Here is a 53242-nt window from a genome sequence, read left to right on the forward strand (position 1 = left end):
ATCCTTCCCGTATCACCGCGCGTACGGGGCCCGCCGTCTGCGGACGCTGCTACGAAGTCCCGGCGCGGATGCGGGACGAGGTCGCGCAGGTGGTGCCCGCGGCGTGGTCGCAGACCAGTTGGGGCACACCGGCCGTCGATGTGAGCGCCGGAGTGCACGCCCAGCTCGAAGCGCTCGGGGTGCGCGACCGGTGGCAGTCGCCGGTGTGCACGCTGGAGTCGGGCGACCACTTCTCGTACCGCCGCGACCGCACCACGGGGCGGCTCGCCGGATATGTCTGGCTAGGGGCCACCTCCGGTGCCCCTGAGGCCACGGGGGCAGGTAGGACATGACGGACCGTAAGCAGCAACTCGCCGCGAATCTGGCGCGGGTGGAGGAACGTATCGCCGCCGCGTGCGCGGCGGCGGGGCGGGCGCGTGACGAGGTGACCCTGATCGTGGTCACCAAGACGTACCCCGCGAGCGATGTGCGTCTGCTCGCCGAACTCGGCGTACGCCACGTCGCGGAGAACAAGGACCAGGAAGCCGCCCCCAAGGCGGCCGAGTCGGCGGACCTGCCGGTCAGCTGGCATTTCGTCGGACAGCTCCAGACCAACAAGGTCCGTTCTGTGGCGAGTTACGCCGATGTGGTGCAGTCCGTGGACCGCGCCAAGCTCGTCACGGCGCTGTCAACCGCGGCGGTACGGGCCGGCCGCGAGCTCGACTGCCTCATCCAGGTCGCCCTCGACGCGGAGTCGGGCGAGCGGGGGGAGCGCGGCGGCGTCGCGCCCGACGGCATCGGGGAGTTGGCCGCGAAGGTGGCCGAAGCACCGGGCCTGAGGCTCGGCGGGCTGATGACCGTCGCGCCGCTCGCCGGACCGTACGCGGGACGTGAACAGGCGGCGTTCGAGCGGCTGATGGAATTCTCATCCACCCTGCGCGCCGCTCATCCTGCTGCGAACATGGTCTCGGCAGGGATGAGTGCGGACCTTGAGCAGGCCGTGGCCGCCGGAGCGACACATGTACGCGTCGGTACTGCGGTGCTCGGAGTCCGACCCCGGCTCGGGTAACGTCGCGAAGCAAGTCGGACCACAGCAGAAAATATGGTCATTCCCACTGATAGGTGGGCGGGCCGAGTGGATCGCGGGCACTTGGTGACGCTGCAACGTTGGCAACAAGGGCGATCCACCACAGAGCGGAGGACTCAGAGAATGGCCGGCGCGATGCGCAAGATGGCGGTCTACCTCGGCCTCGTGGAGGACGATGGGTACGACGGCCGGGGTTTCGATCCCGATGACGATTTCGAGCCCGAGCCGGAGCCCGAGCGGGAGCACCGCCGGCACCAGCCCCCGCACCAGGAGCGGCACGAAGAGCCCGTCCGCGTGGTGCAGCCGCCCGCGCAGCGCGAGCCGGTGCCCCACTCCGTTCCGCTTCCGGCAGAAAGCGGACGACCGGCACGTATCGCCCCCGTGGCATCCATCACACCTGAACGTCCGAACCTGGAGAAGAACGCGCCGGTGATCATGCCCAAGGTTGTGTCCGAGCGGGAGCCCTACCGCATCACCACGCTGCACCCGCGGACCTACAACGAGGCCCGTACCATCGGGGAACACTTCCGCGAGGGCACTCCGGTGATCATGAATCTGACCGAGATGGATGACACGGACGCGAAGCGACTTGTCGACTTTGCCGCGGGACTCGTCTTCGGTCTGCATGGCAGCATTGAACGCGTGACGCAGAAGGTGTTCCTGTTGTCGCCTGCTAACGTCGATGTCACGGCGGAGGACAAGGCCCGTATCGCAGAGGGCGGTTTCTTCAACCAGAGCTGAGACACGACACACGGAACGAAACCCGGCCGGGAGGCCGGAGCCACGAGAGCACGGGGAGAGGGAAGCGCGAGATGAGCGTCGCACTACAGGTGATCTACATCGCGCTGATGTGCTTCCTGATCGTCCTGATCTTCCGGCTGGTCATGGATTACGTCTTCCAGTTCGCGCGCTCATGGGAACCCGGCAAGGCGATGGTGGTCGTTCTGGAGGCCACTTACACTGTCACCGATCCACCGCTCAAGCTTCTGCGGCGGTTCATTCCGCCGCTGCGTCTCGGGGGCGTGGCACTCGACCTGTCCTTCTTCGTTCTGATGATCATCGTTTACATCCTGATCAGCATTGTGGTCAGGCTGTGAGCGATACGGTCTTGCCGACTGCCGACGACTACGTAGAGGTGAAGAAGAGATGCCGTTGACCCCCGAGGACGTGCGGAACAAGCAGTTCACGACCGTCCGCCTCCGAGAAGGCTATGACGAGGACGAGGTCGATGCCTTCCTCGACGAGGTCGAAGCTGAACTGACGCGCCTGCTGCGCGAGAACGAGGATCTGCGCGCGAAGCTGGCCGCCGCGACGCGTGCCGCCGCGCAGAACCAGCAGCAGCAGGGTATGCGCAAGCCGCCGGAGCAGCAGGATCGTCCCGGCGCGCCTGTGCCCGCCGCCATATCCGGTCCGCCGGTCCAGCAGCAGCCGCCGCAGATGGGTCCGCCCCAGCTGCCCGGCGCCCCGCAGCTTCCCGCCGGTCCCAGTGGTCACGGCCAGCAGGGCCAGCACGGCCAGGGTCAGCTCGGTCAGGGCCAGCACGGCCAGGGCCAGCACGGTCCCGGTCCGATGGGGCAGGGTCCCATGGGTCAGGGTCAGATGCAGGGCCAGATGGGCCAGCAGATGGGTCAGGGCCAAATGGGTCAGGGCCAGATGGGCCAGGGTCCCATGGGCGGTCCGATGGGCGGCCCCATGGGCGGCCACGGTCCGCAGCTCCCGCAGCCCGGCCAGGGCCCCGGCGGCGACAGCGCCGCGCGTGTGCTCTCGCTGGCGCAGCAGACCGCCGACCAGGCGATCGCCGAGGCCCGTTCCGAGGCCAACAAGATCGTCGGTGAGGCACGCAGCCGCGCCGAGGGTCTGGAGCGGGACGCCCGTGCGAAGGCGGACGCGCTGGAGCGGGACGCGCAGGAGAAGCACCGTGTGGCGATGGGCTCGCTGGAGTCGGCCCGCGCGACGCTGGAGCGCAAGGTCGAGGACCTGCGCGGCTTCGAGCGCGAGTACCGGACCCGGCTGAAGTCCTACCTGGAGAGCCAGCTGCGTCAGCTGGAGACCCAGGCGGACGACTCGCTGGCTCCGCCGCGGACCCCGGCGACCGCGTCGCTGCCGCCGGCTCCGCAGATGAGCGGGTCGATGGCGCCGGCCGGTGCGGGTGCGATGGGGCACTCCATGGGTGGCAACCCGTCGATGGGCGGCCACGGTGGTCCGTCCTCGAACGGTCCGTCGTACGGCGGCCAGCAGCAGATGTCGCCGGCGATGACTCAGCCGATGGCTCCGGTTCGGCCGCAGGCGCCGCAGCCGATGCAGCAGGCGCCTTCGCCGATGCGCGGGTTCCTGATCGACGAGGACGACAACTGACGGGGGTGCGCGCGCTGAGCGCGTAGCCGTCGGCAGGCTGAGGGCCGGGCCCCGGGGATCTATCCCCGGGGCCCGGCCCTTTCGCGTACGCGCGCGTACGGACGGCGCCTGCGGCGAGCTTGTTCCCCACCCCGCCCCTCCCCGCTGTGACATTGTGCGGCTCCGCCGCGCGAGGGGCGCCGCCCCAGACCCCGGTCCTCAAACGCCGGACGGGCTGAGTATGCCAGGGGTGCTGCCGGGGGTCCGCCCCGGACCCCGGTCCTCAAACGCCGGACGGGCTGAGGTGGCCGGGGTGGGTTGCTGGGGTTCCGGCCTGGGCCGGCTGAGAGTTGCCGCTGTGCGGCAATTCCAGCCCGTCCGGCGTTTGAGGACGCGCCCGTAGGGCGTTCGGGGTCTGGGGCTTGCCCCAGGTCGGGGAGGGGCGGGTCGGGGAAACGTGAACGGGCCCGGTCGACACTCACGTCGGCCGGGCCCGTTCGCTGGAGGTTACGCCTCGGCCTTGCGGAGGCGGAAGGTCAGGGACAGCCCCTCGTCCGTGAAGGGGGCGCCGTACGTGGCGTCCGCTTCCGACGAGGCGAAGTCCAGGGCCAGGACCTCGTCCGCGATCAGGGCCGCGTGCTCGGACAGGGCCGCCGCCGTCTCCGGGGAGTCCGCCGACCAGCGGACCGCGATGCGGTCCGCGACGTCCAGGCCGCTGTTCTTGCGCGCCTCCTGGATCAGGCGGATCGCGTCACGTGCCAGGCCCGCGCGCCGCAGCTCCGGGGTGATCTCCAGGTCGAGCGCGACCGTCGCGCCCGAGTCGGAGGCCACCGACCAGCCCTCACGCGGCGTCTCGGTGATGATCACCTCGTCGGGGGAGAGGGAGACCGTCTCGCCGTCGACCGCGACCGTCGCCGTTCCCTCGCGCAGGGCCAGGGAGAGCGCCGCCGCGTCCGCCTCCGCCACCGCCTTGGCCACCGCCTGGACGCCCTTGCCGAAGCGCTTGCCCAGCGCGCGGAAGTTCGCCTTGGCGGTGGTGTCGACCAGGGAGCCGCCCACCTCCGAGAGGGAGGCGAGCGAGGAGACGTTCAGCTCCTCGGTGATCTGGGCCTGGAGCTCCGGAGTCAGGGACTCGAAGCCCGAGGCCGCCACCAGAGCGCGCGACAGTGGCTGGCGGGTCTTGACGCCCGACTCCGCGCGCGTCGCGCGGCCCAGCTCGACGAGGCGGCGTACCAGCGCCATCTGCTGGGAGAGGGTGGGGTCGATGGCGGTCAGGTCGGGCTCGGGCCAGGTGGAGAGGTGGACCGACTCCGGGGCGCCGGGGGTGACGGGCACGATCATGTCCTGCCAGACCCGCTCGGTGATGAACGGGGTGAGCGGGGCCATCAGGCGGGTGACCGTCTCCACCACGTCGTGCAGGGTCCGCAGCGCCGCCTTGTCGCCCTGCCAGAAGCGGCGGCGGGAGCGGCGTACGTACCAGTTCGAGAGGTCGTCGACGAAGGCGGAGAGGAGCTTGCCCGCCCGCTGGGTGTCGTACGACTCCAGGGACTGGGTGACCTGGTCCGTCAGGGCGTGGAGCTCGGACAGGAGCCAGCGGTCCAGGACCGGGCGGTCCGCCGGAGCCGGGTCCGCGGCGCTGGGGGCCCAGTTCGACGTACGGGCGTACAGGGCCTGGAAGGCGACCGTGTTCCAGTACGTGAGGAGGGTTTTCCTCACCACCTCCTGGATCGTGCTGTGGCCTACTCGGCGCGCCGCCCACGGCGAGCCGCCGGCCGCCATGAACCAGCGGACCGCGTCGGCGCCGTGCTGGTCCATGAGCGGGATGGGCTGGAGGATGTTGCCGAGGTGCTTCGACATCTTCCGGCCGTCCTCGGCGAGGATGTGGCCCAGGCAGACGACGTTCTCGTACGACGACTTGTCGAAGACCAGCGTGCCCACCGCCATGAGCGTGTAGAACCAGCCGCGGGTCTGGTCGATCGCCTCCGAGATGAACTGCGCCGGGTAGCGCTGCTCGAAGAGCTCCTTGTTCTCGTACGGGTAGCCGTACTGCGCGAACGGCATCGAGCCCGAGTCGTACCAGGCGTCGATCACCTCGGGAACGCGCATCGCGGTCAGCGAGCAGCCCTCGCCGGTGCAGGGGAAGGTGACCGCGTCGATGTACGGGCGGTGCGGGTCCAGGGACGACTGGTCGGTGCCGGTGAGGTCCGAGAGCTCGGCCAGCGAACCCACGCACGTGAGGTGGTTGTCCTCGCAGCGCCAGATGGGCAGCGGGGTGCCCCAGTAGCGGTTGCGGGACAGCGCCCAGTCGATGTTGTTGTTCAGCCAGTCGCCGAAGCGGCCCTGCTTCACCGACTCCGGGAACCAGTTCGTCTTCTCGTTCTCGCGCAGCATCGCGTCCTTGACCGCGGTGGTCCTGATGTACCAGGACGGCTGTGCGTAGTAGAGGAGCGCGGTGTGGCAGCGCCAGCAGTGCGGGTAGCTGTGCTCGTACGGGGTGTGGCGGAAGAGCACACCGCGCGTGTCCAGGTCCGCGGTGAGGGCCTCGTCGGCCTTCTTGAAGAACTGGCCGCCGACGAGGGCGAGTTCCGGGGCGAAGGTGCCGTCGGGGAGCACCGGGTTGACGACCGGCAGGCCGTACGCCCGGCAGGTCCTGAGGTCGTCCTCACCGAAGGCGGGGGCCTGGTGGACCAGACCCGTGCCGTCCTCCGTCGTCACGTAGTCGGCGTTCACCACGAAGTGGGCCGGCTCCGGGAACTCCACGAGGGCGAAGGGGCGCTCGTACGTCCAGCGCTCCATCTCCGCGCCGGTGAAGGTCCGGCCCGTCGCCTCCCAGCCCTCGCCGAGGGACTTTTCGAGGAGGGGCTGGGCCACGACCAGCTTCTCCTCGCCGTTCGTCGCCACGGCGTACGTCACGTCGGGGTGGGCCGCCACCGCCGTGTTGGACACCAGGGTCCAGGGGGTCGTCGTCCAGATCAGCAGCGCCGCCTCGCCCGCGAGCGGGCCCGAGGTGAGGGGGAAGCGGACGAAGACGGAAGGGTCTACGACCGTCTCGTAACCCTGCGCCAGCTCGTGGTCGGACAGGCCGGTGCCGCAGCGGGGGCACCAGGGGGCGACGCGGTGATCCTGGACCAGCAGGTCCTTGTTGAAGATCTCCTTCAGCGACCACCAGACGGACTGGACGTACGACGGGTCCATGGTCCGGTACGCGTCGTCGAGGTCGACCCAGTAGCCCATGCGGGTCGTGAGCTCGGCGAAGGCGTCGGTGTGGCGGGTCACCGACTCGCGGCACTTCGCGTTGAACTCCGCGATGCCGTACTCCTCGATGTCCTTCTTGCCGTTGAAGCCCAGTTCCTTCTCGACGGCGAGCTCGACCGGCAGGCCGTGGCAGTCCCAGCCGGCCTTGCGGGCGACGTGGTAGCCGCGCATGGTGCGAAAGCGCGGGAAGACGTCCTTGAAGACGCGGGCCTCGATGTGGTGCGCGCCCGGCATGCCGTTGGCGGTGGGCGGGCCCTCGTAGAACACCCACTCCGGGCGTCCCTCGGACTGTTCGAGACTCTTCGAGAAGACCTTGTTCTCGCGCCAGAAATCGAGCACGGCGTGCTCGAGCGCGGGAAGGTCGACCTGGGCGGGCACCTGGCGGTACAGCGACATCGATTCCTCCGGCGGACTGTGACTTCCGTCGGAGGGACGAGAGCGCTGGGCTCCCGCGGTACCACCCTCCTTGGCCCCGGGCGGCGCCCGTGACCCCCTCATTGGGGCAGCGATGCCGGTTCTACTGGCCTTGCGTCCGTGGGCGGAGCCCACGGGTTCAAAGCTTTCTTCCGGCGGCTCAGGGGTGATGCTTCACGCCGCGCTCGCCGCCGGGCTCACACCGTCCCCGGATCGCTCTTGGCTGCGTACGACGCTACTCGTCCCCTTCGAGGCCTTTCGCTGCGCCCAGTGTACGGGCCGGGGGACTGCGCGGCCGCCGGGTTTTCGCGCGGCGCCGGAGCGTACGCCGATAACCCGAATGGCCATACGCCGTCCTGCGGACTCCGCCCGCGCCCGCCGGAGCGGATTACCGGGCGGAGAGCTGGGCACAACCGATGCAGGCTCAGCGTGTCCGGCGTGCGGCGGGGCCGAACCGGCGGCGTGCCCCGTTGCCGCGGGGCTGGGGTCGACTTATCGTCCCAGCACGATGCGCGAGCAAGATCACAATATGTGAAGGGGCTGCGGCCATGGTGGCTAAGAAGACCGCCGCACAGAGCGCAGACGGGACCGGCGCGGCGGAGAACGACGCCGTCGCGAAGAAGGCCGTCGCGAAGAAGGCCGCTGTCAAGAAGACCACCGCCAAGAAGACCACCGCGAAGAAAACTGTCGCCAAGAAGACCGCTGCGAAGAAGACCGTCGCGAAGAAGACTGTCGCCAAGAAGACCGCCGCGAAGAAGGCGGCGCCGGCCAAGACGGCCAAAAAGGCACCTGCCGAGAAGAAGGCGGCTGCGAAGAAGGCCGCTCCTGCGGCCATGGGGGCGGCCCAGGCCGCGGAAGAGACAGGAGCCAAGACGGTGGTTGCGAAGAAGACGGCGAACAGGACCACGGCCGCCAAGAAGGCGGTCCCGGTCACGGCGACGGCGGTCCCCACGACCGGTACGGTCGCCCCGGCGGCCCCCGACGAGCTCGCGGTCCGGCCGGGCGAGGACCCGTGGACCCCGCAGGAGGTCGCCGAGGCGCGGGCCGAGCTGGAGAAGGACGTCGCCGGGCTGAGGGCCGAGATCACCGCGTCGCAGGAGGCGGTGACCGGGCTGATGCGGGACTCCGGCGACGGCGCGGGCGACGACCAGGCCGACACCGGGACCAAGAACATCTCGCGGGAGTACGAGCTGGCACTGGCGGCCAGCGCCCGCGAGCGCCTGGAACAGACCGAGCGGGCCCTGGAGCGGCTGGACGCGGGGACGTACGGGCTCTGTGAGGTCTGCGGACAGCCGATCGGCAAAGCGCGCATGCAGGCCTTCCCGCGTGCCACGCTGTGTGTGGAGGACAAGCAGAAGCAGGAGCGCCGTTACTGACACCGCCACCGGGATCACCAGCGGTCACCGGGGCTGTCCGTACGTGTGTGCCGTACCCTCGTCCTCAGTCAGGAACCTAGGTTGAGGGACTCACGTGGCAGAGGCGGAGCGCATCATCGGTACGCCGGATACCCCCCGGGCCGGGGGAACCGAGCCGGAGGAGTCCTCCGATGCGGCGGCCCCCGACGAGCAGCCGGCGGGCAGGGGCAGGCGGAGGATCGCTGTGCTGTTCACCGTGGCTCTCGTGGCCTACCTGCTCGATCTGAGCAGCAAAATGCTCGTGGTGGCCAAGCTGGAGCACCACGAGCCGATCGCGGTCATCGGTGACCTGCTGAGGTTCGAGGCGATCAGGAACGCGGGCGCCGCGTTCGGCATCGGTGAGGCATTCACCGTCATCTTCACGGCCATCGCCGCCTGCGTGATCGTCGTGATCGCTCGGCTCGCGCGCAAGCTCTACAGCCTGCCCTGGGCCATCGCGCTCGGCCTGCTGCTCGGCGGCGCGCTCGGCAACCTCACCGACCGGATCTTCCGCTCACCCGGAGTCTTCAAGGGCGCCGTGGTGGACTTCATCGCTCCGGCGAACTTCGCGGTCTTCAACCTCGCGGACTCCGCGATCGTGTGCGGCGGCATTCTGATTGTGATCCTGTCGTTCCGGGGGCTGGACCCGGACGGGACCGTTCACAAGGACTGACAAGGCATACTCGACGGGTGAGTACCATTCCCGAGTTCCGCACCCTGCCCGTTCCCGATGGCCTTGAGGGCGAGCGCGTCGACGCCGCCATTTCCCGGATGTTCGGGTTCTCCCGTACGAAGGCGGCCGAGCTTGCCGCCGCCGGGAAGGTTCAGGTCGACGGGTCGGTGGTCGGGAAGTCCGAGCGGGTCCGCGGTGGGGCCTGGCTAGAGGTGGAGATGCCGCGGGCCGCAGCCCCCGTACAGATCGTCGCCGAGCCCGTCGAGGGCATGGAGATCGTGCACGACGACGACGACATCGTCGTCATAGACAAGCCGGTCGGCGTCGCCGCCCACCCCAGCCCCGGCTGGACCGGCACCACCGTGATCGGCGGCCTCGCCGCCGCCGGGTACCGCATCTCGACCTCCGGCGCCTCCGAGCGCCAGGGCATCGTGCACCGCCTCGACGTCGGTACGTCGGGCCTCATGGTCGTGGCCAAGTCGGAGCGCGCGTACACGCTGCTCAAGGCGCAGTTCCGGGACCGGGTCGTTGTGAAGAAGTACCACGCGCTGGTCCAGGGCCACCCGGACCCGATGAGCGGCACCATCGACGCCCCGATCGGGCGCCACCCCAACCACGACTACAAGTGGGCCGTGACGGCCGAGGGCAAGCCCTCCGTCACGCACTACGACCTGATCGAGGCCTTCAGGGCCGCGTCGCTCCTCGACATCAAGCTGGAGACGGGACGCACGCACCAGATCCGCGTGCACATGTCCGCGCACCGGCACCCCTGCGTCGGTGACACGACGTACGGCGCGGACCCGACGATGGGCAAGCGGCTCGGCCTGACGCGGCAGTGGCTGCACGCGATGCGGCTGGGCTTCGAGCACCCGTCGGACGGGCAGTGGGTCGAGTTCGAGAGCGCGTACCCGGCGGACCTGCAGAAGGCGCTGGACGTGATCCGCGCCGAGAGCGAGTGAGTGCCCGTTCCGTGACTGCCGAGCCGATGCGTGTGCCTATTCCGTACGACGTCCGGGTGGCGGAAGGGCCTGCCGACATGGAGGCCTGTTTCGCCGTCCGCAAGCAGGTCTTCGTCGTCGAGCAGGAGGTGCCCGCCGACATCGAGCACGACGGGTACGACGCCGGGGCGGTGCACGTCCTGGCCGTGACCCGTGCGGGACTGCCGCTGGGTACGGGACGGCTGCTGTACGGCGCCGCGGCGGCCGGCAAGACCGGCGGGGACGCTACGGTCGGCGCGCTCGGCCGGCTCGCCGTGAGCCGCGAGGCGCGCGGGCTCGGCGTGGGGGCGGCGCTGGTGCGGGCGATCGAGGACGCGGCCAGGGAGCGCGGTCTGCGCGCGGTGGACCTGCACGCGCAGACGCACGCGCTCGGCTTCTACGAGCGGCTCGGGTACGCCGTGTACGGGCCCGAATTCGCGGACGCGGGGATTGCGCACCGGGCCATGAGGCGCGTGTTGTAGTCGCAGCTCGGGATGGCTTGTGGGGTCACAGCTCAGTGCTGTGGCCCCATTTCGCGTGCCCGCTAATGGTTAGGAAAGTTTCCGAACACTCTTGACGCCAACTGAAAACAATCCTAACTTTCAGGCGAACTCCCGCACCGGAACCCCCACCCGAAGGGAGCACCACCCATGCGCAAACCCCTCCTTTTCGCCTCCGCGCTCGGAGTCCTGGTCGCACTCCAGTCGCCGGTCGGCGCCACCGAATCCGCCTCCCCCGTCTCCGCCAACGGGCAGCTCAAGGTCTGCGGCCGCCAGCTCTGCAACGAGCAGGGGCAGGCCGTCCAGCTGCGCGGCATGAGCACCCACGGCACCCAGTGGTACGCCCAGTGCGTAACCGGCGGATCGCTGGACGCCCTCGCCGGCGACTGGCGCGCCGACGTCCTGCGCGTCTCGACGTACGTCCAGGAGGGCGGCTACGAGACCGACCCGCAGCGCTTCACCGCTCTCGCCCAGAAGTTCGTCGACGGGGCCAACAGGCGCGGCATGTACGCCGTGATCGACTGGCACATGCTCGACCCGGGCGACCCGGACTTCAACCTCGCACGCGCCAAGACCTTCTTCACCGCGATGGCCAAGAAGTACAAGGACAACCCCGGCGTCCTCTACGAGATAGCCAACGAGCCCTCAGGGGTGAGCTGGCCGAAGATCAAGTCGTACGCCGAGAAGATCATCCCGGTCATCAGGGCGCAGGACCCGGACGCCGTCGTTCTGGTCGGCACGCGCGCGTGGTCGTCGTTCGGCGTCTCGGAAGGCGCGGACGAACAGGAGGTGGTCCGTAACCCCGTGAACTCCTCCAACATCATGTACACCTTCCACCTTTACGCCGCCTCGCACCGGGGCGCGTACCTGGACGCCCTCAACCGGGCCTCCGACCGGCTCCCCGTGTTCGTCACCGAGTTCGGGACGCAGAACTACGCCGGCGAGGGCGCCAACGACTTCGCCCAGTCCCAGCGCTTCCTCGACCTGATGAAGCGCAAGAAGATCTCCTGGACCAACTGGAACTACTCCGACGACAACCGCTCCGGCGCCGTCTTCAAGAGCGGCACCTGCAACGGCAGCACCTGGGCAGGGACGGGCGTACTGAAGGAGGCCGGTGTCTGGATCCGGCAGCGGATCCGGGAGTAGTGGCACCCTTGGAGTCTTGATCGTCAAGACTCCGAACCCGCCGGATGGTGCACCGTGGATCAATTGGCCCTGCTGTTCCTGCTGTTGCTGGGGGCCGTCGTCACGGTGCCACTGGGGGAGCGCCTCGGGCTGCCGGCGCCGGTACTGATGACGGTCGCCGGGATCATCCTGGCGCTGCTGCCCTTCGTACCGAACGTCGAGATCCCGCCCGCGTACATCCTGCCGCTGGTCCTGCCGCCCCTGCTGTACGCCGCCGTGCAGCGCACCTCCTGGCGGCAGTTCACCGCGAACATCCGGCCCATCCTGCTGCTCGCGGTGGCGCTCGTCTTCGTGACGACGGCCGCGGTGGCCGCGGTGGCGGGCGCCGTCGTTCCGGGGCTGCCCATCGCCGCGGCCATCGCGCTGGGCGCGCTCGTGGCGCCGCCCGACCCGGTCGCGGCGACCGCCGTGGCCGGGTCGCTGGGGCTGCCGCGGCGGCTCGTGTCGATCCTGGAGGGCGAGGGGCTGTTCAACGACGTGACGGCCATCGTGCTCTACCACGTGGCGATCGCGGCGGCGGTGAGCGGCACGTTCTCCTGGCCGGGCGCGGTCGGGGACCTCTTCCTTTCCGCGCTCGTCGCCGTCGTCGTCGGGTTCGGACTCGGCTGGGCCACCGACAAGCTGATGAGCTACCTCGGCGACACGACCCTGCAGATCAGCCTGACGCTGCTGGCGCCCTTCGTCGCCTATGTGCTGGCGGAGGAGTTCAAGGGCTCCGGCGTGCTCGCCGTGCTGGTCATCGCGCTGTACCTCGCGGAGCACGCAGTCGACGCCGACGACGTACTCGGCCGCCTCGCCGGACAGACCTTCTGGCAGATCGTCGACACACTGGTCACCGGCATCGCCTTCGGCCTGATCGGTCTTGAGCTGCACCACGTCTTCGGTACGGCCGAGGACCGCCTCGGCGAGATGCTCGGCTGGGGCGCCGCGATCGTCGCGGTCGTCGTCGGCGTACGGCTGGTGTGGCTGCTGCCCGCGACCTGGCTGGCCAAGCGGCTGCACACGCTCCGGGACTACGACGAGGACATCCCCGTCAGCTGGCGCGAGACGGTCGTCATGTGGTGGTCGGGGATGCGGGGCGTGGCGTCGGTCGCGCTGGCGCTCGCCATTCCGCTCAGGACGGAGGACGGCTCGCCGTTCCCGGCGCGGGACGAGATCGTGTTCATCGCGTTCTCCGTCATCATGGCCACCCTCCTCGTCCAGGGACTCACACTGCCGTGGCTGGTGCGCAGGCTCGGCGTACGTGCGGACACGGGGGCGGAGCGCGAGCTCGAACACGACCTCGCGGTGCGCGCCGCGAAAGCCGCCAAGCGCAAGCTCAAGGAGATCGAGGAGGTCGAGGACCTGCCGGACGACGTACTGGACCGGCTGCACCGCGGCGCGCTCGACATCGGGGCCAGGATCAGCCCCGACATCGTGGACGAGGAGCGGCGCGAGGCGTTCGCGCGGCGCGTCGAGCGGGGCAAGTCGGTGCACCGCATCCAGCGCGAGATGATGTCGGCCGCGCGCCACGAGATCCTCTCCGCGCGGAGCGAACCGGGCGCCGATCCCGAGGTGGTGGACCGGGTGCTGCACCACCTGGACGTGCGCAGCCTGAAGTAGCGGCCCGCCTTCGGTGGCAGTGGCCTACCCCCGTCCCGTGCGCGGCTCCTCGTCGGGCACCGGCGGCTTGCCGTTGGGGGGCCGGTCCGCCGGGGCGGTGGCTATGCGCGGGAGCGCGTAGGGGTGCTTCTCGGTCAGCCAGGCGATCAGCTGCTCGCGCACGGTGCACCGGACCGTCCACACGTCGTCCGCGTCCTTGGCCGTGACGACCGCCCGTACCACCATGGTGTTCGGCGTCGTGTCGGTGACGGCCAGGCTCCAGTCGCGGCCGTCCCAGGCCTTGCAGGTGCCCAGGATCTCCTGGAGCTTCTCCCGCATCAGGTCCACCGGCGCGGTGTGGTCGAGGTGGAGGAAGACCGTGCCGGTCATCTGGGCGCCGCCGCGTGACCAGTTCTCGAACGGCTTGCTGGTGAAGTACGACACCGGCATGGTGATCCGGCGCTCGTCCCAGGTCCGTACGGCCAGGAATGTGAGCGTGACCTCCTCCACCACGCCCCACTCGCCGTCCACGACCACCGTGTCCCCTATGCGGACCATGTCGCCGAAAGCTATCTGGAAGCCGGCGAAGAGGTTGCCGAGCGTCGACTGGGCCGCGACACCGGCGACGATGCCGATGATTCCGGCCGAGGCGAGCATCGACGTACCGATCGTCTTCATGCCGGGGAAGGTCATCAGCATCGCGCCGGCCGCCACCACCGCCACGACCGCGGTGACGATCCGCATGATCAGTGTGACCTGGGTACGGACGCGCCGTACCCGCGCCGGATCGCGGGTCGTGGACGCGTAGCGGGCGTACGACGACTCCACGACGGCGGAGGCGATCCGTATCACCAGCCAGGCACCGGCGCCGATCAGCACCAGGGAGAGCAACTGGCCGATACCGGCCTTGTGGTCCTGGACGATCCCCAGGCGGGTTTTCTCGTACGCCCCCCTCAGGACGGCGGCGAGGATCAGGACCTGGAGCGACACGCGGCAGCGGCGCAGCAGGCCCCACAGGGGGGTTTCGTGGTGGCGGGCATCGGTGCGGCGCAGCAGAAGGTCGGCGGCCCAGCCGGCGACCAGCGTGAGCACGACCGAGCCACCGATGACGATCAACGGGCGCAGTACGTTCTCCATGACTCCGACGCTCAATGGGAGGATGGCGGGATGGACATCATGCTTTTCCACTCCGTCTACGGTCTGCGCCCGGCGGTGCACGCCGCAGCAGAGCGGCTGCGTGCCGCCGGGCACCAGGTGCACGTGCCCGACCTCTTCGACGGGCAAACCGCTGAAACCATGGAGCAGGGGATGGCGATCAAGGACGGTATCGGCCGGGACGAGCTCCTGCGCCGCGCCGTTCTCGCCGCCGCCCCGCACTCCGAGAACGGTCTGGTGTACGCCGGTTTCTCCTTCGGCGGGTCCGTCGCGCAGAACCTGGCGCTCGGTGACGAGAAGGCCCGTGGCCTGCTGCTTCTGCACGGGACGTCGGACATCGCGGACGACGCGGCGGTGCACGATCTGCCCGTGCAGCTGCATGTCGCCCAGCCGGATCCCTTCGAGTCCGACGACTGGCTGAACGCCTGGTACCTGCGGATGCGGCGGATCGGCGCGGACGTGGAGATTTATCGCTATCCGGGGGCGGGGCACCTCTACACCGACCCGGATCTGCCGGACTACGACGCCGACGCGGCCGCGCAGACGTGGAAGGTCGCGGCCGGGTTCCTGGCGACGCTCTGACGGCCGGGAGGGCGGCACAGGCAGGTCCTGTGCCGCCCGTTCATGGCGTCAGGGCAGAGGGACCGTCCGGGCCGCGTCAGTGTCAGCCGGCGCGGTAGGCGGTCCAGTTGTCCGTCATCCGCGCGGTCTGGCCTGCGGTGAACTGGTACATGCAGTTGTCGTACGTGTAGTCCATGAAGTTGTGGACGGGGTCGACGCCGGTCTTGCTGGCGCAGGAGTCACGGCCGGTCGGGCACTGGTACGCGGCGCTCTTCTCGGCGGGGGTGTCGCTGACGTAGTCGCCGTTGCCGTTACAGCCGCCCTGGAAGGTGTGGTAGAGCCCCAGCCAGTGGCCGACCTCGTGGGTGGCGGTGTCGCCCTCGTTGTAGTTCGCGGCGCTGCCGCCCGGGAGCGAGGTGTCGAGGACGACGACGCCGTCCATCGTCGGGTTGGACTTGTACGAGCTCGGGAAGGTCGCCCAGCCGAGCAGGCCGCCGCTGAGGTTGGCGGTGTAGAAGTTGAGCGCGCCCGCGTCGCCCTGTCGCAGTGCGGCCTTCATCTCCTTCTCGGCGGTCGAACCGGACGCCAGGTTGTACCAGGAGGCGTTGTCCGTGTAGTCCGTACCGGCCAGCGCGAACTGGAAGTTGGAGTTGACGTTGCCGGTGCCCTGGCCGCCGAAGGCCGAGTTGAGGACCGCCATCTGGTTGTTGATATCGGTCGTCGTCAGCTTGCCGGTGGTGCCGCTGTGCACGACGTGGAAGTACACCGGGATGTTCGTCACGGCGGTGGCCGAGAAGTCCCTGGCGGCGCCGCCCGACGTACGCAGCTTGTCGAGTCTCTCGCGCAGGTCCGCGTCCATGGCCTTGGCCTTGGCGGCGGTCACCTCGTTGGGCTCATGGGCGTGCTGGTCGCCCGACGGACGCGCCTCGCGGGCGGCGCTCGTGTGGGCCTCCTCGACGCACTTCTCGGCCGGTGCCTTGGCGACGGCGGTGCCGGCGGGTGCGGACAGGGTGGACAGGGCCAGGGTTCCGGCCATCACCGCCGTACCGATGAACCGCTTGCGCAGAAGGGGGGATATACGAGCAAGAGCACGCACGTTGACTCCTCGCGGGGGTGGGCGAGGGTGGGTTGTTCCTCGCCGCTGACCGGAGGTTATGTGTGCATGTCAGATCTTGATTAGAAGCGATCAGGCCCAATCAATCCTCAGATCAATTGGGGCATCGGGGCGAAAAGTTTCAGCCTGGTCCGGACTTTGAGATGCGCAGGTAAGGCCTGGGGCTACCTGGGCGGGTGGTGTGTCCGCATTCGGATGGCGGATTTACACCACCCGCCTCCTGGCGTGATCTGCCCGTAACGGGCGGCGTGGTGGCTGAAAATCGCCGTCAGCGGACCGGTTGGTTCACCCGCTCGACCTTCTGCGTTCCGCTGAGGGTGCGGTACGAGCGGGCCCACCGCGCGGTCGCGTCCTGCCGCGTCTTGTCGGAGATGACGTAGTAGTCCATCTGCGAGCGCTCGGCCGTGACGTCGAGGACGCCGTAGCCGTGCGAGTCCATGTCGAGCCACTTCACATGGCGGTTGGCGGCCCTGACGGCCGTCGACGCGACCAGCGAGACGGTCTGGGGCGCGACGTGCAGGATGTCGTCGAGGTTGTCCGAGGACACCGACGTGACCACGAACTCGGTTGCCGCCGACGGCGACATCGGATACGTCGATGCCTTGACCGGCACGTCGTTGGCCCATGCCATGTGGATGTCACCGGTCAGGAAGACCGTGTTCCTGACCGCCCGGTCCCTGAGGTGGGTGATCAGCTCCTTGCGGTCGTCGGTGTAACCGTCCCACTGGTCCACGTTGACCGCGAGCCCTTCCTTGGGCAGCCCCATCAACTTGGCCAGCGGCTTCAGCAGATGGGCCGGTACGGAGCCGAAGGCCACCGGCGAGATCATCACCGACGTACCCACGAGCTTCCAGATGGCGTCGGAGGAGGCGAGCCCCGACTTCAGCCAGTCCAGCTGGGCGCGGCCCGTGAGCGTACGCTCCGGGTCGTCCACCGAGCCGCTGCCGATCGTCGCCTGCTGCGAGCGGAACGATCTGAGGTCGAGCAGGTGCAGATCGGCCAGCCTGCCGAAGCGCAGCCGGCGGTAGACGGTGCCCTCGGTGGACGCGCGCACCGGCATCCACTCGAAGTACGCCTGCTTCGCGGCGGCCACGCGCGCGGACCACTCGCCCTCCGCTCCCGGCGTGTGGTTCTGCGCGCCGCCGGACCAGGCGTCGTTGGCCATCTCGTGGTCGTCCCAGATGGCGATGACCGGGTGCGTGGCGTGCAGGGCCTGGAGGTCGGCGTCCGTCTTGTACTTGCCGTGGCGGGTGCGGTAGTCGGCGAGCGTGAGGATCTCGTGGGCCGGCTCGTGCTGCCGTACGACGTACGGAGGCTTGGGGTAGCCACCGGTCGCGTACTCGTAGAGGTAGTCGCCGAGGTGCAGGACCGCGTCCAGGTCGGTGCGGGCGGCGAGATGCCGGTACGCCGAGAAGTAGCCGGACTCCCAGTTGGCGCAGGAGACCACGCCGAACCGCACGCCGGGCGCGGCGGCGTCGGCGGCGGGGGCGGTGCGGGTGCGGGCGGTGGGCGACACGGCGTCGCCGGCGGTGAAGCGGAAGTAATAGGCAGTCGCCTGGCGGAGGCCCCTTACGTCGACCTTGACGGTGTGGTCGGTCGCGGCCGTGGCGGTCGTCGTACCGCGGGCGACGGTCGTCGAGAATCCCCTGTCCTCGGCGACCTCCCAGTTCACCGTCACATCGGGCCCCTTGCCGGAGCCCGGCACGGCCTCGGGGGCGGGGGTTATCCGGGTCCACAGCAGGACACCGTCGGGCAGCGGGTCGCCGGAGGCGACTCCATGGAGGAACTCGGGTCCCTGCGCGGCGGCGGTGGCAGCGGCGGCGCCGGCACTCGTACCGGCGATGACAGGGACGGAAACAGCGGTCACGGCAGCGGCTTTGAGAGCCGTACGGCGGCTGGGAGATAAAACGAATCGACTGGTCACGGCCGTACATTACTGATCAGTACGGCTCAAGGGCGGGCAAACGCGCGAACGTTCGCCCACCCTCAGGTGAAGTGCCGTGCGCCCGTCAGCTCTTGAGGGCCTTTTCGATCGCGGCCTTGAACTCCTCCGGCGTCATGGGCGGGTTCTCGCCGTCCGATCCGGTGAGCGTCTTGCCGTCCATCTTGAGCGCCGGGGTGCCCTTCACGTCGCCGTTGTCGAAGGCGTCCGACATCTTCAGCGCCCAGGCGTCGAAGGTGCCGTCCTGCACGTTCCGCTGGAACTGCTTGTTGCCCTTGAGGGCGTCCACCTCGTCGGCCACCTTGATCAGGTAGTCGTCCTTGGCGAACTTGTCGTCCCGCTCCGCCGGGTGGTTCTTCTGCGAGTACAGCGCGCCCTTGTACTCCAGGAACGCCTCGGGGCTGACGTCGAGAGCGGCGCCCAGCGCACTCAGCGCGTTCCGCGAGCCCTCGCCGGGGATGGACCTGTCGAGGAAGGCGGCGCCGACGAACTTGAGCTTGTACTTGCCCGCGTCGACATCCTTCAGGATCGTCTCACCGTTCGCCTGCTCGAAGGACGCGCAGACCGGGCAGCGCGCGTCCTCGTACAGCTCCAGCGTCTTCTTGGCGTCCTTCTCGCCGATGACGACGGTCGTGCCGTCCTTGCCCTCGGTGTTCGCGGGAGCGGTGACCTGCTTGGCGTTCTTGGCGGCCTCCCAGGCGGACGGCTCGTTCGCCCGCATGACGCCGTATCCGACGCCGCCGGCCACCGCGAGGACGGCGACGACCGACAGGGCGACGATCACCTGGCGGCGGGTCCTGTCCTTCTTGGCCTGGCGTTCGCGCTCGGCGCGCAGCCGCTCGCGGGCCGCTGCCTTGTTGGCCTGGTTGTTGCGTGCACTCATGGTGGTGTTCTCCGTACGGGAAGAGGGGGTACTGGGCCGGGCTCAGGCGAAAACGCGTGCCGGGCGCGGCGGACCTCTGCGTCCTACGGAGTGCACGAAAAGACGGCCGGGAGAGGCGGTACGGGCCCGGCAAGCGGGCCGCACCGCGCGGCGTACGGGCCGCTGGGCCCCGCCCGTGACGGCGACCGCGATCAGCAGCGGCCGGAAGGCGGACGCGGCCACGGTCCGCACCAGACCGGCGAGCGCCGCCTCACCGCGCCGCAGCCAGGCGGCCGCGAGCAGGCCCACTGAGACGTGGGCGGCGAGGAGCATCCAGGGGAGGGCGGGATCGGGGGAGCTGAGGAGGGCGGCGACGCTCTCCTGGGGCTCCGTCACCCGTACGAGCGGAGCGCCGAGTGCGCTGTCGGCGCCGTTGTCGCCGCACAGTACGTCAAAGCCGACCGAGCGCAGAGAGCCCGCCACCGGGCCGCCCGCAGCCCCGTAACACAGGTGCTGGCCGGTGGTGAAGACGGTGTCGGCGGCCAGCTCCAGCGGTATGAGCAGACCGGCGATCGCGCCGAAGCCGCGTTCCCGCCCGGCCAGCGCGTACGCGACGGCGAACACGACGGCCGCTGTCCCGGCCACCACGGTCAGCGGCAGCGGGACGCGGGAGAGCAGCACGTGGGACGCGGCGGAGAGCGTGACGACGAGCGCGGTGAACAGCGCCGCACGTACCACCCTCAGCTGCGTCCCCGATACGTCCATAGAACGTGAGTTTGCCACGGCTTCCGGTAAGAGAGCCCTAAAGCCGTGGCGGGCCGGCCGCTCAGAGGCCGGGGATCCGGCCATTCCTGAACAGGTCCACGAAAATCTGGTGGTCGGCCCGCGCCCGCGCCCCGTAGGAGTGCGCGAAGTCCACCAGCAGGTCGCCGAAGCTGTCCTCGTCGGCCGCGATCGCCGCGTCGATCGCCCGCTCCGTGGAGAACGGCACCAGCGAGTGGCCGCTCTCGTCGTCCGCCGCCGAGTGCATTGTGGCCGTCGCCCGGCCGAGATCGGCGACGACGGCCGCGATCTCGTCCAGGTCGTCGATGTCCGACCAGTCCAGGTCCACGGCGTACGGCGAGACTTCCGCCACGAGCTGCCCCGTCCCGTCCAGCTCGGTCCAGCCCAGCCACGGGTCCGCGTGCGCCTGGAGGGCGCGCTGCGAGATCACCGTGCGGTGACCCTCGTGCTGGAAGTAGTCACGGACGGCGCCGTCGGTGATGTGCCGGGAGACCGCCGGGGTCTGCGCCTGCTTCATGTAGATCACGACGTCGTTCTCCAGGGCGTCGCTGTTGCCTTCGAGCAGGATGTTGTACGACGGCAGTCCGGCGGAGCCGATGCCGATGCCGCGCCGCCCGACCACGTCCTTCACGCGGTAGGAGTCGGGGCGGGTCAGGCTCGCCTCGGGCAGCGTCTCCAGATAGCCGTCGAAGGCCGCGAGGACCTTGTAGCGGGTGGCGGCGTCGAGGTCGATGGAGCCGCCGTCCGAAGAGAAGCGGCGTTCGAAGTCGCGGATCTCGGTCATCGAGTCGAGCAGCCCGAAGCGGGTCAGCGAACGGGCCGAACGCAGCGCGCCGAGCAGCGGGCCCTCGGCCGTGTCCAGGGTGAAGGGGGGCACCTCGTCGTTCTTGGCACCGGTGGCCAGGGCGTGGATGCGCTCGCGGTAGGCGGCGGCGTACGTCCGTACCAGCTCGGTGATCTGCTCGTCGCCCAGCGCCTTGGTGTAGCCGATGAGCGCGACGGAGGCCGCGAAGCGCTTGAGGTCCCAGGTGAAGGGGCCGACGTACGCCTCGTCGAAGTCGTTGACGTTGAAGATCAACCGGCCCTGGGAGTCCATGTACGTGCCGAAGTTCTCGGCGTGCAGATCGCCGTGGATCCACACCCGCCCGGTCCGCTCGTCCAGGTACGGGCCGCCGTGCTGCTCGCGCTCCAGGTCGGCGTAGAACAGGCAGGCCGTGCCCCGGTAGAAGGCGAACGCGGACGCCGCCATCTTGCGGAACTTCACCCGGAAGGCGGCAGGGTCGGCGGCGAGGAGCCTGCCGAACGCGGTCTCGAAGACGGCGAGGATCTGCTCGCCGCGCTGAGCGGCGTCTGTCTGCTGGACCGACATCGCCGGTTGCCTCCTGGTGCATGACGTTTTTGACAAAATGGACAGGGCTTTCCCCGAGTCCAACGCCTGACCGTACTCGTGAGTGCCCCCTCGTTGTCAGTCGGCCGACGTAGACTTCCGAGCTGTCCCTCAACCTGTCACCGACCGTTCTGCCGGAGGCCTTCGCCGTGACCAAGCCGCCCTTCACGCACCTTCACGTACACACCCAGTACTCGCTGCTGGACGGTGCCGCGCGGCTCAAGGACATGTTCGAGGCCTGCAACGAAATGGGCATGTCGCACATCGCGATGACCGACCACGGCAACCTCCACGGGGCGTACGACTTTTTCCATTCGGCGAAGAAGGCGGGGGTGACGCCGATCATCGGCATCGAGGCGTACGTCGCGCCCGAGTCGCGGCGCAACAAGCGGCGCATCCAGTGGGGCCAGCCGCACCAGAAGCGCGACGACGTGTCCGGTTCCGGTGGTTATACGCACAAGACGATCTGGGCGGCGAACAAGACCGGCCTGCACAACCTCTTCCGGCTGTCCTCCGACGCGTACGCCGAGGGCTGGCTGACGAAGTGGCCCCGGATGGACAAGGAGACCATCTCCCAGTGGTCCGAGGGCCTGATCGCCTCCACCGGGTGCCCGTCGGGCGAGGTGCAGACACGGCTGCGGCTCGGCCAGTTCGACGAGGCGGTGCAGGCGGCGTCCGACTACAAGGACATCTTCGGCGAGGGCCGGTACTTCCTGGAGCTGATGGACCACGGCATCGAGATCGAGCGCCGGGTCCGCGACGGGCTGCTCGAAATCGGCAAGAAGCTGAACATCCCGCCGCTCGTCACCAACGACTCGCACTACACCTACGCCAACGAGGCGAGCGCGCACGACGCCCTGCTGTGCATCCAGACCGGCAAGAACCTCTCCGACCCGGACCGCTTCCGCTTCGACGGCACCGGCTACTACCTGAAGTCGACCGACGAGATGTACGCCGTCGACTCCTCCGACGCCTGGCAGGAAGGCTGCGCGAACACGCTCCTGGTCGCGCAGCAGATCGACACGGAGGGCTGGTTCAAGGAGCGGAACCTGATGCCCAAGTTCGATGTGCCCGAGGGCTACACCGAGGTGACGTGGTTCCGCGAGGAGACCATGCGCGGCATGGCCCGCCGCTTCCCGAACGGCATCCCGGAAGACCGGCTCAAGCAGGTCGAGTACGAGATGAAGATCATCATCGACATGGGCTTCCCGGCGTACTTCCTCGTGGTCGCCGACTTCATCATGTGGGCCAAGAACAACGGCATCGCGGTCGGCCCCGGCCGAGGCTCCGCGGCCGGTTCGATCGTCGCGTACGCCATGGGCATCACCGACCTCGACCCGATCGAGCACGGCCTGATCTTCGAGCGGTTCCTCAACCCCGAGCGCATCTCCATGCCCGATGTCGACATCGACTTCGACGAGCGCAGGCGCGGTGAGGTGATCAGGTACGTCACCGAGAAGTACGGCGCCGACAAGGTCGCCATGATCGGCACGTACGGAAAGATCAAGGCCAAGAACGCGATCAAGGACTCCGCGCGCGTCCTCGGCTACCCGTACGCGATGGGCGACCGGCTCACCAAGGCCATGCCCGCCGACGTCCTCGGCAAGGGCATCGACCTCAACGGCATCACCGACCCCAAGCACCCGCGCTACAGCGAGGCGGGCGAGATCCGGTCGATGTACGAGAACGAACCGGACGTGAAGAAGGTCATCGACACCGCGAAGGGCGTCGAGGGCCTGGTCCGGCAGATGGGTGTGCACGCGGCCGGCGTGATCATGTCCAGCGAGACGATCACCGACCACGTGCCCGTCTGGGTGCGGCACACCGACGGCGTGACCATCACACAGTGGGACTACCCGAGCTGCGAGTCGCTCGGCCTGCTGAAGATGGACTTCCTCGGCCTGCGCAACCTCACGATCATGGACGACGCCGTCAAGATGGTGAAGTCCAACAAGGGCATCGACCTGGAGCTGCTCAGCCTCCCGCTCGACGACCCGGCGACGTACGAGCTGCTCTGCCGCGGTGACACGCTCGGCGTCTTCCAGTTCGACGGCGGCCCGATGCGGTCCCTGCTGCGGCTGATGAAGCCAGACAACTTCGAGGACATTTCCGCCGTCTCGGCCCTGTACCGGCCGGGCCCGATGGGCATGAACTCGCACACGAACTACGCGCTGCGCAAGAACGGCCAGCAGGAGATCACGCCGATCCACCCGGAGCTGGAGGAGCCCCTCAAGGAGGTCCTCGGCCTGACGTACGGCCTGATCGTGTACCAGGAGCAGGTGCAGAAGGCCGCGCAGATCATCGCCGGCTACTCGCTCGGCGAGGCCGACATCCTGCGCCGCGTCATGGGCAAGAAGAAGCCCGACGAGCTCCAGAAGAACTTCGTGCTCTTCCAGGCGGGCGCGAAGAAGAAGGGGTACTCCGACGCGGCGATCCAGGCGCTGTGGGACGTGCTGGTCCCCTTCGCCGGATACGCGTTCAACAAGGCGCACTCCTCGGCGTACGGACTGGTCACCTACTGGACGGCGTACCTCAAGGCGAACTACCCCGCCGAGTACATGGCGGCGCTGTTGACCTCGGTCAAGGACGACAAGGACAAGTCGGCCGTCTACCTGAACGAGTGCCGGCGCATGGGCATCAAGGTGCTCCCGCCGAACGTGAACGAGTCCGAGTCGAACTTCGCCGCGCAGGGCGACGATGTGATCCTCTTCGGCCTGACCGCCATTCGAAACGTCGGTCAGAACGTCGTGGACTCGATCATCCGGAGCCGAAAGGCGAAGGGGAAGTACAGCTCGTTCCCGGACTTCCTCGACAAGGTCGAGGCGGTCGTGTGCAACAAGCGGACCGTCGAATCGCTCATCAAGGCCGGTGCCTTCGACGAGATGGGGCACACCCGCAAGGGCCTCGTCGCGCACCACGAGCCGATGATCGACAACGTGGTGCAGGTCAAGCGCAAGGAGGCCGAGGGGCAGTTCGACCTCTTCGGCGGCATGGGCGAGGAGGAAAGCGACGAGCCGGGCTTCGGGCTCGACGTGGAGTTCTCCGACATCGAGTGGGAGAAGTCGTACCTGCTCGCACAGGAGCGCGAGATGCTCGGCCTGTACGTCTCCGACCACCCGCTCTTCGGTCTTGAGCACGTCCTGTCGGACAAGGCCGACGCCTCGATCTCGCAGCTCACCGGCGGCGAGCACTCGGACGGTGCGATCGTCACCGTCGGCGGCATCATCTCCGGCCTCCAGCGCAAGATGACCAAGCAGGGCAACGCCTGGGCGATCGCGACGGTCGAGGATCTGGCCGGCTCCATCGAGTGCATGTTCTTCCCGGCGACGTACCAGCTCGTCTCGACCCAGCTCGTCGAGGACACCGTGGTCTTCGTCAAGGGCCGCCTCGACAAGCGCGAGGACGTTCCGCGGCTCGTCGCGATGGAGCTGATGGTCCCCGACGTGTCGTCGGCCGGGACGAACGCGCCGGTCGTGCTGACCATTCCGACGGTGAAGGTGACGCCGCCGATGGTGACCAAGCTCGGCGAGATCCTCAAGCACCACCGGGGCAACACGGAGGTCCGGATCAAGCTCCAGGGGGCCCGCAAGACGACGGTGCTGCGGCTCGACCGGCACCGCGTTCAGCCGGACCCGGCGCTGTTCGGGGACTTGAAGGTGCTGCTCGGCCCGTCCTGCCTGGCGGGATAAGCGGGATAAGAACGCGAAGAAGAAGGGGCGTACCCGTCGTCACGGGTACGCCCCTTCTTCTTCGTCTTCTTTCGCGTATTTACACAGCGTGATCAGTTATGGCCGAAGCGCCGCTGGTGCTTACGGGCAACATCAGCAGGGCTGCCCTGGGCGTGCGTCTGCGGCTGGGCGTGGGACTCGAAGGCGCTGTCCTTGGCCTGCGTGGTCCCACGCGCCACCGAGGACGCGCGGTCCTGTGTGGCGCCCTGCTTGCGATTCTTGTTCTTGGCCATGGTTCTGCCTCCTGTTGGGTCTGGGGGCCAGGGCCGGGACCAGACTCACACAAGGCGACATAGCTCGCATTTTGGATCATTACCGTGCGTAATTGGGGCTGTCGCGGAGCAACTTCGGCATCCGCCACGCCGATGATCGAGTTCCGGCCGTTAACCCTCACGCAGTCGGGCAGACTCGAAGGAAGCCCGAAGCACTCCTGAACTCCCGAAGCACCTTTCGATCCCGAGGTTCCCGAAAGAGGGTGGAACGCGTGGACCGCTGCGTCGTCCTGGTGGACGCCGGCTATTTGCTGGGCGCCGCCGCGAGCCTGCTCGCCGGAGAACCGGCCCGCTCCCGCATCACCGTGGATCACGCCGCGCTCATCCAGGGTCTGCGAGAACGGGCCGAAGCGGATACGGAGCAGCCGCTGCTGCGCATCTACTGGTTCGACGGCGCACCGGACCGCGTTCCCCAGCCCGAGCACCGGCGGCTGCGGGTCATGCCGCGCGTGACGGTCAGGCTGGGCGCGCTGACCCGAAGCGACGGGCGGTGGGCGCAGAAGGGCGTCGACGCGGCGATGCACGCGGAGCTGACCGAGCTGGCCAGAAATCGCGCCTGCTCGGACATTGTGCTGGTGACCGGGGACGGGGATCTGCTACCCGGACTGATGTCCGCCAAGGAACACGGCGTAGCGGTGCACCTGTGGGCCGTGCAGGCGGCCGACGGGGACTACAACCAGTCGGAGGACCTGGTCGCCGAGGCCGACGAACGGCGCGTCCTGGACCGGGCGTGGATCACCAAGGCCGTACGGGCGAAGGACCTCACCGGGATCTGCGCGCCACCGCCGGTGCCGCGGCCGGAAATCGCCGCGATCCTGTCGGCTCCGCTGCCGGAATCGGCGCTCGCGGCTTCGGCGGAGCGGGCCGAGCGGGCCGCGCAGACGCAGGCGCAGGCGCGGGCCGAGGCCGAAGCGGGGGGTGATGCCGTACGGAACGGATCCGCGAGGGCGGTGGATTCCGCGGCCCCGTCGCCGGCTCCCGCGCCCGTGGCTGCCGCGAGCGGGCCCGCGGAGACGCATCCACCGCACGGGACCAGGGGCGTGCCGACACCGAAGGACCTTGCTGGCCTGCGCGGTCCGGGCGCGCAGACGGCGCAGCATCCGCACGCCAACGGGACCGCGCAGCCGGCGGCGGCCGCCGCTGCCGGGGCGACGCTGCGGTGGTCGTCCGACAAGGGCTGGGCGGAGCGTCCGGGCAACGGCGGTCAGCTCGGCGAGCCGCCCGAGACCGCCTCCCTGCCGACGCTGGCGCAGCTCACCAGCGCGGAGCAGCGCTGGGCGGACCGGGAGGAGGACATCACCACGGTCGGCGGCGACCCCTTCGAGGTCGGCCAGGTCTTCGCCCGCCGGTGGATGGAACGGCTGCCGGACCCCGGCCACACCCAGAAGCTTTCGACGATGTACCCGAGGATTCCGCACCGGATCGACGGCGAGCTGCTGCGGTACGCGGCGCGATTCGGTCTGCTGGCGCACAAGGACGACCAGATCGACGAGCACGACCGGTATGCGATCCGGGCGGGCTTCTGGCGCGAGATCGACGTGCGGGCGGCGGCGGAGCATGTGACAGCGGGGGAGTAGGCGGCGGGCGCGGCCGAGTACCCCTGCGGGACTTTCCCCTACCCGCCCCTTCCCGAACCGGGGCCCGCCCCGGACCCCGCTCCTCAAACGCCGGAGGGGCTGGAGTTGCCCGAAGGCGGTCAGGGGAAGAACGTTCCGCCCGGATAGCCCGCGCTTCGCGCCCCCGGGGACGGCGTGTGGCCCGGAACCCCGTAGGCTCGTCCCTCGTGAGTACGGGCACAGCACAGGCGGGACGCGGCACGGGAGTCGTGTGTGCCGTGCGGGATCTGGTCAAGACGTATCCCGCCGCCCGCGGCCGCCGCGGAGTGCCCGCGACGCCGGCCGTGCGGGCCACCGACGGGATCTCCCTCGACGTACACCGCGGCGAGATCTTCGGGCTGCTCGGGCCCAACGGAGCCGGAAAGTCCACCCTCGTACGCCAGCTCACCGGGCTCATGCGGCCGGACTCCGGAAGCGTCGAGCTGCTGGGGCACGACCTCGTACGGCACCCCGAGCGCGCCTCGCGGCTCGTCGGGTACCTCGGGCAGGAATCCACCGCGCTGGACGAGCTGACCGTGTCGCTCGCCGCCGAAACCACCGGACGGCTGCGCGGGCTCACCGCGAAGGCCGCGCGTGCCGAGCGGGACGACGTACTGGAAGAACTCGGTCTCGGCGAGATCGCCGGGAGGCCGCTCAAGAAGCTGTCCGGCGGCCAGCGCCGCCTCGCCTGCTTCGCCGCGGTGCTGGTGGGCGAGCGGCCCGTACTCGTACTGGACGAACCGACCACCGGCATGGACCCCGTCGCGCGCCGCGCGGTGTGGGCGGCCGTCGACCGGCGGCGGGCCGAGAACGGCGCGACCGTGCTGCTCGTCACGCACAATGTCATCGAGGCCGAGACGGTCCTCGACCGTGTCGCGGTGCTGGAGAGCGGCCGGGTGATCGCGTGCGACAGCCCCGCCGGGCTCAAGTCGCGCGTAGCCGGTGAGGTACGGCTCGACCTCGTGTGGCGGGAGCGGGCACCGCTGGACGTGCCCGAGGTCGCGGCGCTGCGGGAATCCGCGCAGGAGTCCGGGCGGCGCTGGGTCCTGCGGCTCGCCCCCGACGAGGCGCGTGCGGCCGTCGCCGCCGTAACCGGGGGCAAGGCGTTCGCGGCACTCGACGACTTCACGCTGGCGACGCCGAGCCTCGAAGACGTCTACCTGGCGCTCGGTGGCAGCACGAACGGTACGAAGGGGCTGGTCAAGGCGTGAGTGTCGTGCCTGCGGAGGCCGAGACCGGCTCGGTGCGGATCCGGGTGGCGAGGGACAAGGACGCCGGTGCGGCCGGTGACGCGCCCGCACCCCTCGCACCCCGCGCGCGCCTGCTGCCGTCGCTCGCCGCCGTCTACCGGGCGCAGCTGTCCCGAGCGCGGGTGGCGCGCATTCCGCTGCTCTTCGTGGCGACGTTCCAGTCCGTCGGGATCATGGTCCTGATGCGGGGGGTCGTCGACGGGGGCGACGAGGCGCGGGCCGTCGTCGCCGGGTCGAGTGTGCTCGTCGTCGCCTTCGTCGCGCTGAATCTCCTCGCCCAGTACTTCGGGCAGCTACGGGCGAGCGGCGGCCTCGACCACTACGCCACGCTGCCGGTGCCGCCGGCCGCGGTGGTGCTGGGTGCGGCAGCCGCGTACGCCTCCTTCACGGTGCCGGGCACGTTCGTCACAGCCGTCGTGGGGTGCGTGCTGTTCCAGCTCCCGCTCACCCATCTGTGGGTGCTGGCGGCCGTCGTCCCGCTCGCCGGGGCGGCGCTCGCCGGTCTCGGCGCGGCGCTCGGCCTGCTCGCACCGCGCCAGGAGCTCGCGACGCTGCTCGGGCAGCTTGGCATGTCCGCGGCGCTGCTGCTCGGGGTGCTGCCCCCCAAGCGGCTGCCCGTGCCGATCTTGTACGCCCGCGATCTGCTGCCTTCGACGTACGGCGTCGAGGCTTTCGCGCGTACCTTCGACACGCACCCCAACTGGCCCGCGGTCGTACTCGACCTGGCCGTGTGCGCGGTCGTCGGGGTCGTCTCGCTGGCGGTCGCCACCTGGGCGTACCGCCGGGCGGCGGTCCGCTGAGCGGCGGTCCGGTGACGCGTGGGACGGGGACGCCTGGCACGATGGCAGGGTGACCGCTCCTCTGACGCCGCCTCACCAGCAGCCGCCGAACGACCCCTGGCAGAAGTCCGAAGCCGGGGCCGCTCCGCAGGCCCCCTCCCACCCGCACGCCGGTCCCGTCGCGGAGGGGACACAGGACGACACCAGCCCGTCCATGGAGGTGATCAGGGCCGCTGTGGTGGCTCTGGCGCTGACGGTCCTGGGCATCGGGCTCGGGCTGCTGTGGATGTGGCTGGCGCCGCGAGTGCCACTGATCTCCACCGACAAGGCCGTCTTCCTCAAGGACACCGAGGGTGAGGAAGCGATCGGGGCGGACGGGACGTTCGTACTGCTGGCGCTCGCGTTCGGCGCGGTCAGCGCCGCTCTGGTCTTCTGGTTCAACCGGCGTGGCGGTATCCCGCTGGTGATCGGTCTCGCACTGGGCGGCCTGCTCGGGTCGCTGCTGGCGTGGGGGACCGGCGTCTGGTTCGGGCCGACGGCCGACGTGGTCGAGCGCGCGCGGGAGGTCGGTCAGGGCGTGGAGTTCGACGCGCCGCTCAGGCTCGGGGCGAAGGGTGCGCTGCTGGCCTGGCCGATGGCCGCGATGCTGGTCCACCTGGGGCTGACGGCCCTTTTCGGACCACGGGATCCGGAGCCGGAGTGGGGGGCGTACTGGCATCCGGCACCGGGACCGGGCACGCAGGACGGTACGCCGACCTGACGCCACGCGTCGGGTCGCAGGCGTGCCGGTCGCCGGTTACGCGCGGCCGATCGGGGCGATGGTCGCGTCCGTGAGGGCCGCCAGGTCCACCGGGGACAGTTCGAGCTCCAGGCCGCGGCGCCCCGCCGAGACGCACACCGTGTCGTACGACGACGCCGACGCGTCCAGGACCGTACGGAGCTTCTTGCGCTGGCCCAGGGGTGAGATGCCGCCCCGCACATAGCCCGTGGTGCGTTCCGCCACCACTGGGTCCGCCATCGCCGCGCGCTTGCCGCCGACCGCCGCCGCCAGCGCCTTGAGGTCGAGTGAGCCCGCCACCGGCACGACCGCCAGCGTCAACGTGCCGTCGATGTCGGCCACCAGGGTCTTGAAGACGCGGTCCGGCGCAACGCCCAGCGCCTGCGCCGCCTCCTCACCGTACGAGGGGGACGCCGGGTCGTGCTCGTACGCGTGGAGGATGTACGCCGTCCCCGCCGCGGTCAGGGCGACGGTCGCCGGAGTGCCTCCGGCCTGGCGATTCTTCTTGGCCACTGGGGCTCTGCCTCCGGTCGGTCGTCAGTTGGGGCTGGTGGGCGCCACGGTCAGGTCGACGGCCGGCACCGAGGGCAGGTGGCGGATCACCGCCGTCTCGGCGCGCAGCAGCTTCAGCTCTTCGCGCAGCCGGCTCGCGGTGTCGGGCGCCTGCAGCAGGCGCTGCCTCGCCGGGATGTCCAGTACCGTCGCGGCGGCCACGAGGTACGAGACGACGGACGGCTCGTCCGGCAGCTCCGCGCCGGTGGTCAGCGAGCGCTCACGCGCGCCCGCGAGCCGCTTCTGGTAGCTGCGGAACGCCCGCAGCACGCCCTCGGCCAGCGCACCCGCGTCGTCGCCCGGCTCCTCGGGCAGTTCCTCCACCTCGGCGGTGAGGTACGGGCCGCTCGCGTCGACGGAGAGGATCTTGACGCGGGTCGTGCCGGTGGCCAGCACCTCGTAACTGCCGTCCTCGCGCTCACGGATCGTCGCCGCGTCGGCGACGCAGCCCACCCGGTGGAAGGCCTGGACCGGGTCCGGGCCGAAGCCCGCCGCCGGTCCCCGCTCCGCCATCGTCGTGGAGTCCGGCATGCCGGGCGCCGTGGCGGCGACCTCGTGGCCGTCACGGATCGCTACGACCACGAAGCGGCGCGGCTCGTCCTCCGAGGGGGCGGCGGACTGGTCGGGGGACGGTGCGGATTCGCCGGAGTCCGCGCCCTTCGACAAGTCGCGCATCATGGCGCGATAACGCTCCTCGAAGATGTTCAGCGGCAGCACCAGACCGGGGAACAGCACCGAGTTCAGCGGGAAGAGGGGAAGACGAGCGGTGGTCACAGCGGTCAAGCGTAATGGCCGTCGGACCCGACCCTGCGGGCCGTCCTGCGCAAAGGCCGCAAAGGCATCGCCGACGCCACCTGGATCCTCGCGGTGTCGCGCAGCTCCAGGAACTGTCCCAGCACGTCGTCGCTCAGATACGCCCAGGGGAACGAGGTCGCGTACGGCCCGATCAGCCGGAACTGTTCCAGGGCGTCGGCCCACCGCCCCCTGGTGATCAGCACGTACGCCAGCAGGTTGCGGACCTCGGCCGGCCACGGGTCGCCCGCCGCGTACTCGGCGGACAGCGCGATCGCCAGATCGGCCGCCGCGTCGACGCGCTCGGGCGCGATCACGGTGTCCGCCGCCCCGGCGCCCTCGCGGCTCAGCAGGTGCGCGAAGGCCGCTCGTACGGGCAGGGCCTGCACCAGCGATCCGGGCAGGGCGTCTTCCGCGGCCTGTTCGGCGAAGTCGAAGCACTCGCGGTGCGAGCCGTACCACTGGGCGGAGAGGTACTGGAGTGCGGAGACGTGGCACCCGTAGTGGTGCGAGGAGCGGCCCACCGCCTCCGCCCACAGTTCCTCGAAGGCGGAATGCGCCGCATGCGTGCCGCGCGCGTGGTCCAGAGCGATGCGCCACGGCACCGGGTCGCGCGGAGCGGCTTCGGCCGCCGCCTCGATCAGCGGTCCGACGTCACGCAGCCGCTCGGCGCGGGCCGGCGACTCCCAGGCCCTGCGCACGGACAGTTCGGCCTTGACGAGCAGGGCGTCGGGATCGCGCGGGGAGGCGGCCAGCCAGTCGCCGAGCCAGCCCTCGCGATGGTGGGCGAAGGTGGCGAGGCGGGTGGTGTACCGGTCGCGGTTCTCCCACTCGGCACCCTCCCGCGTGGCAGCGAGGAGCTTTGCCGCAGGCCCGTGGTCGCCGAGGGCGGCGGCGACGAGGGCCGGTCCCAGGCGCTCGTCGGGTACGTCGAGCAGCACCTCGTCGTCATCGAGCAGTCCGGCGCCCAGGTGCTGGGTGTGGCGGATCATGCGCGCGGTGCTGATCAGAGCGCGAAGGAATGACATGGTGCGAACCATTGAAAACCGCAGGTGGGGGCGGCGCCAGAGGGCGTCGGTGAAGCTTTTGCATCAGCTGAAAGGTTGTGCCCGCGTCGGTCAAGGGACAGTAAAGCTAGCGGGGCAGCCGGGGGCGGCGGGGCTACCGTACCCCCCGGCCGGCCCCGTCGCCTCCCCCTGGATCCGCCCCGCCGCAGAGCCGGATCAGCCCCGCCGCAGCAGCCGTGACGCCCCCGCCGCGACCGTCGTCGCCAGGACCCAGCCGAGCAGGATCAGCCCCGCCGCCGCCCACTGCCAGCCGGTGGTCAGACGCCAGTGCCCGTCCTGCCCCAGGTTGATCACCGGCAGCAGCAGGTCGAGGGCGTAGAGGGACGCGTTCCACTCCGGGTGCTGCTCGGCGTTGATCGCGGGCGGGTCGAGCTGCGCGAACGCCACCGCTCCGGCCGCCCACAGCACAGCCATCCACACGGCGGCCCGCCCCGGCCGGTAGCCGTACGCCACCGTCCAGTCCTGCAGGTAGCCCCACAGCTTCCCGGCCAGCGGCAGCGTCTCGCGCCGTCTTCGCTGCTTGGCCAGCAGCACCTCGCGGGCGTCGGCGTCCTCCCCGCTGTTGCGCAGGACGGCCGCCAGCCGCTCGTACGGCTCCGGGGCGTACTCCGGGGTCGCGGCCGTCACCCACCCCAGCCGGCGCGAGAGCGGGAACAGCCCGCGCGGTACGAGGCAGTCGTACGTGAAGCCGTTCATGGTCAGGCCGCCGGGCCGCGGCCAGCTGTCCGCCTTGTCCACCAGATTGCCGACCTTCGCGCCGGACAGTACGACCTTCCCCTCCTCGGGCCGGTCGCAGAGAAACCGCAGCTCGGGCGTCTGGACCCGGCGCAGCGACAGCTCCTGCCCCAGCGACATGCGGAACCGCGCGCCGTCGAAGTCCACGGCGTCCCCGAACCGTCCGTCGTCGAGCCGCAGCCCGCCCTCGCACTCGAACCGCTGCACGCGCGTGCCGCGCACCGGCGTGTTCCCGATGCCGTACGGCGGCGTGGTCCCCGGGGCCGCGCCCCTCGGCCCGATCCCCGCGGGCGTCAGGTAGAGCGTGCGCTCCACGGTGAGCTGCGGGGCGTTCAGCGCCCGCCGCCCCTCCACGCCGTACGGCCGCCGCAGCCGGCTGCCGCGCAGGCTCAGCGAGACCCCGACCTTCGCGCCGCGCAGGCTGAACTCACCGTTCGACTCGATCATCTCCGCCTGGAGATCCTGGGCGACGGACAGACCGTCGGCGGCGATCGAACGGCCGTTGCGGTCCTGGTGCACGACGATCTGGTTGAGCAGCAGGTCCGTGCCGATCTGGGCGTCGGTGAGCCGGATGCCGCCGGGGACACTGCAGCGCGGCAGATGCAGGTCGCCCTCGGTGTGCAGCCGGGCCGCCTCCAGGCGGGGGATGGCGCAGCCCACCATGCGCAGCGTGGTGAAGTGGCATTCGGGCAGCAGCACCTCCTTCTCGAAGCGGCAGTTGTTCAGCTCGACGTACGGCTCGACGCGGCCGCCCGCGAGCTTGAGCGTGCCGGTGATCTGTACGCCGCTGAGCTTGAGGGCCGCGACCCGCCCGGGCAGCGCGGGCGGCCCGCTGAGCAGCAGCAGCGCGACGACGCGCGCGCGGACGCTGCGTTCGGGGGGCCATGGCCTGGTCGTCATCGGATCGTCGAGTACGGGATTGCGGGTGCGGAGGTCGTACGTACTGCCGTTGCGGAACGCCTGCCACATGCCGATTTCCGCGGCACTGAGCCAGTCGGGTGCTTCGACGTCTTGCTGCGGCTCGGTCAAGGCCGCCCCTTTCGCCGATTCGTACAGCCGTTCTTCCCTCTGGGTGACGGGCTGAACGCTAGTGGTCACGAAAGACTCCTGGGGTGTGTATCAGCCAGTGATACGGAGGCTCGGCTGCCGGATGGGGTCTGAGAGAATTGGCAGCGTGATCTCTCGAATCGATCTGCGCGGTGACGCCCTCCCCGAGGGCGCCGACCTGCGCGACCTGCTGCCCCGTGCCGACTTCGACGTACAGGCCGCCCTCGACAAGGTGCGGCCCATCTGCGAGGACGTGCATCATCGGGGCACGGCGGCGCTGATCGAGTACGCGGAGAAATTCGACGGCGTGAAGCTGGAGCGGGTACGGGTCCCGGCCGAAGCGCTCGCCACCGCCCTGGAGCAGCTCGACCCCAAGGTCAGGGCCGCTCTGGAGGAATCCATCCGGCGCGCCCGCATCGTGCACCGCGAGCAGCGGCGCGGCGAGCACACCACCCAGGTCGTACCCGGTGGCACCGTCACCGAGCGGTGGGTGCCGGTCGGGCGGGTGGGCCTCTACGCGCCCGGCGGCCGGTCGGTCTACCCCTCCTCCGTGATCATGAACGTGGTCCCGGCCCAGGAGGCCGGCGTCGAATCCATCGCCCTGGCGTCCCCCGCTCAGGCGGAGTTCGGCGGCCTGCCGCACCCGACGATCCTGGCGGCCTGCGCGCTGCTCGGCATCGACGAGGTGTACGCCGCGGGCGGCGCCACCGCCGTCGCGATGTTCGCGTACGGCACCGACGAGTGCCCGCCCGTCAACATGGTCACCGGCCCCGGCAACATCTGGGTCGCCGCGGCCAAGCGCTACTTCACCGGCCTCATCGGCATCGACACCGAGGCCGGACCGACCGAGATCGCCGTCCTCGCGGACGAGACGGCCGACCCGGTGCACGTCGCCGCCGACCTGATCAGCCAGGCCGAGCACGACCCGCTGGCCGCCGCCGTCCTGGTGACGGACTCCGAGGAGCTCGCGGACGCGGTCACCAAGGAGCTGGAGCCGCAGGTGGCCGCCACGAAGCACCGCGACGACCGGATCCTCCCGGCGCTCGCCGGCAAGCAGTCCTCGATCGTCCTGGTCGACTCCATGGAGGAGGGCCTCAAGGTCGTCGACGCGTACGGCGCCGAGCACCTGGAGATCCAGACCGCCGACGCCGCCGCGCTCGCCCGGCGCGTACGCAACGCCGGCGCGATCTTCGTCGGCCCGTACGCCCCCGTCTCCCTCGGCGACTACTGCGCCGGGTCCAACCACGTCCTGCCGACCGGCGGCTGCGCCTGCCACTCCTCGGGCCTGTCGGTCCAGTCGTTCCTGCGCGGCATCCACATCGTGGACTACACGCGGGACGCGCTCGCCGAGGTCACGCACCACGTGGTGACGCTGGCGGAGGCGGAGGACCTTCCGGCGCACGGCGCAGCCCTGAAGGCGCGCTTCGAGTGGAAGGTGCCGACGCAATGACCGATACGACTCGTACGACCCGTATCGACGACCTCCCCATCCGCGACGAGCTGCGCGGCAAGTCCCCGTACGGCGCGCCGCAGCTTGACGTGCCCGTACGCCTCAACACCAACGAGAACCCGTACCCGCTGCCCGAGGCGCTCGTCGAGCGCATCGCGGAGCGGGTGCGCGACGCGGCCCGCGAGCTCAACCGCTACCCGGACCGCGACGCGGTCGAGCTGCGCACCGAGCTGGCCCGCTACCTCACCCGCACCGCCGGGCACGAGGTCGCCATGGAGAACGTCTGGGCGGCCAACGGCTCCAACGAGGTCATCCAGCAGCTGCTCCAGACCTTCGGCGGGCCCGGCCGTACCGCGATCGGCTTCGAGCCGTCGTACTCCATGCACGGCCTCATCTCGCGCGGCACCGGCACCGGCTGGATCTCCGGGCCGCGCCACGAGGACTTCACCATCGACGTCGCGGCGGCCGAGAAGGCCATCGCCGAACACCGTCCCGACGTCGTCTTCATCACCTCGCCCAACAACCCCACCGGCACCGCGGTCGGAGCGGACACCGTCCTCGCGCTGTACGAGGCCGCCCGGGCGGCCAAGCCGTCCCTGGTCGTCGTCGACGAGGCGTACGGCGAATTCAGCCACCACCCGTCCCTGCTGCCCCTGATCGAGGGCCGCCCCAACATGGTGCTCTCCCGCACCATGTCGAAGGCCTTCGGCGCCGCCGGCCTGCGCCTCGGCTACCTCGCGGCCGACCCCGCCGTGGTCGACGCCGTACAGCTGGTACGCCTGCCGTACCACCTGTCGTCCGTCACCCAGGCCACCGCGCTCGCCGCGCTGGAGCACACCGATACGCTGCTGGGGTACGTCGAGCAGCTCAAGACCGAGCGGGACCGCCTGGTCGACGAGCTGCGCGCCATCGGATACGAGGTCACGGACTCGGACGCGAACTTCGTCCAGTTCGGCCGGTTCGACGGCGCGGCCGGCTCCCACGAGGCGTGGCAGCGGATCCTCGACCAGGGCGTCCTGGTCCGTGACAACGGCGTACCGGGCTGGCTGCGGGTCACGGCCGGCACCCCCGAAGAGAACGACGCGTTCCTCGATGCGGTACGCGCACTCAAAAAGGAGCACAGCTCATGAGCCGCATTGGGCGCGTCGAGCGCACCACGAAGGAGACCTCGGTCGTCGTCGAGATAGACCTCGACGGCACCGGCAAGGTCGACGTGTCGACAGGTGTCGGCTTCTACGACCACATGCTCGACCAGCTCGGCCGCCACGGCCTCTTCGACCTCACCGTGAAGACCGACGGCGACCTGCACATCGACTCGCACCACACGATCGAGGACACCGCCCTCGCGCTGGGCGCCGCCTTCAAGCAGGCGCTCGGCGACAAGGTCGGCATCTACCGCTTCGGCAACTGCACGGTCCCGCTGGACGAGTCGCTCGCCCAGGTCACCGTGGACCTCTCCGGCCGCCCGTACCTCGTACACACCGAGCCGGAGAAGATGGCGCCGATGATCGGCGAGTACGACACGACGATGACCCGGCACATCCTGGAGTCCTTCGTCGCGCAGGCCCAGATCGCCCTGCACGTGCACGTCCCGTACGGGCGCAACGCGCACCACATCGTGGAGTGCCAGTTCAAGGCCCTGGCCCGTGCCCTGCGGTACGCCTCGGAGCACGACCCGCGCGCCGCGGGCATCCTCCCCTCGACCAAGGGCGCACTGTGACAGGCCTCTCGACCGTCCTGATCGTCGTCGGCCTCTTCCTCCTGGGCGGCGTGTACTCCTTCTGGAAGCAGCAGCTGCCCAAGGGTGTCATCGTGCTTCTCGGCATCGGCGCCGTGATGTGCCTGGTCGCCGGTGTCATGCGAATTCAAGGACTCTGGGAATGAGCGACAAGAAGAAGATCGTCGTCTTCGACTACGGCTTCGGCAACGTCCGGTCCGCCGAGCGGGCGCTGGCCCACGTCGGCGCGGACGTCGAGATCACCCGCGACTTCGACAAGGCCATGAACGCCGACGGACTGCTGGTTCCCGGCGTCGGTGCCTTCTCCGCCTGCATGACGGGGCTGCGCGAGGCGCGCGGCGACTGGATTGTCGGCCGCAGGCTGGCCGGCGGGCGCCCGGTCATGGGCATCTGCGTGGGCATGCAGATCCTCTTCGAGCGCGGCATCGAGCACGGCGTGGAGACCGAAGGCCTCGACGAGTGGCCCGGCACGGTCGGACCGCTCAAGGCACCCGTCGTCCCCCACATGGGCTGGAACACGGTCCAGGCGCCCGAGGACAGCGAGCTGTTCGCCGGTCTCGACGCCGACACGCGCTACTACTTCGTGCATTCGTACGCCGTGCACGACTGGAGCCTGGAAGTCACCAACGCCAAGATCCGTGCGCCCAAGGTCACTTGGAGCACGCACGGTGAGACCTTCGTGGCGGCCGTCGAGAACGGCGCGCTGTGGGCGACCCAGTTCCACCCCGAGAAGTCCGGCGACGCCGGCGCCCAGCTGCTGACCAACTGGATCGGAACCCTGTGATGTCCTCCGCGAACTCCGCGAAGCTTGAACTGCTCCCCGCCGTCGACGTCCGCGACGGCCAGGCCGTGCGCCTCGTCCATGGCGAGTCCGGCTCGGAGACGTCGTACGGCGATCCGCTCCAGGCCGCCCTCGCCTGGCAGCAGGCGGGCGCCGAGTGGCTGCACCTCGTCGACCTCGACGCGGCGTTCGGCACCGGTGACAACCGGGACCAGATCGCCGAGGTCGCCCGCTCCATGGACATCAAGGTCGAGCTGTCCGGCGGAATCCGCGACGACGCCTCGCTCGCCGCCGCCCTCGCCACCGGCTGCAAGCGCGTCAACCTCGGCACGGCCGCGCTGGAGACCCCCGAGTGGGTCGCCAAGGTCATCGCGGAGTACGGCGACAAGATCGCGGTCGGCCTCGACGTACGCGGCACGACCCTGCGCGGCCGCGGCTGGACCCGCGACGGCGGCGACCTCTACGAGACGCTGGCGCGCCTCGACTCCGAGGGCTGCGCACGGTACGTCGTCACCGACATCGCCAAGGACGGCACGCTCCAGGGCCCGAACCTGGAGCTCCTGAAGAACGTCTGCGCCGCGACCGACAAGCCCGTCGTCGCCTCCGGCGGCGTCTCGTCCCTCGACGACCTGCGCGCGATCGCGTCGCTCGTCCCCGAGGGCGTCGAGGGCGCGATCGTCGGCAAGGCGCTGTACGCGAAGGCGTTCACGCTGGAAGAGGCGCTGGCGGCGGTGTCCGCATGACGGTTTCCTCTTCCGGTTCCGTACGCAAGGTCACGACCGGCGCCCCGTGGGAGGAGCAGTTCGGCTACTCCCGCGCGGTGGAGCTGCCGAACGGGCTCGTCCTGGTGTCGGGCTGCACGTCGGTCGTGGACGGCGTCATCGACGCCGGTACGCCGTACGAGCAGACCATCACCGCCTTCGGCGTCGCCTTCGGCGCGCTGGAGCAGGTCGGCCTGGGGCGTGAGGACGTGGTCCGCACCCGCATGTACATCACGCACGCGCGGGACGTCGACGACGTGGGCCGCGCCCACAAGGAGCTGTTCGACGACGTCCGCCCGGCGGCGTCGCTGATCATCGTCTCGGGTTTCGTGGACCCGAGCCTGGTCGTCGAGATCGAGCTTGAGGCCTACCGGGCAGGTGGGGCGGCATGACCCTCGCGGTACGAGTGATCCCTTGCCTGGACGTCGACAACGGCCGGGTCGTCAAGGGCGTCAACTTCCAGAATCTGCGCGACGCCGGCGACCCCGTCGAGATGGCCAAGCTGTACGACGCGGAGGGCGCCGACGAGCTGACGTTCCTCGACATCACCGCGTCCTCCGGCAACCGGGAGACGACGTACGACGTGGTGCGCCGCACCGCCGAGCAGGTCTTCATCCCGCTGACGGTCGGCGGCGGCGTACGCACCACCGAGGACGTCGACAACCTGCTGCGGGCCGGCGCGGACAAGGTCGGCGTCAACACCGCCGCCATCGCCCGCCCCGACCTGATCCGCGAGATCGCGGAACGCTTCGGGCGCCAGGTCCTCGTCCTGTCGGTCGACGCACGCCGTACGGAATCCGGCTCCTTCGAGGTCACGACGCACGGCGGGCGCAAGTCCGCCGGCATCGACGCGGTCGAGTGGGCGCACCGGGCGGCGGAGCTGGGCGCGGGCGAGATCCTGCTCAACTCGATGGACGCCGACGGTACGAAGGACGGCTACGACACGGAGATGATCGCGGCGGTGCGCAAGCACGTGACGGTGCCGGTGATCGCGTCGGGCGGCGCCGGCCGCCTCGACCACTTCCCGCCGGCCATCGCGGCGGGGGCGGACGCGGTGCTGGCGGCGTCGGTGTTCCACTTCGGCGACCTGCGGATCTCCCAGGTCAAGGACACGCTGCGCGAGGCGGGCCACCCGGTCCGCTAGCGGGTCAACGCCGGACGGGCTGGATGGTTGCCGCAACCAAATCCAGCCCCTCCGGCGTTGCTACATCGCGATGCCCAGCTTCGCGCCGCGCAGGCGCTCGATCGCGTCCTTGTCGCCCTCCATCTGCACCTGCGCCGCGTCCTGCCGCCCAAAGGCGAACAGCACCAGCTCACCCGGCTCACCCGTGACCGTCACCACCGGCGTCCCGCGATGCGCCACCGCCGTCTGCCCGTCCGGGCGGCGCAGCACCACACCCACCGGCGCCTTGCGGCCCAGCACGCGCGCCGCCTTCTCGATCCGCGACCACAGGGCGTTCGCGAAGACCGCGTCGAGCTCGCGCGGCGTCCAGTCGGGCTGCGCCCGCCGGACATCCTCGGCATGGACGTAGAACTCGACCGTGTTGGCGGCCTCGTCGAGCTGCTTGAGGGCGTACGGAGACATCCGTGGCGGACCCGTACGGATGAGCTGGATCAATTCCTCGTACGGCTTAGCGGCGAACTCCGCCTGCACCCGTTCGAGCCGGCTCTTCAGCGCCCCCAGAATTATCCCGCCCGCCGCGTCGGCGCGGCGCTCGCGCACCACCACATGGGCGGCGAGCTCACGGGTGTTCCAGCCGTCGCACAGCGTCGGGGCATCGGGTCCGGCCGCCTCCAGCAGGTCGGCGAGGAGGAGTCGTTCGCGCTTGGCATGGGTCGACATGCGGTCAGCGTACGGCCGTTGCCCCCGCCAGTGCCACGGCGCCGCGCGTCCAATGAGTCCAATGACCGGACGGCGTCCGTGGCGCGGCCCGCGGGCGCGGCACAATGGCGGACATGACCAGTACGCCCCCTCCCAGCAGCCTCGACCCCGCCATCGCCGCCCGCCTCAAGCGCGCCGCCGACGGTCTGGTCCCGGCCATCGCCCAGCAGTACGACACCGGTGAGGTGCTGATGCTCGGGTGGATGGACGACGAGGCGCTCCACCGGACGCTGACCACCGGCCGCTGCACGTACTGGTCGCGCAGCCGCCAGGAGTACTGGGTCAAGGGCGACACGTCCGGGCACTTCCAGCACGTCAAGTCCGTCGCGCTGGACTGCGACGCCGACACCGTGCTCGTACGGGTCGACCAGGTCGGCGCAGCCTGCCACACCGGCGACCGCACCTGCTTCGACTCCGACGTACTGCTCCCCCTCGCGAAGTAAGGTCACCGGCCATGGACATCGAGACCTTCCGCAAGCTGGCCGTCGACCGGCGTGTCATCCCCGTCAGCCGCAGGCTCCTCGCGGACGGCGACACGCCGGTGGGCCTGTACCGCAAGCTCGCCGCCGAGCGCCCCGGCACCTTCCTCCTGGAGTCCGCCGAGAACGGCCGCTCCTGGTCCCGGTACTCCTTCGTCGGCGTACGCAGCGCCGCCACCCTCACCGTCCGCGACGGGCAGGCGCACTGGCTCGGGACGCCGCCCGTCGGCGTACCCGTGGGCGGCGATCCGCTCGATGCGCTGCGCGCCACCATCGAGGCCCTGCACACCCCGCGCGACCTCGCGGGCGGCCTGCCACCGTTCACCGGCGGCATGGTCGGCTACCTGGGGTACGACGTCGTACGCCGCCTGGAGAAGATCGGCGAGCACGGGCGGGACGATCTCCGGCTGCCCGAACTGACCATGCTGCTGACCTCGGACCTCGCCGTACTCGACCACTGGGACGGCTCGGTGCTGCTGATCGCCAACGCGATCAACCACAACGACCTCGACACGGGCGTCGACGAGGCGTACGCCGACGCCGTCGCCCGGCTCGACGCGATGGAGGCCGACCTCAGCCGGGCCGTGCCGACCGCGCCCACCACCCTGCCGCCGTCCGAGCTGCCGCCGTACACCGCGCTGTGGGGCGGCGCGGCCTACCAGGCCGCCGTCGACGACATCAAGGAGCGTATCCGCGCGGGCGAGGCCTTCCAGGTCGTACCGTCCCAGCGCTTCGAGACACCGTGCACGGCGAGCGCGCTCGACGTCTACCGGGTGCTGCGCGCCACCAACCCGTCGCCGTACATGTACCTCTTCCGCTTCGACGGCTTCGACGTCGTCGGCTCCAGCCCCGAGGCGCTGGTCAAGGTCGAGGACGGGCGCGCCATGGTGCACCCGATCGCCGGGACCCGGCACCGCGGCGCCACACCGCAGGAGGACCAGGCCCTCGCCGACGAGCTGCTCGCCGACCCCAAGGAGCGCGCCGAACACCTGATGCTCGTCGACCTCGGCCGCAACGACCTGGGCCGGGTCTGCGAGCCCGGCAGCGTCGAGGTCGTCGACTTCATGTCCGTCGAGCGGTACTCGCACGTCATGCACATCGTGTCGACCGTGACGGGGCGGGTCGCGCCGGGCCGCAGCGCCTTCGACGTACTGACCGCCTGTTTCCCCGCCGGGACGCTGTCCGGCGCTCCGAAGCCGCGCGCCATGCAGATCATCGAGGAGCTGGAGCCGTCACGCCGCGGACTGTACGGCGGCTGCGTCGGCTACCTCGACTTCGCCGGCGACTCGGACACCGCCATCGCCATCCGCACCGCCCTGCTGCGGGACGGCACGGCGTACGTGCAGGCCGGAGCGGGTGTGGTGGCCGATTCCGACCCCGTCGCCGAGGACACCGAGTGCCGGAACAAGGCGGCCGCCGTGCTGCGCGCGGTGCACACGGCGAACCGCCTCTGAGCCCCCTCCCAGGCGCGGAACGGACGTAAGGGATAGTGGAGTACGTGAGTGCCGCATCCCCCGTACCCCTTCCGCTTCCGCGCGGCGAGACCGCGCCGGCCGCCTCCACGGGCCGCCGCAGTCTCGCCGCCGCGCTGCTGCTCGGTGCCCTCGGCGCCGCCGTCGTGCTCCTCGCCTCGGGCCGCACCTGGGCCGAGGGCGCGGCCGTCGTCCCCGGCGGGGCGCTGCCGCTCGATGCCGAGGGGCAGGACGTCACCGGCGCCCCCGCCGCGCTGGCCATCGTCGGCCTCGCCGCGCTGGTCGCCGTATTCGCCGTCCGCAGGGCGGGCCGCCTGCTGGTCGCCGGGCTGCTGGCGCTGAGCGGCGCGGGCGCCGCCGTCACCGCCCTCCTCGGCGCGTCCGGCGGCGCGGCGCTCGACGAGAAGGCCGCGAAGATGACCGGCGACGCCGCGGCGACGGCAGGCTCCCTGACCCACACCGCATGGCCGTACGTGACCGCCGCCGGTGGCCTCCTCATCCTGGCCGCCGGGCTGCTCGCACTGTGGTGCGGCCGGACGTGGCCCGCCATGTCGGGCCGTTACGAGCGCGACGGCAGCCCACGCGCCCGCAAGGCGCCCGCCGCCCCGGACCCGGACCGGCCCGAGGACCTCTGGAAGGCACTCGACCGCGGCGAGGACCCGACGCGCGGCGCATGACCCCCGAGATCACGTCGCCGGTCATCGTGCGGGACAATGAGCGACGAGCGTACGACTCACGGACTCACCCCTCACCACAGAGCAACAGCAACGAGGAGCAACTCATGGCGGGCAGCAGCCACGGACACACCCCGGCCGCCTGGACCGGTGTCACCATCGCCTTCATCGGTTTCTGCATTTCGGGCGCCTTCACGGTGCTGGCCAATCCGCTCGGCTTCTGGGCGGGAATCGTCGTGATACTGCTCGGTGGTGTCGTCGGAATGGCCATGAAGGCCGCGGGCCTCGGCATGGCCAAGGAGTCCGAGGAGATGCGCCGGGCCCGTGAAGAGGCCGGCCGGCAGCAGCCCAACAGCCAGATCCAGACCCACTGACACCAGTGACCCCACTGACGGCTTTCCCCGGCCCGGCCTTCGCCGGTGCTGAGGCGGCCGCCGGCGCGGCGCGGGCGCGGTGCTGACGCGGCGCCGACGTGGTGGTGACGCGGTTCTGACGCGAGGCGCAGTCCTGACGGGCTGCGCCTTTCCTCATGAGCGGGGGACAATCGGCGGGTGGATACCGAGCCTTCGCCTGCCCCGGCCCCTTCGCCGCCGCCCTCACCGGCCCCCGCGCGACCCGCCCCCGCGCCCCTCGCCCGGCGGCTCGCCGCACCGGCCGCCGCGATGGCGGGCGTACTGGCGGCCTTCGCGTACGTCGGCACGGTGGACCCCAACGAGCCGGGCCACTATCCCGTTTGCCCGCTCCTCCAGCTCACCGGCATCTACTGCCCCGGCTGCGGCGGACTGCGCAGCGCGCACGCCGTCGCCACCGGTGATCTGGCGGCTGCCTTCGGCGCCAACGCCATGGCCGTCGTCGGGTACGGCGTCTTCGCCGTGCTGTGGGCCGTCTGGGTGGTACGCGCCGGCCGGGGAATCCCCGTACGGATCACCCTCAGGCCCGCCCACTGGTGGGCGATCGGCGCCGTGGCAGCGGTCTTCAGCGTCGTCCGGAACCTGCCGTTCGGCTCGGCGCTGGCCCCGTGAAGTCCCAGGTGGTGGGACGGGTCGCCACTCGATGCGAGACCTGAGGCCTCCTGCGGATAGCATTGGTATGGCTGATCCTGGTCCACCATCACCCTCCCGGAAGGGGGCCGCTCGCGTGAGTGTGCTCGACGAGATCATCGAAGGCGTGCTCGCCGACCTTGCGGAGCGGCAGGCAAGCGTCAGTCTCGACGAGCTCAAGGACCGCGCGGCGAAGGCGGCCCCGGCCAAGGACGGAGTCGCCGCCCTGCGCGGTGACGGCGTCAAGGTCATCTGCGAGGTCAAGCGCTCCAGCCCCTCCAAGGGCGCGCTCGCCGCGATCGCCGACCCGGCCGGACTCGCCGCCGACTACGAGGCGGGCGGCGCGGCCGTCATCTCCGTACTGACCGAGCAGCGGCGCTTCGGCGGTTCGCTGGCCGACCTGGAGGCCGTACGCGCCAAGGTCGACATCCCGCTGCTGCGCAAGGACTTCATCGTCACGGCCTACCAGCTGTGGGAGGCGCGGGCGTACGGCGCCGACCTGGCGCTGCTGATCGTCGCAGCCCTGGAGCAGGAGGCCCTCGTCTCCCTGATCGAGCGGGCCGAGTCCATCGGGCTCACACCGCTCGTCGAGGCGCACGACGAGGAGGAGGTCGAGCGCGCGGTCGAGGCCGGCGCGAAGATCATCGGCATCAACGCGCGCGACCTCAAGACGCTCAAGGTCGACCGCGGCACGTTCGAGCGCGTCGCCCCCGAGATCCCGGCCGGCATCGTCACGGTCGCCGAGTCCGGCGTCCGCGGCCCGCACGACCTCATCGCGTACGCCAACGCGGGCGCCGACGCGGTGCTCGTGGGCGAGTCGCTGGTCACCGGCCGCGACCCGAAGGGCGCCGTTGCCGACCTCGTCGCCGCGGGCGCCCACCCCGCCCTGCGCCACGGCCGGAGCTGACCCTCACCCCGATGACCGCTCTCCGCCGTACCGTCGCACTCACCCGGCCGGGTCTTCGCCCGCTCGCCGGGGCGCGGCCGCGCGACCCGCACGCCCCGCTGGCGCGCGGGTGCCGTCCGCGCGGGTGCCGGGCTCCGGCGCGGCGGGTGCGGGGACGCCGGGTGCGGTACCACATCGGTTCGGAGCCGGGCCAGATCAACGGCATGCGATGGCGCACCGAAGGCGCGCTGTAGCGATTCGGGCCATTCGTCATGCCCGTACGCCCGGATGCCTCCGAGGCGTACCGGGGCGGGCCCGTGCGCGGCGCATACGGTCAATCCCACCCGTTGATCTTTCATGGGGCGCCAGCCCCTTCTGAGGAGTACGTCGGATGTCTTCTGACTTCTTCATTCCGGACCCCGAGGGCACCGTCCCCAGCGCCGAGGGCTACTTCGGCGCGTACGGCGGCAAGTTCATCCCGGAGGCGCTCGTCGCCGCGGTCGACGAGGTCGCCGTCGAGTACGACAAGGCCAAGTCCGACCCGGCCTTCGCGGCCGAGCTGAACGAGCTCATGGTCAACTACACCGGCCGCCCCAGCTCGCTGACCGAGGTGCCCCGGTTCGCCGAACACGCGGGCGGCGCGCGGATCTTCCTCAAGCGGGAGGACCTGAACCACACCGGCTCGCACAAGATCAACAATGTGCTCGGCCAGGCGCTGCTCACCAAGCGCATGGGCAAGACGCGCGTGATCGCGGAGACCGGCGCCGGACAGCACGGGGTGGCCACCGCCACCGCGTGCGCCCTGTTCGGTCTCGAATGCACCATCTACATGGGCGAGATCGACACCCAGCGCCAGGCGCTGAACGTGGCCCGGATGCGGATGCTCGGCGCCGAGGTCGTCGCCGTGAAGTCCGGCAGCCGCACCCTGAAGGACGCCATCAACGAGGCGTTTCGCGACTGGGTCGCCAACGTCGACCGTACGCACTACCTCTTCGGCACGGTCGCCGGACCGCACCCCTTCCCCGCCATGGTCCGCGACTTCCACCGGGTCATCGGCGTCGAGGCACGCCGCCAGATCCTGGAGCGGACGGGGCGGCTGCCGGACGCGGCCGTCGCGTGCGTCGGCGGCGGGTCCAACGCCATCGGCCTCTTTCACGCGTTCATCCCGGACGCGGAGGTACGCCTGGTCGGCTGTGAGCCCGCCGGGCACGGCATCTCGACCGGCGAGCACGCGGCCACCTTGTCCGCGGGCGAGCCGGGCATCCTGCACGGCTCGCGGTCGTACGTCCTCCAGGACGAGGAGGGCCAGATCACCGAGCCGTACTCCATCTCGGCGGGCTTGGACTACCCCGGCATCGGCCCGGAGCACGCGTACCTCAAAGACAGCGGACGCGGCGAGTACCGGGCCGTGACGGACGACGCGGCGATGCAGTCCCTGCTGCTCCTCTCGCGTACCGAAGGCATCATCCCGGCCATCGAGAGCGCCCACGCGCTCGCCGGCGCGCTGGAGCTCGGCAAGGAGCTCGGCAAGGACGGGCTGATCCTGGTCAACCTGTCCGGGCGCGGCGACAAGGACATGGACACGGCCGCCCGTTACTTCGGCCTGTACGACACCGACGCCGAGGTCGAGGCCGACGCCTCCGCCGTCGACGGCGCCGCCGAGATCCAGAGGGACACCAAGTGAGCGGGAACATTCAGCTGCTGAGCGACACCCTGGAGCGGGCCAAGTCAGAGAACCGGGCAGCTCTGATCGCCTATCTTCCGGCCGGCTTCCCGACCGTCGACGGCGGTATCGAGGCCGTCAAGGCGGTCATCGCGGGCGGCGCGGACGTCGTCGAGGTCGGGCTGCCGCACAGCGACCCGGTGCTCGACGGGCCGGTCATCCAGACCGCCGACGACATCGCCCTGCGCGGCGGAGTGAAGATCGCCGACGTGATGCGCACGGTTCGGGAGGCGCACGAGGCGACCGGGGCGCCGGTGCTCGTCATGACGTACTGGAACCCGATCGACCGCTACGGCGTGGAGCGCTTCACGGCGGAGCTGGCGGAAGCGGGCGGCGCGGGCTGCATCCTGCCCGACCTGCCGGTCCAGGAGTCGGCGCTGTGGCGCGAGCACGCCGAGAAGCACGGCCTGGCCACGGTCTTCGTGGTCGCTCCGAGCAGCAAGGACGAGCGCCTCGCCACGATCACGGCGGCGGGGTCGGGATTCGTCTACGCGGCCTCGCTGATGGGCGTGACCGGTACGCGGGAGTCCGTCGGCGCGCAGGCCCAGGATCTGGTGCGCAGGACGCGGGCGACGACCGAGCTGCCGGTGTGCGTCGGGCTCGGGGTCTCCAACGCCGTACAGGCCAAGGAGGTCGCCGCCTTCGCCGACGGCGTGATCGTCGGGTCCGCTTTCGTTCAGCGGCTGCTGGACGCGCCGGACGCGACGGCCGGTCTTGACGCCGTACGGGCGCTTGCGGGCGAGCTGGCCGAGGGCGTGCGCAGGGGCGGCGGCGGGGCCGGCGCTGCCTGATACCGCCTGGTGCCGGCTGACGCGAACAACTGAGCGGTGTAGCCCGTAAGGGTGGACCTGGACCGGGGAGGCGCGCCGGCGCCTTCCCGGTTCGTTGCTGCGGGTGTGAGTGACAAGAACCGTGAGGGAAAACGAACCGCCCGCGAGCGCCTCATTCAGGAGCGCGAGGCGCAGAAGGCGCGTGACAGGCGCAGGCGGACATTGATCGTGGCCTCGGCCGTGGTCGGCGTGCTGGGGCTGGCCGCCGTGGTGGGCATTCTCGCCGCGAACACGGGCTCGGACGGGGACGGCGACGACAGCGCGAGCACCGTGGTGGCGCCCAAGGGCACGGACGACAAGGGCGATCCGAAGATCGTGGTGGGGGCGGCGGACGCACCGTCGACCCTCACGGTGTGGGAGGACTTCCGCTGCCCCGCCTGCGCCCTGTTCGAGAACGCCTTGCGGGACACGATCCATGAGCTGGAGGACGCGGGCCAGATCAAGGTCGAGTACCACCTGGTCACGCTCATCGACGGGAACATGGGCGGCTCCGGATCGCTGAAGGCGGCCAATGCGGCGGCCTGCGCGCAGGACGTGGGCAAGTTCGCGCCGTACCACGACGTGCTCTACCAGAACCAGCCGCCCGAGCCCGACGACGCCTTCGGCAAGGAAAGCCGGCTGATCGAGCTGGCGGGGAAGGTCGACGGGCTCGTCACAGAACCGTTCAAGCAGTGTGTCGCCGACGGGACGCACAACGGCTGGGTGCGGAAGTCCCACGAGGCGTTCCAGAAGAGCGACGTCAGCGGGACACCGACCGTGCGGCTCAACGGGGAGTCCATCTTCCCGAAGAAGGGCAACGAGCAGATCTCGCCGGAGAACCTGAAGAAGTGGGTCGCCGAGGCGAACAAGGGCAAGAAGGCGGGGACGGCGACCGCCACTCCGCCCGGGTCCGCGACGTCCCCGGCGCCCGCGCCTCCGGCGTCGTCCGCGCCGCAGGCCTCCGCACCTCCGGGAGCCGCGGCCCCGGCTTCGGTGCCTCCCGTCTCGTCCGCGCCCCGGGCGTCTGTGCCTGCGGCCTCCGTGCCTCAGGCGTCTGTGCCTCAGGCGTCTGTGCCTCCCGTTACGCCGTAGGTGTGTGGGGCCCGGGCGCGGGCCCGGGCGCGCCCGGGGGCGTGAGCGCGGGGTGGCTCGTTATCCAGACGTTGCCGGGTGGGTTGTCGTACGTCCCACCCGGCAAGGTAGCGTCGACCCTGCCATGGACCTTGCCTACATCCCCAGCCCGTCGACCGGTGTGATCGAGCTCGGACCGATCCCGCTCCGCGGCTACGCGTTCTGCATCATCATTGGCGTCTTTGTGGCCGTCTGGTACGGCAACAAGCGCTGGGTCGCCCGGGGAGGTAAAGCCGGCACGGTGGCCGACATCGCCGTGTGGGCGGTGCCGTTCGGCCTCGTCGGCGGGCGGCTCTACCACGTGGTCACTGATTACCAGCTGTACTTCAGCGAGGGTCGGAACTGGGTCGACGCGTTCAAGATCTGGGAGGGCGGCCTCGGTATCTGGGGAGCCGTCGCTCTCGGCGCGGTCGGCGCCTGGATCGGCTGCCGCCGCCGCGGGATTCCGCTGCCCGCCTGGGCCGACGCGATGGCTCCCGGTCTCGCCTTCGCCCAGGCGATCGGCCGCTGGGGCAACTGGTTCAACCAGGAGCTGTACGGGCGGCCGACCGATCTGCCCTGGGCCGTCAAGATCTCCGAGGGCGTGAACCGCGAAGCGGGGACGTACCACCCGACCTTCCTGTACGAGTCGCTGTGGTGCGTCGGCGCGGCGCTGGTCGTCATCTGGGCCGACCGCCGCTTCAGGCTCGGACACGGGCGGGTCTTCGCGCTGTACGTCGCGCTGTACTGCATGGGCCGCGGCTGGATCGAGTACATGCGCGTCGACGAGGCGCACCACGTGCTGGGACTGCGGCTCAATGTGTGGACCTCGATCGTGGTGCTGGTGTTCGCCGTCGCGTACTTCGTGATCTCCGCGAAGGCGCGGCCGGGGCGCGAGGAGATCGTCGAGCCGGTCTCGCTGGAGAAGGGCGACTCGGGGGCGGACGGTGCGGGTGCGGGTGCCGAAGTGGGTGCCGACGCTGATGGTGATCGTGATTCGGTTGCTGATGCTGGGGCCGGCGGCAAGGCTGACGCCGAGGCCAAGGACTAGAGCGTCCGGCGTTTGAGGGGTGGGGTGCGGCGCAGGCGCGCCGCACCCCACCCCTCAGGCGGTGGCGCGGGATGCCAGGGACAGGGTTCGCTGGGCGGCCGCGACTACCGCCGCGTCGACGAAGCGGCCGTCCGGGAGGGCCAGCGCGCCCCCCTCCGCAGCGGCGGCCTTGACGATTTCCTCCGCCTGTTCGACTTCCTGAGGTGTGGGGAGGAAAGCGCCCTCGATCACCGGCAACTGGCGAGGATGCAGTGCCGTACGGCCGAGGAAGCCCAGCGCCCGGCCCCGCGCGCACGACGCCGCCAGCCCCTCCAGGTCCCGGACGTCCGGGTGCACCGACTGGACCGGCGGCTCCAGGCCCGCCGCCCGTGCCGCGACCACCACCCGGCTGCGTGGCCACGCGAGCCCTGCGTCGTCCCGTACGCCCAGGTCCGCGCAGAGGTCCGCCTCGCCGAGAGCGATCCCTCGTAGCGAAGGGTGCGCCACCGCGATGGCGTGCGCGAGCTCGATGCCTAGCGCCGATTCGAGCAGGGCGTACAGCGGTACGTCCGGCATCCGCTGCGCGACGTTCCGTACCTCGGTGGGGTCCGTGACCTTCGGGAGGCGGACGGCCGAGAGTCCGGGCAGTCCGGCCAGGGCGCGCAGATCCGCCTCGGCGAAGGGACTGCCCAGGGCGTTCACCCGGACGTGGACGGGGAGTGAGGGGTGACGCTCGGTGAGAAGCTCGGTCGTCGCTGAGCGGGCGTACCCCTTGCGGTCCGGTGCGACCGCGTCCTCCAGGTCGACGATCACGACATCGGCGCCGGACCGCAGCGCCTTGGCGACCGTTTCGGGGCGGTCGCCCGGTACGTACAGCCAGGTCAGGGCGGCGAGAGGTGTGGTCATCGGGTGCCGCCGGTCGCGCGGAGCGTGGCGATCTCGGACGCGGACAGTCCCGCCTCGGTGAGTACGGCTTCTGTGTCGGCGTTGTGCGGGCGGCCGGCCCAGCGGATCGCGCCGGGCGTCTCGGAGAGGCGGAAGAGGACGTTCTGCATGCGCAGGGGGCCCAGGTCGGGGTCCTGGATCTCGGTGATGGTGTCCAGGGCGCGGTACTGGGGGTCAGTCATGACGTCCCGTACGTCGTAGACGGGGGCGATCGCCGCCTCGGCTTTTTCGAACGCGGCAAGCGCCTCGTCGCGCGTGTGGCGGGCGATCCAGTGGCCAACCGCCTCGTCGAGTTCGTCGGCGTGCTCGGCGCGGCCGCTGCCTGTGGTGAACCACGGTTCGTCGATGAGGTCGGGGCGGCCCACCAGGCGCATCACGCGCTCGGCGACGGACTGCGCCGAGGTGGAGACCGCGACCCAGGCGCCGTCGGCGGTGCGGTAGGTGTTGCGGGGGGCGTTGTTGCGGGAGCGGTTGCCGGTGCGGGGCTGGATGTAGCCGAGCTGGTCGTACCAGAGGGGGTGGGGGCCGAGGATGGTGAGGATCGGTTCGATGATGGCCATGTCGATGACCTGGCCCCGGCCTCCGTTGGTTGTGGTGCGGGCTGTGAGTGCGGTCATCACCGCGTAGGCGGTCGCGAGCGCCGTGATCGAGTCGGCCAGGCCGAACGGGGGGAGCGTGGGCGGGCCTTCCGGTTCGCCGGTGATCGCCGCGAAGCCGCTCATCGCCTCGGCGAGCGTGCCGAAGCCGGGGCGGTGGGAGTACGGGCCGAACTGGCCGAAGCCAGTGACTCGGGCCAGGACGAGGCGGGGGTTCGCGGCGGTCAGTTCGGCTGGGCCCAGGCCCCATTTCTCCAGGGTGCCGGGGCGGAAGTTCTCGATGATCACGTCGGTGGTGGCGGCGAGGCGCAGGAGGGCGTCGCGGCCGGTGGGGGCGGAGAGGTCGAGGGTGATGGTGCGTTTGTTGCGGCCGAGGAGTTTCCACCACAGGCCGATGCCGTCCTTGGACGGGCCGTGGCCTCGGGACGGGTCGGGTTTGGCCGGGTGCTCGACCTTGATCACGTCCGCACCGAAGTCGCCGAGCATGGTGGCGGCCAGGGGGCCGGCGAAGAGGGTGGCCAGGTCCAGGACTCGTAGGCCGGTGAGGGGTGGGGGTGAGGGTGGGGGTGGGGGTGGGGGTGGTGTGGGTGTGGGTTCGGGTGCTGGTGTGGGGGTTGGGGCTGGTGCCGAGGTCATGGGCGTAGTGCCTCCGTGTGGGTGAGGTGGGCCAGGGTGTCGAAGCCGATGCCGTCGAAGCCTGCGACGGAAGTGGCCAGGCGGTTGCGGAGGGGGGCGGTCCAGTGGGTGGGGATCGCCTCGGGGGAGCCGGTGAGCAGGCCGGCGATGCTGCCTGTGGTCGCGCCGTTGGAGTCGGTGTCCCAGCCGCCGGACACGGCTCGGCAGATGGAGCCGGCGAAGTCGCCGTCGGCGTGGGTGAGGGCCGCCGCGATCAGGGCGGCGTTCGGGAGCACGTGTACCCAGTGGTGGTGGCCGTAGGCGGCGTGGAGGTCGTCCACGACGGTGTCGAAGGTGGCTCTTGACGCTTTGGCTGCTGCTTTGATGCCGAAGCGGACGGCTTGAGCGAGGCGGGACTCCGGGGGGACGACGGTCAGGCCGGTGCGCAGGCAGTGGTGTACGTCGGTGGTGCCGGCGGCGGCTTCGGCGATGGTCGCCGCGATGAACATCGCGCCGTACACGCCGTTCGCGGTGTGGGTGAGGGTCGCGTCCCGGTGGGCCTGTTCGGCGGCGGCGGCCGGGTTGCCGGGGTGCGTCCAGCCGTGGATGTCGGCGCGGATCAGGGCGCCGATCCATTCCCGGAAGGGGTTGTGGTGCGTGGCTGTTTGAGGGGGTGTCAGGCCGAGGAGGAGGTTGCGGTAGGCGATGCGTTCGGCGGTGAACGTGCGGCCGGCCGGGAGCTCGTCCAGCCAGAGGTTGGCAAGCTGGGTGGTCGTGAAGGCTTTGGTGTGGCGCTGGAGGAGGAGCAGGCCGAGGAGGGGATAGTTCAGGTCGTCGTCCTCGGGCATGCCGTTGATGTTCTCGGCCAGGGAGGTGGGGGCGGAGCGGCGGTTCCAGGGGTGGCGGGCGAGGAGGTCGCGGGGGGCGCCTTGGGCGGTGAACCAGGTCTTCAGGGGCCAGTTGCCGGTGGCGGCGGCGAGTTGGCGGATGGCGGTGAGGGGGAGCTTCTCGACCGGTTTCCCCAGGAGGCAGCCGGCGGCGCGGCCTAGCCAGGCTGCGTGCAGGCGGGTTTGGAGGGGGGTGGGGAGGGGGGCTGCGACTGGCTCTGGCAGCGGGGGGTGGGCGCTGTTCGCGGGGGCGTTGGGGGGTGGGGGTGCGGTGGCTTCGGGGGCGGTGCCGCGCCGGGGCGTCTCCTCGGGCGTCGAACGTTCGGGTACTGCGTTGGTTCGTTGGCGGTGGTTGCGTTCAACGCCCTGCGGGGAGCGCCCCGACACGTCCCCGCCCGGCACCGTTGGTTGGTGGGCGGGGGTGGTCTCGTCCGCTGTTGGCACCGGGGGTGGTGGGGTCTTGGTGGGCCATGTTGGGCAGGCTGTTCTGATGGCCTGTAGGGGTGTTGGTTCGGCCCGGGTGGTGGGGGTGGGGAGCTGGGACAGGTCGTTCAGGAGTCGTTCTGCCAGCGTGCGCAGGTGTGGG

General features: G+C 70.5%; 52 protein-coding genes (1 of these 52 cut by a window edge). 36 read left to right on the plus strand and 16 right to left on the minus strand.

Going from position 1 to position 53242, the window contains the following annotated elements; translation table 11 throughout:
• The 5 genes from pgeF to G412_RS33560 all read left to right on the plus strand — a co-directional run.
• Window positions 1-332, plus strand: the end of a protein-coding gene (gene pgeF, locus G412_RS0107040; protein WP_051338191.1) for a peptidoglycan editing factor PgeF. The gene continues 418 nt to the left of window position 1, outside the view; 332 of the gene's 750 nt are visible here — the last part of the coding sequence; the start codon falls outside the window, past its left edge; the stop codon is at window positions 330-332.
• Complete coding sequence (locus G412_RS0107045) at window positions 329-1048, plus strand: YggS family pyridoxal phosphate-dependent enzyme (protein WP_028811462.1); 720 nt, start codon at window positions 329-331, stop codon at window positions 1046-1048. The genes pgeF and G412_RS0107045 overlap by 4 nt, the downstream gene beginning before the upstream one ends.
• 141 nt (window positions 1049-1189) lie before the next feature.
• Entirely contained in the window at window positions 1190-1807 is a 618-nt protein-coding gene (locus tag G412_RS0107050; RefSeq protein WP_028811463.1) for a cell division protein SepF, read from the plus strand.
• A 71-nt stretch (window positions 1808-1878) separates the two neighbouring features.
• Window positions 1879-2163 carry a YggT family protein gene (locus G412_RS0107055; protein ID WP_028811464.1) on the plus strand — a complete coding sequence of 95 codons (285 nt, stop codon included), beginning with the start codon at window positions 1879-1881 and terminating at the stop codon, window positions 2161-2163.
• 49 nt (window positions 2164-2212) lie between these two features.
• Entirely contained in the window at window positions 2213-3421 is a 1209-nt protein-coding gene (locus tag G412_RS33560; protein WP_037647912.1) for a DivIVA domain-containing protein, read from the plus strand.
• 486 nt (window positions 3422-3907) lie between these two features.
• On the opposite strand, the gene ileS is transcribed toward G412_RS33560, so the two are convergent.
• A complete protein-coding gene (gene ileS / locus G412_RS0107075) occupies window positions 3908-7051 on the minus strand; it encodes an isoleucine--tRNA ligase (RefSeq protein WP_028811467.1) in 3144 nt (1047 codons plus the stop codon).
• Window positions 7052-7617: 566 nt separating this feature from the next.
• Between ileS and G412_RS0107080 the strand changes: the two genes are divergently transcribed.
• From G412_RS0107080 to G412_RS0107105, 6 genes are all read left to right on the plus strand, one after another.
• On the plus strand, window positions 7618-8445 hold the full coding sequence (locus G412_RS0107080) for a TraR/DksA family transcriptional regulator (RefSeq protein WP_028811468.1): 828 nt from the start codon (window positions 7618-7620) through the stop codon (window positions 8443-8445).
• A gap of 94 nt (window positions 8446-8539) precedes the next feature.
• The gene (gene lspA / locus G412_RS0107085) at window positions 8540-9136 is read left to right on the plus strand and encodes a signal peptidase II (RefSeq protein WP_028811469.1); all 597 of its coding nucleotides are present in this window, start codon (window positions 8540-8542) and stop codon (window positions 9134-9136) included.
• A 17-nt stretch (window positions 9137-9153) separates the two neighbouring features.
• Complete coding sequence (locus G412_RS0107090) at window positions 9154-10095, plus strand: RluA family pseudouridine synthase (protein WP_028811470.1); 942 nt, start codon at window positions 9154-9156, stop codon at window positions 10093-10095.
• A gap of 26 nt (window positions 10096-10121) precedes the next feature.
• On the plus strand, window positions 10122-10595 hold the full coding sequence (locus tag G412_RS0107095) for a GNAT family N-acetyltransferase (protein WP_037647915.1): 474 nt from the start codon (window positions 10122-10124) through the stop codon (window positions 10593-10595).
• Window positions 10596-10763: 168 nt separating this feature from the next.
• Window positions 10764-11759 (plus strand): glycoside hydrolase family 5 protein, encoded by a 996-nt coding sequence (locus G412_RS0107100; RefSeq protein ID WP_028811472.1) that lies wholly within the window; start codon window positions 10764-10766, stop codon window positions 11757-11759.
• 54 nt (window positions 11760-11813) lie between these two features.
• Entirely contained in the window at window positions 11814-13400 is a 1587-nt protein-coding gene (locus G412_RS0107105) for a Na+/H+ antiporter (protein WP_028811473.1), read from the plus strand.
• Between the two features lie 24 nt (window positions 13401-13424).
• On the opposite strand, the gene G412_RS0107110 is transcribed toward G412_RS0107105, so the two are convergent.
• A complete protein-coding gene (locus G412_RS0107110; RefSeq protein WP_028811474.1) occupies window positions 13425-14516 on the minus strand; it encodes a mechanosensitive ion channel family protein in 1092 nt (363 codons plus the stop codon).
• A gap of 30 nt (window positions 14517-14546) precedes the next feature.
• On the opposite strand from G412_RS0107110, the gene G412_RS0107115 reads away from it, so the two are divergent.
• Window positions 14547-15116: a dienelactone hydrolase family protein gene (locus G412_RS0107115; protein ID WP_028811475.1), complete on the plus strand. Its 570-nt coding sequence runs from the start codon at window positions 14547-14549 to the stop codon at window positions 15114-15116.
• Window positions 15117-15198: 82 nt separating this feature from the next.
• Here the strand turns inward: G412_RS0107115 and G412_RS0107120 are convergent, their stop codons facing one another.
• The 5 genes from G412_RS0107120 to G412_RS0107140 all read right to left on the minus strand — a co-directional run bounded on the left by G412_RS0107120 (window position 15199) and on the right by G412_RS0107140 (window position 21165).
• Window positions 15199-16131, minus strand: a complete 933-nt coding sequence (locus tag G412_RS0107120; protein WP_037647918.1) for a zinc metalloprotease — start codon at window positions 16129-16131, stop codon at window positions 15199-15201.
• 346 nt (window positions 16132-16477) lie between these two features.
• Entirely contained in the window at window positions 16478-18133 is a 1656-nt protein-coding gene (locus tag G412_RS0107125; protein WP_028811477.1) for an alkaline phosphatase D family protein, read from the minus strand.
• An 85-nt stretch (window positions 18134-18218) separates the two neighbouring features.
• Entirely contained in the window at window positions 18219-19034 is an 816-nt protein-coding gene (locus G412_RS0107130; protein ID WP_028811478.1) for a thioredoxin domain-containing protein, read from the minus strand.
• A 42-nt stretch (window positions 19035-19076) separates the two neighbouring features.
• Complete coding sequence (locus G412_RS0107135; RefSeq protein WP_028811479.1) at window positions 19077-19778, minus strand: hypothetical protein; 702 nt, start codon at window positions 19776-19778, stop codon at window positions 19077-19079.
• A 61-nt stretch (window positions 19779-19839) separates the two neighbouring features.
• Window positions 19840-21165: a DUF2252 domain-containing protein gene (locus G412_RS0107140; protein ID WP_028811480.1), complete on the minus strand. Its 1326-nt coding sequence runs from the start codon at window positions 21163-21165 to the stop codon at window positions 19840-19842.
• 167 nt (window positions 21166-21332) lie between these two features.
• On the opposite strand from G412_RS0107140, the gene dnaE reads away from it, so the two are divergent.
• Window positions 21333-24872 carry a DNA polymerase III subunit alpha gene (gene dnaE / locus G412_RS0107145; protein ID WP_028811481.1) on the plus strand — a complete coding sequence of 1180 codons (3540 nt, stop codon included), beginning with the start codon at window positions 21333-21335 and terminating at the stop codon, window positions 24870-24872.
• A 92-nt stretch (window positions 24873-24964) separates the two neighbouring features.
• Here dnaE and G412_RS0107150 read toward each other — a convergent pair whose 3' ends face one another.
• Window positions 24965-25144: a hypothetical protein gene (locus G412_RS0107150; protein ID WP_028811482.1), complete on the minus strand. Its 180-nt coding sequence runs from the start codon at window positions 25142-25144 to the stop codon at window positions 24965-24967.
• A gap of 242 nt (window positions 25145-25386) precedes the next feature.
• Here G412_RS0107150 and G412_RS0107155 point away from each other — a divergent pair, with 242 nt between their 5' ends.
• The 4 genes from G412_RS0107155 (at window position 25387) to G412_RS33565 (ending at window position 29567) form a co-directional block, all read left to right on the plus strand.
• Window positions 25387-26760, plus strand: coding sequence for an NYN domain-containing protein (locus G412_RS0107155; protein ID WP_037647922.1), 1374 nt, complete (start codon window positions 25387-25389; stop codon window positions 26758-26760).
• Between the two features lie 248 nt (window positions 26761-27008).
• Window positions 27009-27989 carry an ABC transporter ATP-binding protein gene (locus tag G412_RS0107160; protein WP_028811484.1) on the plus strand — a complete coding sequence of 327 codons (981 nt, stop codon included), beginning with the start codon at window positions 27009-27011 and terminating at the stop codon, window positions 27987-27989.
• Complete coding sequence (locus G412_RS0107165; protein ID WP_028811485.1) at window positions 27986-28828, plus strand: ABC transporter permease; 843 nt, start codon at window positions 27986-27988, stop codon at window positions 28826-28828. The genes G412_RS0107160 and G412_RS0107165 overlap by 4 nt, the downstream gene beginning before the upstream one ends.
• Window positions 28829-28877: 49 nt before the next feature.
• Window positions 28878-29567 carry a hypothetical protein gene (locus tag G412_RS33565; RefSeq protein ID WP_037647926.1) on the plus strand — a complete coding sequence of 230 codons (690 nt, stop codon included), beginning with the start codon at window positions 28878-28880 and terminating at the stop codon, window positions 29565-29567.
• A gap of 36 nt (window positions 29568-29603) precedes the next feature.
• Here the strand turns inward: G412_RS33565 and ybaK are convergent, their stop codons facing one another.
• The 4 genes from ybaK to G412_RS0107190 all read right to left on the minus strand — a co-directional run bounded on the left by ybaK (window position 29604) and on the right by G412_RS0107190 (window position 33760).
• Window positions 29604-30098 (minus strand): Cys-tRNA(Pro) deacylase, encoded by a 495-nt coding sequence (ybaK, locus tag G412_RS0107175; protein ID WP_028811486.1) that lies wholly within the window; start codon window positions 30096-30098, stop codon window positions 29604-29606.
• Between the two features lie 24 nt (window positions 30099-30122).
• Window positions 30123-30911 carry an LON peptidase substrate-binding domain-containing protein gene (locus G412_RS0107180; protein ID WP_028811487.1) on the minus strand — a complete coding sequence of 263 codons (789 nt, stop codon included), beginning with the start codon at window positions 30909-30911 and terminating at the stop codon, window positions 30123-30125.
• A gap of 5 nt (window positions 30912-30916) precedes the next feature.
• A complete protein-coding gene (locus tag G412_RS0107185; RefSeq protein ID WP_051338180.1) occupies window positions 30917-31969 on the minus strand; it encodes a hypothetical protein in 1053 nt (350 codons plus the stop codon).
• A 183-nt stretch (window positions 31970-32152) separates the two neighbouring features.
• A complete protein-coding gene (locus tag G412_RS0107190) occupies window positions 32153-33760 on the minus strand; it encodes a hypothetical protein (protein WP_028811489.1) in 1608 nt (535 codons plus the stop codon).
• 145 nt (window positions 33761-33905) lie between these two features.
• Between G412_RS0107190 and hisD the strand changes: the two genes are divergently transcribed.
• The 8 genes from hisD to hisF are packed head-to-tail and all read left to right on the plus strand — an operon-like array spanning window position 33906 to window position 39652.
• Entirely contained in the window at window positions 33906-35228 is a 1323-nt protein-coding gene (gene hisD, locus G412_RS0107195) for a histidinol dehydrogenase (RefSeq protein WP_028811490.1), read from the plus strand.
• A complete protein-coding gene (locus G412_RS0107200; protein WP_028811491.1) occupies window positions 35225-36358 on the plus strand; it encodes a histidinol-phosphate transaminase in 1134 nt (377 codons plus the stop codon). The genes hisD and G412_RS0107200 overlap by 4 nt, the downstream gene beginning before the upstream one ends.
• Complete coding sequence (gene hisB / locus G412_RS0107205; RefSeq protein WP_028811492.1) at window positions 36355-36948, plus strand: imidazoleglycerol-phosphate dehydratase HisB; 594 nt, start codon at window positions 36355-36357, stop codon at window positions 36946-36948. Before G412_RS0107200 ends, hisB begins: the two co-directional genes overlap by 4 nt.
• Window positions 36945-37112: a hypothetical protein gene (locus tag G412_RS40070; protein ID WP_028811493.1), complete on the plus strand. Its 168-nt coding sequence runs from the start codon at window positions 36945-36947 to the stop codon at window positions 37110-37112. Before hisB ends, G412_RS40070 begins: the two co-directional genes overlap by 4 nt.
• Window positions 37109-37750, plus strand: a complete 642-nt coding sequence (hisH, locus tag G412_RS0107215) for an imidazole glycerol phosphate synthase subunit HisH (RefSeq protein ID WP_028811494.1) — start codon at window positions 37109-37111, stop codon at window positions 37748-37750. The genes G412_RS40070 and hisH overlap by 4 nt, the downstream gene beginning before the upstream one ends.
• The gene (gene priA / locus G412_RS0107220; protein ID WP_037647928.1) at window positions 37750-38490 is read left to right on the plus strand and encodes a bifunctional 1-(5-phosphoribosyl)-5-((5-phosphoribosylamino)methylideneamino)imidazole-4-carboxamide isomerase/phosphoribosylanthranilate isomerase PriA; all 741 of its coding nucleotides are present in this window, start codon (window positions 37750-37752) and stop codon (window positions 38488-38490) included. The genes hisH and priA overlap by 1 nt, the downstream gene beginning before the upstream one ends.
• A complete protein-coding gene (locus G412_RS0107225) occupies window positions 38487-38900 on the plus strand; it encodes a RidA family protein (RefSeq protein WP_028811496.1) in 414 nt (137 codons plus the stop codon). Before priA ends, G412_RS0107225 begins: the two co-directional genes overlap by 4 nt.
• Window positions 38897-39652 (plus strand): imidazole glycerol phosphate synthase subunit HisF, encoded by a 756-nt coding sequence (gene hisF / locus G412_RS0107230; protein ID WP_028811497.1) that lies wholly within the window; start codon window positions 38897-38899, stop codon window positions 39650-39652. Before G412_RS0107225 ends, hisF begins: the two co-directional genes overlap by 4 nt.
• Before the next feature lie 60 nt (window positions 39653-39712).
• On the opposite strand, the gene G412_RS0107235 is transcribed toward hisF, so the two are convergent.
• Window positions 39713-40351 carry a TIGR03085 family metal-binding protein gene (locus G412_RS0107235; protein ID WP_028811498.1) on the minus strand — a complete coding sequence of 213 codons (639 nt, stop codon included), beginning with the start codon at window positions 40349-40351 and terminating at the stop codon, window positions 39713-39715.
• A gap of 113 nt (window positions 40352-40464) precedes the next feature.
• On the opposite strand from G412_RS0107235, the gene hisI reads away from it, so the two are divergent.
• The 11 genes from hisI (at window position 40465) to lgt (ending at window position 49634) form a co-directional block, all read left to right on the plus strand.
• A complete protein-coding gene (gene hisI, locus G412_RS0107240) occupies window positions 40465-40833 on the plus strand; it encodes a phosphoribosyl-AMP cyclohydrolase (protein WP_028811499.1) in 369 nt (122 codons plus the stop codon).
• A gap of 11 nt (window positions 40834-40844) precedes the next feature.
• Window positions 40845-42323 (plus strand): anthranilate synthase component I, encoded by a 1479-nt coding sequence (locus G412_RS0107245; RefSeq protein WP_028811500.1) that lies wholly within the window; start codon window positions 40845-40847, stop codon window positions 42321-42323.
• 35 nt (window positions 42324-42358) lie between these two features.
• Window positions 42359-43018, plus strand: coding sequence for a TIGR02234 family membrane protein (locus G412_RS0107250; RefSeq protein WP_028811501.1), 660 nt, complete (start codon window positions 42359-42361; stop codon window positions 43016-43018).
• A gap of 104 nt (window positions 43019-43122) precedes the next feature.
• Entirely contained in the window at window positions 43123-43389 is a 267-nt protein-coding gene (locus tag G412_RS0107255; RefSeq protein ID WP_028811502.1) for an HGxxPAAW family protein, read from the plus strand.
• Between the two features lie 177 nt (window positions 43390-43566).
• Window positions 43567-44037: a DUF2752 domain-containing protein gene (locus G412_RS0107260; RefSeq protein WP_028811503.1), complete on the plus strand. Its 471-nt coding sequence runs from the start codon at window positions 43567-43569 to the stop codon at window positions 44035-44037.
• A 115-nt stretch (window positions 44038-44152) separates the two neighbouring features.
• Entirely contained in the window at window positions 44153-44962 is an 810-nt protein-coding gene (gene trpC / locus G412_RS0107265) for an indole-3-glycerol phosphate synthase TrpC (protein ID WP_028811504.1), read from the plus strand.
• 11 nt (window positions 44963-44973) lie between these two features.
• Window positions 44974-45195, plus strand: coding sequence for a tryptophan biosynthesis modulator TrpM (gene trpM, locus G412_RS0107270; RefSeq protein WP_028811505.1), 222 nt, complete (start codon window positions 44974-44976; stop codon window positions 45193-45195).
• 137 nt (window positions 45196-45332) lie between these two features.
• The gene (gene trpB / locus G412_RS0107275; RefSeq protein ID WP_028811506.1) at window positions 45333-46625 is read left to right on the plus strand and encodes a tryptophan synthase subunit beta; all 1293 of its coding nucleotides are present in this window, start codon (window positions 45333-45335) and stop codon (window positions 46623-46625) included.
• A complete protein-coding gene (trpA, locus tag G412_RS0107280) occupies window positions 46622-47455 on the plus strand; it encodes a tryptophan synthase subunit alpha (protein WP_028811507.1) in 834 nt (277 codons plus the stop codon). The genes trpB and trpA overlap by 4 nt, the downstream gene beginning before the upstream one ends.
• Window positions 47456-47560: 105 nt before the next feature.
• Window positions 47561-48565 carry a thioredoxin domain-containing protein gene (locus G412_RS33570; protein ID WP_078606832.1) on the plus strand — a complete coding sequence of 335 codons (1005 nt, stop codon included), beginning with the start codon at window positions 47561-47563 and terminating at the stop codon, window positions 48563-48565.
• A gap of 124 nt (window positions 48566-48689) precedes the next feature.
• Window positions 48690-49634, plus strand: a complete 945-nt coding sequence (gene lgt, locus G412_RS0107290; protein WP_028811508.1) for a prolipoprotein diacylglyceryl transferase — start codon at window positions 48690-48692, stop codon at window positions 49632-49634.
• A gap of 54 nt (window positions 49635-49688) precedes the next feature.
• Here lgt and G412_RS0107295 read toward each other — a convergent pair whose 3' ends face one another.
• From G412_RS0107295 to G412_RS33580, 3 genes are read right to left on the minus strand one after another with little or no spacing between them, the layout of a single operon-like run.
• Window positions 49689-50519, minus strand: coding sequence for an HpcH/HpaI aldolase/citrate lyase family protein (locus G412_RS0107295; protein ID WP_028811509.1), 831 nt, complete (start codon window positions 50517-50519; stop codon window positions 49689-49691).
• Window positions 50516-51790, minus strand: coding sequence for a CaiB/BaiF CoA transferase family protein (locus G412_RS33575; protein ID WP_037647932.1), 1275 nt, complete (start codon window positions 51788-51790; stop codon window positions 50516-50518). The genes G412_RS0107295 and G412_RS33575 overlap by 4 nt, the downstream gene beginning before the upstream one ends.
• Entirely contained in the window at window positions 51787-53235 is a 1449-nt protein-coding gene (locus G412_RS33580) for an ADP-ribosylglycohydrolase family protein (protein ID WP_244282874.1), read from the minus strand. Before G412_RS33580 ends, G412_RS33575 begins: the two co-directional genes overlap by 4 nt.
• Window positions 53236-53242: the final 7 nt, after the last annotated feature.

Source organism: Streptomyces flavidovirens DSM 40150, assembly GCF_000429085.1.
Classification (GTDB): domain Bacteria; phylum Actinomycetota; class Actinomycetes; order Streptomycetales; family Streptomycetaceae; genus Streptomyces; species Streptomyces flavidovirens.

Excerpts from the sequence above, each read along its gene's own strand:
- G412_RS0107045 (WP_028811462.1), top strand. The coding sequence starts at position 329 with ATGACGGACCGTAAGCAGCAACTCGCCGCGAATCTGGCGCGGGTGGAG.
- G412_RS0107050 (WP_028811463.1), top strand. The coding sequence starts at position 1,190 with ATGGCCGGCGCGATGCGCAAGATGGCGGTCTACCTCGGCCTCGTGGAG.
- G412_RS0107055 (WP_028811464.1), top strand. The coding sequence starts at position 1,879 with ATGAGCGTCGCACTACAGGTGATCTACATCGCGCTGATGTGCTTCCTG.
- G412_RS33560 (WP_037647912.1), top strand. The coding sequence starts at position 2,213 with ATGCCGTTGACCCCCGAGGACGTGCGGAACAAGCAGTTCACGACCGTC.
- ileS (WP_028811467.1), bottom strand. The coding sequence starts at position 7,051 with ATGTCGCTGTACCGCCAGGTGCCCGCCCAGGTCGACCTTCCCGCGCTC.
- G412_RS0107080 (WP_028811468.1), top strand. The coding sequence starts at position 7,618 with ATGGTGGCTAAGAAGACCGCCGCACAGAGCGCAGACGGGACCGGCGCG.
- G412_RS0107095 (WP_037647915.1), top strand. The coding sequence starts at position 10,122 with ATGCGTGTGCCTATTCCGTACGACGTCCGGGTGGCGGAAGGGCCTGCC.
- G412_RS0107100 (WP_028811472.1), top strand. The coding sequence starts at position 10,764 with ATGCGCAAACCCCTCCTTTTCGCCTCCGCGCTCGGAGTCCTGGTCGCA.
- G412_RS0107110 (WP_028811474.1), bottom strand. The coding sequence starts at position 14,516 with ATGGAGAACGTACTGCGCCCGTTGATCGTCATCGGTGGCTCGGTCGTG.
- G412_RS0107115 (WP_028811475.1), top strand. The coding sequence starts at position 14,547 with ATGGACATCATGCTTTTCCACTCCGTCTACGGTCTGCGCCCGGCGGTG.
- G412_RS0107120 (WP_037647918.1), bottom strand. The coding sequence starts at position 16,131 with ATGGCCGGAACCCTGGCCCTGTCCACCCTGTCCGCACCCGCCGGCACC.
- G412_RS0107130 (WP_028811478.1), bottom strand. The coding sequence starts at position 19,034 with ATGAGTGCACGCAACAACCAGGCCAACAAGGCAGCGGCCCGCGAGCGG.
- G412_RS0107135 (WP_028811479.1), bottom strand. The coding sequence starts at position 19,778 with ATGGACGTATCGGGGACGCAGCTGAGGGTGGTACGTGCGGCGCTGTTC.
- G412_RS0107140 (WP_028811480.1), bottom strand. The coding sequence starts at position 21,165 with ATGTCGGTCCAGCAGACAGACGCCGCTCAGCGCGGCGAGCAGATCCTC.
- G412_RS0107150 (WP_028811482.1), bottom strand. The coding sequence starts at position 25,144 with ATGGCCAAGAACAAGAATCGCAAGCAGGGCGCCACACAGGACCGCGCG.
- G412_RS0107185 (WP_051338180.1), bottom strand. The coding sequence starts at position 31,969 with ATGGTTCGCACCATGTCATTCCTTCGCGCTCTGATCAGCACCGCGCGC.
- G412_RS0107200 (WP_028811491.1), top strand. The coding sequence starts at position 35,225 with ATGACCGATACGACTCGTACGACCCGTATCGACGACCTCCCCATCCGC.
- hisB (WP_028811492.1), top strand. The coding sequence starts at position 36,355 with ATGAGCCGCATTGGGCGCGTCGAGCGCACCACGAAGGAGACCTCGGTC.
- hisH (WP_028811494.1), top strand. The coding sequence starts at position 37,109 with ATGAGCGACAAGAAGAAGATCGTCGTCTTCGACTACGGCTTCGGCAAC.
- priA (WP_037647928.1), top strand. The coding sequence starts at position 37,750 with ATGTCCTCCGCGAACTCCGCGAAGCTTGAACTGCTCCCCGCCGTCGAC.
- G412_RS0107225 (WP_028811496.1), top strand. The coding sequence starts at position 38,487 with ATGACGGTTTCCTCTTCCGGTTCCGTACGCAAGGTCACGACCGGCGCC.
- hisF (WP_028811497.1), top strand. The coding sequence starts at position 38,897 with ATGACCCTCGCGGTACGAGTGATCCCTTGCCTGGACGTCGACAACGGC.
- G412_RS0107235 (WP_028811498.1), bottom strand. The coding sequence starts at position 40,351 with ATGTCGACCCATGCCAAGCGCGAACGACTCCTCCTCGCCGACCTGCTG.
- hisI (WP_028811499.1), top strand. The coding sequence starts at position 40,465 with ATGACCAGTACGCCCCCTCCCAGCAGCCTCGACCCCGCCATCGCCGCC.
- G412_RS0107245 (WP_028811500.1), top strand. The coding sequence starts at position 40,845 with ATGGACATCGAGACCTTCCGCAAGCTGGCCGTCGACCGGCGTGTCATC.
- G412_RS0107255 (WP_028811502.1), top strand. The coding sequence starts at position 43,123 with ATGGCGGGCAGCAGCCACGGACACACCCCGGCCGCCTGGACCGGTGTC.
- trpM (WP_028811505.1), top strand. The coding sequence starts at position 44,974 with ATGACCGCTCTCCGCCGTACCGTCGCACTCACCCGGCCGGGTCTTCGC.
- trpB (WP_028811506.1), top strand. The coding sequence starts at position 45,333 with ATGTCTTCTGACTTCTTCATTCCGGACCCCGAGGGCACCGTCCCCAGC.
- lgt (WP_028811508.1), top strand. The coding sequence starts at position 48,690 with ATGGACCTTGCCTACATCCCCAGCCCGTCGACCGGTGTGATCGAGCTC.
- G412_RS0107295 (WP_028811509.1), bottom strand. The coding sequence starts at position 50,519 with ATGACCACACCTCTCGCCGCCCTGACCTGGCTGTACGTACCGGGCGAC.
- G412_RS33575 (WP_037647932.1), bottom strand. The coding sequence starts at position 51,790 with ATGACCTCGGCACCAGCCCCAACCCCCACACCAGCACCCGAACCCACA.